General features: G+C 67.7%; 56 protein-coding genes (1 of these 56 running past the window's edge). 31 read left to right on the forward strand and 25 right to left on the reverse strand.

Going from position 1 to position 55,976, the window contains the following annotated elements:
• The first annotated feature begins 2 nt into the window (after positions 1-2).
• From EV646_RS31320 to EV646_RS31330, 3 genes are read left to right on the forward strand one after another with little or no spacing between them, the layout of a single operon-like run.
• On the forward strand, positions 3-932 hold the full coding sequence (locus EV646_RS31320) for a carbohydrate ABC transporter permease (RefSeq protein ID WP_132155018.1): 930 nt from the start codon (positions 3-5) through the stop codon (positions 930-932).
• Positions 929-1,819 (forward strand): carbohydrate ABC transporter permease, encoded by an 891-nt coding sequence (locus tag EV646_RS31325; RefSeq protein ID WP_132155020.1) that lies wholly within the window; start codon positions 929-931, stop codon positions 1,817-1,819. The genes EV646_RS31320 and EV646_RS31325 overlap by 4 nt, the downstream gene beginning before the upstream one ends.
• A complete protein-coding gene (locus EV646_RS31330) occupies positions 1,816-2,931 on the forward strand; it encodes a dienelactone hydrolase family protein (protein ID WP_132155022.1) in 1,116 nt (371 codons plus the stop codon). Before EV646_RS31325 ends, EV646_RS31330 begins: the two co-directional genes overlap by 4 nt.
• A gap of 84 nt (positions 2,932-3,015) precedes the next feature.
• On the opposite strand, the gene EV646_RS31335 is transcribed toward EV646_RS31330, so the two are convergent.
• Both EV646_RS31335 and EV646_RS31340 read right to left on the reverse strand, forming a co-directional pair.
• A complete protein-coding gene (locus tag EV646_RS31335) occupies positions 3,016-4,266 on the reverse strand; it encodes a sensor histidine kinase (protein ID WP_132155024.1) in 1,251 nt (416 codons plus the stop codon).
• A gap of 43 nt (positions 4,267-4,309) precedes the next feature.
• Complete coding sequence (locus tag EV646_RS31340; protein WP_132155026.1) at positions 4,310-4,969, reverse strand: response regulator transcription factor; 660 nt, start codon at positions 4,967-4,969, stop codon at positions 4,310-4,312.
• A 91-nt stretch (positions 4,970-5,060) separates the two neighbouring features.
• On the opposite strand from EV646_RS31340, the gene EV646_RS31345 reads away from it, so the two are divergent.
• The 4 genes from EV646_RS31345 to EV646_RS31360 are packed head-to-tail and all read left to right on the forward strand — an operon-like array spanning position 5,061 to position 7,384.
• Entirely contained in the window at positions 5,061-5,780 is a 720-nt protein-coding gene (locus EV646_RS31345) for an ABC transporter ATP-binding protein (RefSeq protein ID WP_132155028.1), read from the forward strand.
• Positions 5,773-6,534, forward strand: coding sequence for an ABC transporter permease (locus EV646_RS31350; RefSeq protein ID WP_241996443.1), 762 nt, complete (start codon positions 5,773-5,775; stop codon positions 6,532-6,534). The genes EV646_RS31345 and EV646_RS31350 overlap by 8 nt, the downstream gene beginning before the upstream one ends.
• Positions 6,531-6,992, forward strand: coding sequence for a hypothetical protein (locus EV646_RS31355; RefSeq protein WP_132155032.1), 462 nt, complete (start codon positions 6,531-6,533; stop codon positions 6,990-6,992). Before EV646_RS31350 ends, EV646_RS31355 begins: the two co-directional genes overlap by 4 nt.
• A complete protein-coding gene (locus EV646_RS31360; RefSeq protein ID WP_132155034.1) occupies positions 6,989-7,384 on the forward strand; it encodes a RidA family protein in 396 nt (131 codons plus the stop codon). The genes EV646_RS31355 and EV646_RS31360 overlap by 4 nt, the downstream gene beginning before the upstream one ends.
• A gap of 58 nt (positions 7,385-7,442) precedes the next feature.
• Here EV646_RS31360 and EV646_RS31365 read toward each other — a convergent pair whose 3' ends face one another.
• A complete protein-coding gene (locus EV646_RS31365; protein ID WP_132155036.1) occupies positions 7,443-8,315 on the reverse strand; it encodes a serine hydrolase in 873 nt (290 codons plus the stop codon).
• Positions 8,312-9,193, reverse strand: a complete 882-nt coding sequence (locus tag EV646_RS31370) for a LysR family transcriptional regulator (protein ID WP_132155038.1) — start codon at positions 9,191-9,193, stop codon at positions 8,312-8,314. The genes EV646_RS31365 and EV646_RS31370 overlap by 4 nt, the downstream gene beginning before the upstream one ends.
• A 115-nt stretch (positions 9,194-9,308) precedes the next feature.
• Between EV646_RS31370 and EV646_RS31375 the strand changes: the two genes are divergently transcribed.
• Positions 9,309-10,262, forward strand: a complete 954-nt coding sequence (locus tag EV646_RS31375) for an MBL fold metallo-hydrolase (protein WP_241996444.1) — start codon at positions 9,309-9,311, stop codon at positions 10,260-10,262.
• On the opposite strand, the gene EV646_RS31380 is transcribed toward EV646_RS31375, so the two are convergent.
• The gene (locus EV646_RS31380) at positions 10,252-10,977 is read right to left on the reverse strand and encodes a GNAT family N-acetyltransferase (RefSeq protein WP_132155040.1); all 726 of its coding nucleotides are present in this window, start codon (positions 10,975-10,977) and stop codon (positions 10,252-10,254) included. The genes EV646_RS31375 and EV646_RS31380 overlap by 11 nt on opposite strands.
• A gap of 70 nt (positions 10,978-11,047) precedes the next feature.
• The gene (pdxR, locus tag EV646_RS31385) at positions 11,048-12,457 is read right to left on the reverse strand and encodes a MocR-like pyridoxine biosynthesis transcription factor PdxR (RefSeq protein WP_132155042.1); all 1,410 of its coding nucleotides are present in this window, start codon (positions 12,455-12,457) and stop codon (positions 11,048-11,050) included.
• 74 nt (positions 12,458-12,531) lie between these two features.
• Between pdxR and EV646_RS31390 the strand changes: the two genes are divergently transcribed.
• The 3 genes from EV646_RS31390 (at position 12,532) to EV646_RS31400 (ending at position 14,994) form a co-directional block, all read left to right on the forward strand.
• Entirely contained in the window at positions 12,532-13,818 is a 1,287-nt protein-coding gene (locus EV646_RS31390) for an FAD-binding oxidoreductase (protein ID WP_132155044.1), read from the forward strand.
• 7 nt (positions 13,819-13,825) lie between these two features.
• Positions 13,826-14,326, forward strand: a complete 501-nt coding sequence (locus tag EV646_RS31395) for a tetratricopeptide repeat protein (protein WP_241996445.1) — start codon at positions 13,826-13,828, stop codon at positions 14,324-14,326.
• Positions 14,327-14,574: 248 nt separating this feature from the next.
• Positions 14,575-14,994, forward strand: coding sequence for a CBS domain-containing protein (locus EV646_RS31400; RefSeq protein ID WP_132155048.1), 420 nt, complete (start codon positions 14,575-14,577; stop codon positions 14,992-14,994).
• Between the two features lie 7 nt (positions 14,995-15,001).
• Here the strand turns inward: EV646_RS31400 and EV646_RS31405 are convergent, their stop codons facing one another.
• The 3 genes from EV646_RS31405 to nhaA all read right to left on the reverse strand — a co-directional run bounded on the left by EV646_RS31405 (position 15,002) and on the right by nhaA (position 18,410).
• Positions 15,002-15,844: an SAM-dependent methyltransferase gene (locus EV646_RS31405; protein ID WP_132155050.1), complete on the reverse strand. Its 843-nt coding sequence runs from the start codon at positions 15,842-15,844 to the stop codon at positions 15,002-15,004.
• Between the two features lie 112 nt (positions 15,845-15,956).
• Positions 15,957-16,436: a rhodanese-like domain-containing protein gene (locus EV646_RS31410; RefSeq protein WP_132155052.1), complete on the reverse strand. Its 480-nt coding sequence runs from the start codon at positions 16,434-16,436 to the stop codon at positions 15,957-15,959.
• Positions 16,437-16,526: 90 nt separating this feature from the next.
• On the reverse strand, positions 16,527-18,410 hold the full coding sequence (gene nhaA, locus EV646_RS31415) for a Na+/H+ antiporter NhaA (RefSeq protein ID WP_132155054.1): 1,884 nt from the start codon (positions 18,408-18,410) through the stop codon (positions 16,527-16,529).
• Between the two features lie 159 nt (positions 18,411-18,569).
• On the opposite strand from nhaA, the gene EV646_RS31420 reads away from it, so the two are divergent.
• The 5 genes from EV646_RS31420 to EV646_RS31440 all read left to right on the forward strand — a co-directional run bounded on the left by EV646_RS31420 (position 18,570) and on the right by EV646_RS31440 (position 22,616).
• Positions 18,570-19,265: a GAF and ANTAR domain-containing protein gene (locus EV646_RS31420; RefSeq protein ID WP_132155056.1), complete on the forward strand. Its 696-nt coding sequence runs from the start codon at positions 18,570-18,572 to the stop codon at positions 19,263-19,265.
• A gap of 39 nt (positions 19,266-19,304) precedes the next feature.
• Positions 19,305-19,739: a YybH family protein gene (locus tag EV646_RS31425; protein WP_132155058.1), complete on the forward strand. Its 435-nt coding sequence runs from the start codon at positions 19,305-19,307 to the stop codon at positions 19,737-19,739.
• Between the two features lie 142 nt (positions 19,740-19,881).
• On the forward strand, positions 19,882-20,505 hold the full coding sequence (locus EV646_RS31430) for an FAD-dependent monooxygenase (protein WP_241996446.1): 624 nt from the start codon (positions 19,882-19,884) through the stop codon (positions 20,503-20,505).
• A 246-nt stretch (positions 20,506-20,751) separates the two neighbouring features.
• Positions 20,752-21,882, forward strand: a complete 1,131-nt coding sequence (locus tag EV646_RS31435) for an ROK family transcriptional regulator (RefSeq protein WP_132155060.1) — start codon at positions 20,752-20,754, stop codon at positions 21,880-21,882.
• Between the two features lie 62 nt (positions 21,883-21,944).
• Complete coding sequence (locus EV646_RS31440) at positions 21,945-22,616, forward strand: GNAT family N-acetyltransferase (RefSeq protein WP_132155062.1); 672 nt, start codon at positions 21,945-21,947, stop codon at positions 22,614-22,616.
• Here EV646_RS31440 and EV646_RS31445 read toward each other — a convergent pair.
• Complete coding sequence (locus tag EV646_RS31445; RefSeq protein ID WP_158291060.1) at positions 22,560-23,096, reverse strand: CGNR zinc finger domain-containing protein; 537 nt, start codon at positions 23,094-23,096, stop codon at positions 22,560-22,562. The two genes, EV646_RS31440 and EV646_RS31445, sit on opposite strands and share 57 nt — an antisense overlap.
• A 210-nt stretch (positions 23,097-23,306) precedes the next feature.
• Here EV646_RS31445 and EV646_RS31450 point away from each other — a divergent pair, with 210 nt between their 5' ends.
• Both EV646_RS31450 and EV646_RS31455 read left to right on the forward strand, forming a co-directional pair.
• On the forward strand, positions 23,307-23,699 hold the full coding sequence (locus tag EV646_RS31450; protein ID WP_241996447.1) for an alanine racemase: 393 nt from the start codon (positions 23,307-23,309) through the stop codon (positions 23,697-23,699).
• Positions 23,696-24,655, forward strand: coding sequence for a D-alanine--D-alanine ligase family protein (locus tag EV646_RS31455; protein ID WP_132155068.1), 960 nt, complete (start codon positions 23,696-23,698; stop codon positions 24,653-24,655). The genes EV646_RS31450 and EV646_RS31455 overlap by 4 nt, the downstream gene beginning before the upstream one ends.
• Before the next feature lie 58 nt (positions 24,656-24,713).
• Here EV646_RS31455 and fdhD read toward each other — a convergent pair whose 3' ends face one another.
• From fdhD to EV646_RS31495, 8 genes are all read right to left on the reverse strand, one after another.
• Positions 24,714-25,535, reverse strand: a complete 822-nt coding sequence (gene fdhD, locus EV646_RS31460) for a formate dehydrogenase accessory sulfurtransferase FdhD (protein WP_132155069.1) — start codon at positions 25,533-25,535, stop codon at positions 24,714-24,716.
• Entirely contained in the window at positions 25,523-26,725 is a 1,203-nt protein-coding gene (locus tag EV646_RS31465) for a molybdopterin molybdotransferase MoeA (protein WP_338419300.1), read from the reverse strand. The genes fdhD and EV646_RS31465 overlap by 13 nt, the downstream gene beginning before the upstream one ends.
• Positions 26,722-26,928, reverse strand: coding sequence for a formate dehydrogenase subunit delta (locus EV646_RS31470; RefSeq protein WP_132155073.1), 207 nt, complete (start codon positions 26,926-26,928; stop codon positions 26,722-26,724). Before EV646_RS31470 ends, EV646_RS31465 begins: the two co-directional genes overlap by 4 nt.
• Positions 26,925-29,747, reverse strand: a complete 2,823-nt coding sequence (gene fdhF, locus EV646_RS31475) for a formate dehydrogenase subunit alpha (RefSeq protein ID WP_132155075.1) — start codon at positions 29,745-29,747, stop codon at positions 26,925-26,927. The genes EV646_RS31470 and fdhF overlap by 4 nt, the downstream gene beginning before the upstream one ends.
• A complete protein-coding gene (locus EV646_RS31480) occupies positions 29,744-31,267 on the reverse strand; it encodes a formate dehydrogenase beta subunit (RefSeq protein WP_132155077.1) in 1,524 nt (507 codons plus the stop codon). The genes fdhF and EV646_RS31480 overlap by 4 nt, the downstream gene beginning before the upstream one ends.
• Positions 31,264-31,758, reverse strand: a complete 495-nt coding sequence (locus EV646_RS31485; protein ID WP_241996448.1) for an NAD(P)H-dependent oxidoreductase subunit E — start codon at positions 31,756-31,758, stop codon at positions 31,264-31,266. The genes EV646_RS31480 and EV646_RS31485 overlap by 4 nt, the downstream gene beginning before the upstream one ends.
• Before the next feature lie 82 nt (positions 31,759-31,840).
• Positions 31,841-32,272 (reverse strand): MerR family transcriptional regulator, encoded by a 432-nt coding sequence (locus EV646_RS31490; RefSeq protein ID WP_132155079.1) that lies wholly within the window; start codon positions 32,270-32,272, stop codon positions 31,841-31,843.
• Positions 32,273-32,336: 64 nt separating this feature from the next.
• Complete coding sequence (locus EV646_RS31495; protein WP_199237293.1) at positions 32,337-33,371, reverse strand: aminotransferase class V-fold PLP-dependent enzyme; 1,035 nt, start codon at positions 33,369-33,371, stop codon at positions 32,337-32,339.
• Between the two features lie 153 nt (positions 33,372-33,524).
• On the opposite strand from EV646_RS31495, the gene EV646_RS31500 reads away from it, so the two are divergent.
• On the forward strand, positions 33,525-34,565 hold the full coding sequence (locus tag EV646_RS31500; protein WP_132155083.1) for an aldo/keto reductase: 1,041 nt from the start codon (positions 33,525-33,527) through the stop codon (positions 34,563-34,565).
• Positions 34,566-34,588: 23 nt separating this feature from the next.
• On the opposite strand, the gene EV646_RS31505 is transcribed toward EV646_RS31500, so the two are convergent.
• Positions 34,589-35,020: a MarR family winged helix-turn-helix transcriptional regulator gene (locus tag EV646_RS31505; protein ID WP_132155085.1), complete on the reverse strand. Its 432-nt coding sequence runs from the start codon at positions 35,018-35,020 to the stop codon at positions 34,589-34,591.
• 59 nt (positions 35,021-35,079) lie between these two features.
• Here EV646_RS31505 and EV646_RS31510 point away from each other — a divergent pair, with 59 nt between their 5' ends.
• A complete protein-coding gene (locus EV646_RS31510; RefSeq protein ID WP_132155087.1) occupies positions 35,080-35,484 on the forward strand; it encodes a VOC family protein in 405 nt (134 codons plus the stop codon).
• Between the two features lie 57 nt (positions 35,485-35,541).
• Complete coding sequence (locus EV646_RS31515) at positions 35,542-35,745, forward strand: hypothetical protein (RefSeq protein ID WP_132155089.1); 204 nt, start codon at positions 35,542-35,544, stop codon at positions 35,743-35,745.
• On the opposite strand, the gene EV646_RS31520 is transcribed toward EV646_RS31515, so the two are convergent.
• The gene (locus tag EV646_RS31520) at positions 35,742-36,884 is read right to left on the reverse strand and encodes an MFS transporter (RefSeq protein ID WP_132155091.1); all 1,143 of its coding nucleotides are present in this window, start codon (positions 36,882-36,884) and stop codon (positions 35,742-35,744) included. The two genes, EV646_RS31515 and EV646_RS31520, sit on opposite strands and share 4 nt — an antisense overlap.
• The gene (locus EV646_RS31525; protein WP_132155093.1) at positions 36,881-37,387 is read right to left on the reverse strand and encodes a MarR family winged helix-turn-helix transcriptional regulator; all 507 of its coding nucleotides are present in this window, start codon (positions 37,385-37,387) and stop codon (positions 36,881-36,883) included. Before EV646_RS31525 ends, EV646_RS31520 begins: the two co-directional genes overlap by 4 nt.
• 102 nt (positions 37,388-37,489) lie before the next feature.
• Here EV646_RS31525 and EV646_RS31530 point away from each other — a divergent pair, with 102 nt between their 5' ends.
• The 8 genes from EV646_RS31530 to EV646_RS31565 all read left to right on the forward strand — a co-directional run bounded on the left by EV646_RS31530 (position 37,490) and on the right by EV646_RS31565 (position 45,382).
• A complete protein-coding gene (locus EV646_RS31530) occupies positions 37,490-37,792 on the forward strand; it encodes a hypothetical protein (RefSeq protein ID WP_132155095.1) in 303 nt (100 codons plus the stop codon).
• Between the two features lie 139 nt (positions 37,793-37,931).
• On the forward strand, positions 37,932-38,936 hold the full coding sequence (locus EV646_RS31535; protein ID WP_241996449.1) for a LacI family DNA-binding transcriptional regulator: 1,005 nt from the start codon (positions 37,932-37,934) through the stop codon (positions 38,934-38,936).
• Positions 38,937-39,127: 191 nt separating this feature from the next.
• Positions 39,128-40,435, forward strand: coding sequence for an extracellular solute-binding protein (locus EV646_RS31540; protein ID WP_132155097.1), 1,308 nt, complete (start codon positions 39,128-39,130; stop codon positions 40,433-40,435).
• A gap of 15 nt (positions 40,436-40,450) precedes the next feature.
• Positions 40,451-41,395, forward strand: coding sequence for a carbohydrate ABC transporter permease (locus EV646_RS31545; protein WP_132155099.1), 945 nt, complete (start codon positions 40,451-40,453; stop codon positions 41,393-41,395).
• The gene (locus tag EV646_RS31550) at positions 41,392-42,219 is read left to right on the forward strand and encodes a carbohydrate ABC transporter permease (protein ID WP_132155101.1); all 828 of its coding nucleotides are present in this window, start codon (positions 41,392-41,394) and stop codon (positions 42,217-42,219) included. The genes EV646_RS31545 and EV646_RS31550 overlap by 4 nt, the downstream gene beginning before the upstream one ends.
• On the forward strand, positions 42,216-43,193 hold the full coding sequence (locus tag EV646_RS31555) for an arabinan endo-1,5-alpha-L-arabinosidase (protein WP_132155103.1): 978 nt from the start codon (positions 42,216-42,218) through the stop codon (positions 43,191-43,193). The genes EV646_RS31550 and EV646_RS31555 overlap by 4 nt, the downstream gene beginning before the upstream one ends.
• A 46-nt stretch (positions 43,194-43,239) precedes the next feature.
• Positions 43,240-44,739, forward strand: coding sequence for an arabinosylfuranosidase ArfA (gene arfA, locus EV646_RS31560; RefSeq protein ID WP_132155105.1), 1,500 nt, complete (start codon positions 43,240-43,242; stop codon positions 44,737-44,739).
• 25 nt (positions 44,740-44,764) lie between these two features.
• Positions 44,765-45,382, forward strand: coding sequence for a TMEM175 family protein (locus tag EV646_RS31565; protein WP_158291061.1), 618 nt, complete (start codon positions 44,765-44,767; stop codon positions 45,380-45,382).
• Here EV646_RS31565 and EV646_RS31570 read toward each other — a convergent pair.
• Complete coding sequence (locus EV646_RS31570; protein ID WP_241996450.1) at positions 45,366-45,986, reverse strand: GNAT family N-acetyltransferase; 621 nt, start codon at positions 45,984-45,986, stop codon at positions 45,366-45,368. The genes EV646_RS31565 and EV646_RS31570 overlap by 17 nt on opposite strands.
• 91 nt (positions 45,987-46,077) lie before the next feature.
• Here EV646_RS31570 and EV646_RS31585 point away from each other — a divergent pair, with 91 nt between their 5' ends.
• Entirely contained in the window at positions 46,078-48,648 is a 2,571-nt protein-coding gene (locus EV646_RS31585; RefSeq protein WP_132155109.1) for a GNAT family N-acetyltransferase, read from the forward strand.
• Here EV646_RS31585 and EV646_RS31590 read toward each other — a convergent pair.
• From EV646_RS31590 to EV646_RS31600, 3 genes are read right to left on the reverse strand one after another with little or no spacing between them, the layout of a single operon-like run.
• Positions 48,623-54,448 (reverse strand): WXG100-like domain-containing protein, encoded by a 5,826-nt coding sequence (locus EV646_RS31590; RefSeq protein ID WP_132155111.1) that lies wholly within the window; start codon positions 54,446-54,448, stop codon positions 48,623-48,625. The genes EV646_RS31585 and EV646_RS31590 overlap by 26 nt on opposite strands.
• Positions 54,449-54,469: 21 nt before the next feature.
• A complete protein-coding gene (locus EV646_RS31595; RefSeq protein ID WP_132155113.1) occupies positions 54,470-54,811 on the reverse strand; it encodes a hypothetical protein in 342 nt (113 codons plus the stop codon).
• The gene (locus EV646_RS31600) at positions 54,808-55,203 is read right to left on the reverse strand and encodes a YbaB/EbfC family nucleoid-associated protein (RefSeq protein WP_158291062.1); all 396 of its coding nucleotides are present in this window, start codon (positions 55,201-55,203) and stop codon (positions 54,808-54,810) included. The genes EV646_RS31595 and EV646_RS31600 overlap by 4 nt, the downstream gene beginning before the upstream one ends.
• Before the next feature lie 121 nt (positions 55,204-55,324).
• On the opposite strand from EV646_RS31600, the gene mycP reads away from it, so the two are divergent.
• A protein-coding gene (gene mycP, locus EV646_RS31605) for a type VII secretion-associated serine protease mycosin (protein ID WP_241996451.1) crosses the window boundary here: on the forward strand, positions 55,325-55,976 show its 5' end (the start). The gene runs 656 nt beyond the window's last position; only the first 652 of its 1,308 coding nucleotides appear in the window; its start codon is at positions 55,325-55,327; its stop codon lies off the right edge, out of view.

A 55,976-nucleotide genomic window follows, 5' to 3' on the forward strand; every position in this document is an offset into this window, starting at 1 on the left:
CGATGGCAGTTCTGCAGGCTGATCCCGCGCCGCCGGTCGAGGCGGTCCGCCGGCGACCGCGGGAGCGGTGGACGCCGTACGCGCTGCTGGCGCCGACGCTGGTGCTCGTCGCCGTCTTCCTGCTGTATCCCATCGGCAGTGTCGTGTACTACTCGCTGTTCAAGTACAACGTCACCAAGCCGCGCAGCAACGGCTTCATCGGCCTCGAGAACTACCAGAACATGCTGAGCGACCAGCTGTTCTGGGACTCGCTGCGCTTCACCACCCAATGGGTCGTCGTCGAGGTGGGGCTCCAGCTGGTGCTGGGGCTCGGCCTGGCCCTCGTCATCAACGAGACGTTCGTGGGCCGGAGTCTTGCCAGGTCGCTGGTGTTCTCGCCGTGGGCCGTCGCGGGTGTGCTCACGACGACGATCTGGTTGCTCATCTACAGCCCGACGACCGGATTCTCCCGCTATCTGGCCGACATCGGCATCGGCAGCTACGGCGAGAGTCCCTTGATCGACAGCACTTCTGCCTTCTGGGCCGCCGTACTGGCAGAGCTGTGGCGTGGGGTGCCGTTCTTCGCGATTCTCCTGCTCGCTGATCTGCAGACGATCTCGCAGGATCTCTACGAGGCCGCGGAAGTGGATGGTGCGGGCCGGATGCAACGGTTCTGGTCCGTGACGCTGCCGCACCTGCGCAACGCGATCGTCCTGTCGACGCTGCTCCGGGCGGTGTGGGAGTTCAACAACGTGGATCTGCTCTACACGCTGACCGGCGGCGGTCCGGGCAACTCGACGATGACGTTGCCGTTGTACGTCGCCCGGATGGCGGTCGACGCGAAGGAGTTCGGCTACGGTTCCGCCCTGACCGTATCCGCGTTCCTGATCCTGGCGATCTTCTCGATCGCCTACCTCAAACTCTCCCGCGTCGGCCGAGAGGGACAATCATGACGACTCTCGTTGAAGCTCCGGCGGCCTCCGAGCGTACGACGGTCAATCGTCCACCAAGCCGCCGTACCGATCCGAACCACCGGCGGGCGCCGCGGTGGATGATCTACACCCCGCTCGCGCTCTACCTGCTCTTCACCCTGGTCCCCTTCTACTGGATCCTGCTCTTCAGCCTCCGCCCAGCCGGGTCGACCTCGGTGATCCCGTGGCCGATCACCTTCGAGCACTACAAGACGGTCTGGGACGGCGCCGGCTTCGCGGTCTTCTTCAAGAACTCGGTCGTCATCGCCCTGTTCACCCTCTTCGGTACGACGATTCTGTCGCTGCTCGGCGGTTATGCGCTGGCCCGGTTCCGGTTCCGCGGCCGGGGTGCGTTCATGGTGATGACGTTGTGCACGCAGTTCATTCCGGGCGCGATGATGCTGATCCCGCTGTTCGACATCTTCCGGACGATCGGGCTGATCAACACACCGTGGAGCATCGTCGTCGCGGACACCGTGTTCGGGCTGCCGCTCTCGCTGATCATGATGGCCGGGTTCATCCGGAACATCCCGATCGAACTGGAGGAAGCGTCCTGGGTGGACGGTTGCGGCCGGCTGCGCGGGTTCCTCACCGTCGTGCTGCCGTTGCTGCGGCCCGGCATGGTCGCGATCAGCTCGTTCGCGTTCATCGGGTCGTGGAACAACTTCCTCTTCGCGCTGATGTTCCTCAACGACCAGGACCAGTTCACCATTCCGGTCGGGCTCAGCTACATGCTCGGCGAGTACAGCGTCGACTTCGGCGCGCTGGCGGCGGGTGGCGTCGTGGCCGTCGTACCGGTCGTGCTTGTCTTTGCCTATGTGCAGAAGTTCCTGGTCCAGGGTCTGTCGGCGGGAGCGGTGAAGGGGTGAGACCGACGGCGTTGGGCGGGTACGACGACTGGCCGGACTTCGTCCGCGATGCGTCGCCGCTGACCGGGGACGAACTCACCACGAGAGTCGCCGAGCTTCTCGGCGTACCCGAGCCGCCGTCGGCTCCGGCCGTGCGGATTGTCGACGATTGGCAATCCGACGATGTCCACGGGAGCTTGCTCGAGTGGAACACGCCGTTCGGACCGCCGACCCGTGCGTGGCTGCTGCGGCCCCGGGAGGGATCGGGTGCCGCGTTGCTCGGGCTGCATTGCCATGCGGGGGTGAAGTCGATCGGTGCTGAGCGGCTGGTCGAGACCCCTGAGCCGACTGCGGGTGCGGTCAGGCTGCGAAGTAGCTTTTACCAGGACCGTGCCGTGGCGAACGCGTTGGCGCGCGCGGGATTCGTCGTACTGTGTCATGACACGTTCGCGTGGGGTTCGCGCCGGTTCGGGTTCGACCCATTGCCGTGGCGGTTGCGGGACGTGATGGCGACGTACGAGGCCGCGTGGCTGGCGGCGGACCACTCCCCGGCCGATGACGAGTGGTACGACGTCGCGGCCGGCCATCACGAGAACACGATCGCGAAGGCAGCCGGCCTGCTCGGTACGTCGTTCGCCGGGATGGTCGCGTACGACGACCTGGTGGCGCTGAGCGTGCTGCGCGGGCTCGACGGGGTGGGTCCGGATCGGATAGGTGTCTTCGGCTTCTCCGGCGGCGGTGCCCGGTCGGCGACTCTGACCGCGCTCGATCCGGGCATCAAAGCGTCGGCGATCGTCTGCATGATGACCACGTTCGACGCACTCCTTCCGGCATACTTCGATGCCCACACCTGGATGTTCACGAGCCCCGGCCTGGCCCGTCACCTCGACTTCCCGTCCCTCACCGCCGGCCGCGCCCGCCATCACCAACTGGTCCTCTACGCCGAAGACGACGAACTCTTCCCACCCCAAGGCATGCTCACCGCCGACCGCGAACTCACCGAACACTTCCATTACGGCCCCGGCACCTACCAGAGCATCTTCCTCCCGGGCCCCCACCGCTTCGACACCGAAATGCAGGACTTGGTGAAGACCTTCTTCGAATCCAGTCTGATGGGGTCCGTGCGTACCTAAGGACGGGTAGTAGTCGATCGCCGGGAGGGGCTGCCCTCGTGGAACCGCTGGGCGCATCGCCTGTCCGTCCAGTACTACCCGTTCTTAGGTACGGCCATTGGGCAGGTGGGCTTCGAACGTGGCGCCGCCTGTGGGGGAGGTGTGGATTTGGATGGTGCCGTGGTGGTGGGTGATGACTTCGGCGACTATGGCCAGGCCTAGGCCGGTGCCGCCGGTGGGGCGGGAGCGGTCGGGGGTCAGGCGGACGAAGCGGTCGAAGACGTGGGCTCGGTCGGCGACGGGGATGCCCGGGCCGTCGTCGGAGATGGTGAGTACGACGGTGTCGTCCGACTCCGACAGGCTGAAGTCGATCTGAGTGCGGGCATGCCTGGCCGCATTCTCGGTGAGGTTGTGGATCATTCGGGCCAAGGCGGTTTCGTCACCGAGGATCTGGCCGGCGGAAACGGCCGAGGTGTCGACGACCAGTTTTGTTGCCTCACGCAACCGTCGCGCCTCGGCGAAGAGCAGGTCGTCCAGGTCGACCGGCGTACGTGATGGTTCGGGGCCTGCTTCGTCGGAGCGGGCCAACAGCAAGAGATCGTCGACGAGTTGTTGCATGCGCAGGTCTTCGGCCAGGACGGTCGACGCCAACTCGTCGACGGTGGTGCGGTCGGGGTGAGCCTGCGCGACTTCGGCATGCTGGCGGATCGCCGCGATCGGTGAACGCAGCTCATGCGACGCATCGGACACGAAGTGCTGCTGACTTTCCCGGGAACGCTGCAGCCGGTCGAGCATGCGATTCATGGTCCGCGCCAGCCGCCCGATCTCATCCTTGCGTGCGGCGGGAACGCGCCGATGCAATTCGGAAGCAGTGATCCCGTCGACTTCGCGGCGGATCGCGGTCACCGGCGCGAGCACCCGCCCGGTCACAACCCACGTCACCCCGCCGACGATCAGCATCATCAGCGGCACCCCGACCACGAGCACCCGTCGTACGAACCGGGTTGAATCCAGGACGTCGACCAGCGGCCGCCCGACGATCACCTCGGCATCAGCCCTCACCGGAGCAGCGGCGAAGACGAAATCCTCTGTGTAGCCAGGAGGTTCGACCGAGACACACCCGGTGCCGGGCGAGGCGAGCCTGGCTTCATCTCCTGCATGAACCAGTTGCACCAACTCTCTCGCGGTCGACTGGTCCGCAACACCCGAAGCCGCCACCTGAGACGCCCGCTCCCGCGCGTCCGCGCACACCTGATCCGTCAGCACAGCGCCCAGCAGCGCGACGAGCACCAAGGCGCCCGCCACCAACGCGAGGCCAACGACCAGCACCGCCGCAAGCGTCACCCGCACACGCATCGCCAGACCTCCCTTCACTCCGCCAGAAGGCGCACTCGCATCGTCAGACCTCCGAGAAGCGGTAGCCCGAGCCGCGGACGGTGGTGATGGAGTTGGTGCCGAGCTTCACGCGAAGGCGCCGGATGTAGACCTCGACGATGTTCGGGTCGCCGTCGAAGTCGTCGTCCCAGACGTGCTCGAGGATCGTCCGCTTCGACACGACCTCACCGCGTCGACGGATCAAGAACTCCAGCAGCGACAGCTCCCGCGCCGTCAGCACCAGCTCCTGCCCACCCAACCAAGCCCGCCGAGCCGCAGGATCGAGCCGCAGCTCCCCGGCCTCCAGCACCGCCGGTCGCTCCGCCGCACCCCGCCGTACCAGAGCTCGCAGCCGGGCGATCAGAACGGCGTACGAGAATGGCTTGGTCAGATAGTCATCGGCTCCGAGGTCGAGCGCGCGGACCTGATCGGTGTCGGCATCCCTTGCCGTGAGCATCAGAATCGGCGTCCACACCCGCTCGGCCCGCAGCGCCGCGCAGATCTCGAACCCGTCGATCTCCGGCAGCATCAGATCCAGCAGTACGACGTCGTACCCGTGCTCGCGGGCGAACCACAGCCCGTCGGACCCGGTCAGCGCGACGTCGACGGCGTACCCCTCGGCTTCCAGGCCGCTCCGCAGCCCCGTGGCGAGCCGCGGCTCGTCCTCCACCACCAACGCCCGCATCATCCACACCTCCAGGCGATCCTCTTACATAGTGGCTGAACCCCGGCTGAATTCAGCAAGGGTTCAGCACCACCGACCTACCGTCGGCCTCATGGCGAGCATTGAGGCGAGAGGCCTCAGCAAGCGGTACGGCGCGCGCAACGCCCTCGACGGACTCACCTTCGCCACCGACCCCGGCGAGGTGGTCGGCCTGCTGGGGCCCAATGGCGCCGGCAAGACCACCACGATCCGGCTGCTCACCACGATCCTCGAACCGACCGCCGGAACCTTCACCGTGGCAGGCATTCCGGGCGATCGACCGACTGAGATCAGGCGCCGGATCGGCGTACTCCCGGAGAGCGCCGGCTATCCGCCACGGCAGACCGGCGCTGAGTACCTCCGGTACGCCGCGAGGCTCTATAGCCGACGTGATGCACGCGATGTGGCCGACCGGTTGCTCACCGACGTCGGGCTGGGTGATCGCGCGGGTTCCCGGATCTCGTCGTACAGCCGGGGCATGAAGCAACGACTCGGGATCGCCCGCGCATTGATCAACGATCCAGCGGTGGTCTTCCTCGACGAGCCGACGCTCGGGCTGGACCCGGCCGGCCAGCGGGAGATTCTCGCCACGATCGGGGAGATCGCCGTACGGCGGAATGCGACGGTCGTGCTGTCGACGCACACGCTGACCGAGGTCGAGCAGGTCTGCGGCAGCGTACTCATCCTCGACCACGGCAAGCTGCGCACGGCCGGTCCGATCGGTGAGGTCGTCGGTGCGGGGAGTCTGAGCGACGCGTTCCTGAGGCTCACGGAGGAGGCGGATCATGACTAGGGTGATCGCCGGGCAGGAGTGCCGAGACCTGTGGATCGGCGGCCGCGGGCCCGTGCTGGTGTTCGGGTTCAGCGTGCTGCTCAGCGCGATGACGTACCTGGCCGCGACGAACCGGGCGATGAACTTCCTCGAACAGCGCGAGGCGGTCAACCTCACCGTCCAGGTCGCGCTGGCGGTGGGTGTACTGCTGACGGTCGTGGTCAGCGCGGACGCGATCAGTGGCGAACGCGAGCGCGGGACCTTCGAGGCTCTGCTCCTCACACCGGTCCCACGCCGCGCGATCATCGTCGGAAAGTTGATCGCCGCGACCACGATGTGGCTGGCCTGCGTCGTCGTGACGATCCCGTATCTGTGGGTTCTCGGCCGGGGTGTCGCCGGCGTCGGTCCGGCGGTGCTGCTCGCGCTGACCGTCGGGACGCTGGTCGCGACCGGGCTCGGCGGGATCGGCTTGCTGTTCAGCGCGGGCGCGAACTCCAACAAGACCAGCCTGGCAGGCGGGTTGCTGCTGCTTCTCGTGCTGTTCGCGCCGACCCAGCTCCCGGCACTTCCGAAGACCGGAGTCGGCGAGGTGATCACCCGAATCAACCCGATCGGGTCGGCGCTGCACTACGTCTCCCAGATCCTCGTGAGCCAACGCAACTGGACCCACGACCTCAGCTACCTGGCCTCTCCGGTCCTGATCGCTCTGCTCGTCACGGGAGTCGTCATCGTCGCCGGACCACGACTCGTCCGACTGACCGCGGGGTTGAAATGAACCCGCTCTATGCCCTGCTCCTGCTGTCCGATCCCACGATCACGACGAGCCCTGACGACCTCACCGCCGTCGTCGGACAGACCCTCACGGTGGAATCAGTCGTCAGCTCGGACCGGCCCGGCATCGCACACCTCAACGTCGCCAGCCTCGACGGCGTGTACGTCGATTTGGAGGACTGGTCGCAAGAGGTCACCAAAGCAGTTCCCGCTCATGAGACCCAGCTGGAGTGGGAGTTCCAGGCCGTCAATCCCGGACGTTTCGTGGTGTACGTCGTACTGATCCCGGAGCACGGCTCCCTCGTCGCCGGCCCGCCCGTCCACGTCACCGTTGCGCGCCGCGAGACCCTCGACACCGGCAGCGCAGTACCGGTAGCGATCGCAGTACCGGCACTACTCGGTGCTCTGACTGTCATCGGCCGGGTAAGAATGGGGCGACGAGACTCTGGGAGGAACTCTTGAGCAAGCTTTCTCACCCGCAGCCGGAGGGTGTTGCTCCGGGCAACGGATACAGCCACGTGGCGACCGGTCCCGGCCGCTGGGTCGCGATCGCCGGCCAGGTCGCACTCGATGCCGACGGCAACTTCGTCGGCTTCGGCGATCCGGCGGCTCAGGCCCGGCAGGTGTTCGCCAACCTGGACGCCTGCCTCAAAGCAGCCGGCGCCACCTTTGCCGACGTGGTCAAACTGAACCTCTACGTCACCGACATCGGCTACCTCCCCGCCATCCGCACCGTCCGCGACGAGTACGTCGACACCACCAACCCACCCGCCAGCACCGCCGTCCAGGTAGTCGCCCTCTTCAGCCCCAACGCCCTCCTCGAAGTCGAGGCCTACGCGATCGTCGACGCCTAGCCCTCGCCCACTCCAGCCACTTGATGGGTTAACCCCTTGAGCTGGGGGGCCGGCGGGTTTAGCGGAGGAGGTCTACGGCCAGGCGGGCGGCTTCGCCGATGGCGGCGTCTACTCGGGGTTGGCGGAAGTCGCCGCGGGCGGCCTGGGTGAAGATGGCGAGCGCGAAAGCAGCACCGCCTGGCAGGGTGACTACGCCGACCTCGTGCCGCAAGGCACCGAAGGTCCCGGTCTTCCCGGCGACGCGTACGCCGTCGTGCGGGAAGCCTGAGGCGATCCGGTGCTGGAACACCTGCCGATGCATCGTCGCCTGCACAAACGACGTCTGCTCGGCCGACAACAGTTCCCCCGCCCAGAGGAGCCGCAACAGCAACGTCATGTCCCGCGGACTGCTCGCCGATGCGTTCGCCGCTTCGTACACCCCGTCCGGATCCGTCTGATCGTTGTCAGCCAGTACGGCGAGCGCCGCATCCGGATCGTCCAACCCGGTACGACGCTGCAGATCACGCAGGTGCCCGGCAGTCCCCCGCCGTACCCACGTACGCCGTAGGCCGAAAGACTCCAGCATTGACGCCAGCCGCCGCAGCCCGACCAGGTCGAGCAGTGCATCCGCGGCGGCGTTGTCCGACACCGTCATCATCGACACCGCCAGATCCCGCAGCGACATCGTCACCGGATCCGCCAGCGCCGACAGCCCGGTCGGACCGGCCGTCCGCGCCGACGGATCCAGCGTCAGCTGCTCAGTGGGATCCACCTCGCCCAGATCCACCAGCCGGCAGAACCCAGCGAGCAGCGGGAGCTTGTAGACAGACGCCATCGGTACGATGTCATCCGCATCGACCTCGACAGTCGCCGAAGGCTCATCCAGGGCGACCGCATGCAGCCACCCACGCACTCCGGCGTCTTCGAAGACCGCGCGAACCCTGGCGTTCACGACGACACCAGGGCGTTCGTGAGCTGCGCCATCACGTCCGCCGGCCGGAGGAACGGCGTACGCGTCCTGGACCACACCAATCGGAGCCGGACCGGCAGCGGATCGTCCACCAAGCTGTGCCGACCCACGCCGGGTGCGGTCAACGACGGATCGGCCGTCACCACGATCGCCTGACCCGCCGCCGCCATCGCCAGCCCAGATCGCTCATCGGTGACGACCACTGTCCCGCCTTCCGGCCGATGCAACGCGAGCGTGTCCAGGAAGAGATCGCGTGCCGCCGGCGCCTCAGCCCGCGGCCGTACGGCGATCGGCAACCCCTTCAACCGCCGCAGCGTCACCTCTGAACCGTCGTCATCCAGGAACGACGCCGGCACCAGCGCCCACGTCGGCAACAACGTGACCGCCCCCGCCTCGAGCCCATCCAGTACGGCGGGATGCAGTACGGCGGCCAACGTCAACCGCCCGGCCGAGACCTGACCGACGAGCGAGCTGGTCGGCGCCGACACCACGGTCACTCGGCTGCCCGGGATCGCCGCCGCACACGCAGCCGCCACCGCTGCACCCGCCGACGGCGGCACCTCCGGCGCCAACCCGAGCCGGATCTCCGGCCCCTCCGGATCCCGCGCGATCGCCGCCTGATGTAACTCCTCGATCGAGGTCAACGCCCGACGCGCGTACGGCAGCAATGCAGCACCGGCCGGCGTCAGCTCGACCCGCCCCTGACCGCGTTCGAACAGCTTCGCGCCGACGAGCGCCTCCAGCCGCCGTAGCCCCTGGGACAGCGGCGGCTGGGTGATGCCGACGACCCGGGCCGCGTCGCCGAAGTGCTGCTCCTCGGCCAGCGCGATAAAGATCTGCAGATGCCTTTCAGTCAGCATGACCCAGCTGACCTGCGCTGATATCTCCAGCCAATCGCTGCATGCGCAAGATCCTATTCGACATGCCTCGGCGCCGTCGCCTTCACTGATCGCCCGCAGACGAACAGGAGACAGCGTGAAGTTGAGTCGTAGAGGCATGCTCACCGGAGCCGCCGCGGTCGGGGCCACCGGCGTGATCGGCCTGGCCACCCGCGGCGAGGCGGCAACAACCCAGGCAACAACTCAGGCGACGACCCCGGCGACGACCGAGGTGACCAGGGAGCCCGTGGAGCTCACCTGGTTCGGGACTCATGCGTGGCAAATCCGCTCCGGCGAGCACATCGTCCTGACCGACCCATGGCTGACCCGATTCAAGACCGGCACCTTCACCCCGGAGGGCGCGAACCCCAGGACCCAACTGGTGATCAATCGTGCCGTGATCGACCGCTACCTCACCACGGCCGACGCAATCCTGGTCCACCACGGCCATTACGACCACATGACCGACGTCCCGTACGTCGCTCGCAAAACCCAAGCCACCGTCCTCGGCACCCAATCCCACGTCAACATGCTCCGCGCGCTCCAAGCACCAAAGGACCTCCTGTCACCTGTGCGCGGCGGCGAATACCTGCCCTTCGAAGGCTTCACCGTCGAGGTCTTCCCATCCCTCCACTCCTGCGGCGGGAAGCGCCACACCTACGCCTACCCCGGCTACCGGCTGGACCGCGTCCCACCCCGCCCACGCGTGATCGAGGACCTCGTCGAGGGCGGCACGCTCGCCTACGTCATCTCGATCGGTGGGCTGCGCATCCTCAGCCTGAGTACGGCGAACTTCGACCCGAACGCTCTGAAAGACCTGCGGGTGGACGTCGTCCTGGCCGCACCCGGCGGCGAGCCGGGCATCACCGACCGGCTGCTCACGACGATCAAGCCGGTGCAGAAAGTCATCGCCACGCACTGGGACGACTTCGACCAGCCGCTGGACGAGCCAGCCGTCCCCTGGACCGACCTGACGAAGCTCCGCACCTCGGTCGAGACCGCCGGCGCGGAGTTCGTCGTACTGGATCACCTGGAGAAGGTCAGCCTTTGACCCGGTAGTGGTACTGCGAGACTGTGCGGAAGCCGAGGCGGTCGTAGAGGGCCTTGGCGGGTTCGTTGGCGGCGACGACCTGGAGCCAGGCCCAGTGGATCCCCAAGGTTGTTGCCTCCTGCAACAGAGCACGAATGACGGCGAGGGCGAGGCCCTGCCGGCGGAAGCGCTCGTCGACGGCGAGGCAGTACAACCCGGCCGAGTCGTCCACGAGCGCGAGCCGCCCAATCGCCTTGACCGGTCCGGTCGACGGCATCACGGCGTACAGCGCACGGCTGCGATTGAGGATCTGCCGCGCGACACTCTTCTGGTCCGGGCCGCCTTTGCCGTCGACCCGCCACCAGAAGTCCATCCAGTCATCGTCGGGCGCCGAGGATATATTCACCTCGACCGTCTCGGCGGGAAGCTTCGCGAGTACGTCGGAGATCTCGGCGCACTGCACCAGCGTCGGGTTCACCACTTGATACCCGCGCGCTTCGAGCTGGTCGTCCAGATCGGTCGGCTGCGCGGCTGGCGAGACCTGAAACGACGGCCGGATGCCATGCGCGTCGTACAGATTTTCCGCGTAATCCAAGGCGCGCCCGAGGTCGAACGGGGCGCTCGTGGGCAGCACCGAGTTCGCCCGCAGGGTCACGCCGCGGTTGCGTCGGAGCAGCCAGCCATCGAGTTCGGTCTTGGCCTCCGCGGGCCACCCCTGGTTCATCAGGCTGTCCATGCGCGCTGCTGTTATCACTCGCCCAAGCGTAGAATCAAGCGAATCAATTTGCAATCGATTGGATGATTATTCATCCACGCTGAATAGCCGCGACCGCGTCCGCGAGCAGGTCGATGCCCTCGGCAACCGCCTTGGGCGTCAGGCCGCCGTACCCGAAGACCAGCCCGGCCGGCCCGGGCGGGGACATCCAGTACGACGCGAGTCCGTAGACGCCGAGCCCACGTTCCAAGGCCGCCTGCGTCACCGCGGCCTCGGACAGACCCACGGGCAACCACGTCAGCACGTGCAGGCCGGCCGAAACACCGACGGGCACCAGTTCCGGTACGCGCGCCGCCAGCCGATCGACCAGCATATCCCGCAACTCCCGATACCGCGGCCGCATCCGGCGCAGGTGACGGTCGAACTCGCCGCGCGCCACGAAATCCGCGAACGCCAACTGATCCAGCACCGGCGACCCGCGGTCGTCCATCACCTTCGCCGCCGACATCGCGTCGACCAGCCGACCCGGCATGATGAGCCAGCCCAACCGGAGCCCCGGCGCCAGCGTCTTGCTCGCGGTCCCGGCGTACACGACGCGATCCGGCGCCAGCCCCTGCATCGCACCGATCGGTTCCCGGTCGTACCGGTACTCGGCGTCGTAGTCGTCCTCGACGATCAACCCGTCCCGCCGAGCCGCCCACGCAACCAGCGCCGCCCGGGTCTCCGCCGACGCCACCGCCCCGGTCGGGAACTGATGTGCCGCAGTCACCAGTACGATGTCCGCCCCGGACTGCTCGAGCCCGTCGACATCGATCCCGCTCTCCAGGACTGGTACGCCGACCACGTCCAGCCCGGCGGCAGCCGCGACCTCACGCAGTTCGTTGTCCGATGGATCCTCGACCGCGAGTCGTCGATAGCCCTGCTTGGCCAGGACCTGAAGCAAGAGGCGCGACCCCTGCGCGAAGCCGTTGCAGATCAGCATGTTCTCGGGCCTGGCCGCCGTACCGCGCACCCGATTCAGGTAGTCGGCCAGCGCCTGCCGCAACTCCAAGGCGCCGCGACCGTCCAGATAGGCAAAGCTCATGTGCGGCGTCTCGTTCAGGACCTTCCGGATCGACCGCAACCAGGCGGCGCGCGGGAACTGGGACACGTCCGGCCGGCTGTACTTGAAGTCGATCCTCGGCGGACCACCCTTGGCCTGCTGAGCCTGACCTGGTTCGACCAGTGCGACGTCCGCGACTTGGGTGTAGCCGCCGCCCCGGCTGACCAGATACCCCTCGGCCACCAGCTGCTGGTAGGCCTCGACTACGACACCTCGGGACAGCCCGAGGTCCTCCGCGAGCGCCCGGGTCGACGGCATCACCGTCTCGGCTCGCAGCAGCCCCTGCCGGATCCGCTCCCGGATCCCGCCCTCCAGCTGCTGATGCAGCGGTACGCCGGCATCCCGGCGGAGCTCGACGAGGAGCTCACCGGCGCCGAAACTGGTCCTGGTTCGGCTCACGAAACTGGACCTTATCGGAGTACCGCTTCGCTGTCAGGGTGGTGGACAGAACCCACTGACCAAGGAGCGTAAGAATGACCACGATCTTGCGGGCCGGCGACCCCGGCTACGACGAAGCCCGGACCGTCTGGAACGCGATGATCGACCGTCGCCCGGTCGCGATCGCCCGCTGCCACACCACCGAGGACGTCGTCGAGGCAGTCCGGTTCGCCCGGACCTCCGGCCTCGAGATCGGCGTCCGCTGCGGCGGCCACAACATCGCCGGCCTCGCCGTACCGGACGGCGGCCTGATGATCGACCTCACCCCGATGAACGCGGTCCACGTCGACCCTGATCGGAAGCTGGCCTCGGTTCAGGGCGGCGCGCTGCTCGGCGAGCTCGACCGAGCCGCGCAGAAATACGGTCTGGCGACCACCGCCGGCAACGTCTCGCACACCGGCGTCGGCGGTCTCACGCTCGGCGGCGGCATGGGCTGGCTCGCCCGGCAATTCGGGCTCGCCTGCGACAACGTGGCGTCGTACGAGCTGGTGACGGCGGACGGCGAGGTCGTGCGCGCGAGCGCCACCGAGAACCCTGAGCTGTTCTGGGGTCTGCGCGGTGGTGGCGGCAACTTCGGGATCGTCACGTCGTTCGAGTTCCGGTTGCACGAGGTCGGAACTCGGGCGTTGGTTGCCGAGTTCACCTATCCGCTGCGGGCCGGGTTCGCCGTACTGCGGGGATGGCGCGAGCTGAACGAGTCGGCGCCGCGGCAGGCGACGTTCACCGCGAGCATCACCGCGGACTCCGTCACGGTCGGATATGTGTGGGTCGGTGAGGGCGGCTACAAGCTGCTGCCTGCCTTCCGCGCGCTCGGGCCGGTCCTGTGCGAGCAGGTCGAGGAGACGCCGTACCTGACGCTGCAGAGCCGCGACGACAACGTGCAGGGTCACCGCTACCGCCGCTACTGGAAGGGCCACTACTTCAAGGCGCTGACCGACGACGCGATCCGCGCGCTGCTCCAGAACCCGGGAGTCTCCGCGAGCCTGCAGGCGTACGGCGGTGCGATCGCCGACGTACCGGATGACGACGCGGCCTTCAGCCATCGGGACACGCTGTTCGAGTTCGTCACCGCGACCCGCTGGGAGGACCCGGCCGAGGACGAGGCCCGCATCTCCACGCTCCGCGAGTACGCCGCGGCCCTGACGCCGTACGCCGATGGGGCTTACGTCAACACGCTCAACGGCGACCCGATCAACCGCGCCTTCCCGCCGGCGAAACTCGCCCGGCTGGTCGCGCTCAAGACGGCGTACGACCCGGAGAATGTCTTCCACCTCAACCAGAACATCCGCCCCAGCGAGGCGGCCACCTGCGTCGCGGCATGATGGAGGTGTGACGACTGAACTGACGCCGGAGCTGGCCAGCACGATCGAGGAGGCATTCGCTCGGCGGGACCGGTCGAACATGCAGCCGACGATCGACTTCTTCGAGAACCTGCTCGCCGAACATCCCGGCAATCCTTATGTGCTCTACGAAGTGGGCGGCTCGTACGACACCGACGGCCAGGAGGAGAAGGCGGTCGGGTACTACGAGCAGGCGCTGCCCGGACTGACCGGGGAGACGCGGCGGAAGTGCCTGCTGCAATACGGCAGCACCTTGCGCAACCTGGACCGATTCGACGAGTCGCTGGATGTTTTCAAGACGGCGTGCGCGGAGTTCCCAGAGTCGGACTCGCTGCGGGTGTTCAAGTCGCTGACGCTGCACGCGGCGGGGCACAAGGACAAGGCGCTGGCGACGCTGCTGCTGGTGATCGCCGACCGCCTGGAGACGCCGGAGATCAAGCGCTACGAAGCAGCGATCCGCGGCAACGCTGACTACCTCGCCAACCTCTGAGCCCCACCCCCACCCCTCAGCCGCCCCTCGACCCACGCCATTTGATGGGTTCACCCATCAAATGGCGGGTTCGCCCCCGGTATACGGGCGGGGAACCCGCCATTTGGCTGGCGGACCCACCAAACGCGGATCGACCGGCGGCGGCTCGGCGGGCGGCTCGGCGGGCGGCTCGGCGGGCGGCGGGGGTGGGTGGTTTGGGCGGGGGTGCGGGGGTACCGGGCGGGCGAAGCGAGCGAGAGGGGTGAGTCATGAAGAAGGCACGGGATCTGATGACAGCCGGTGCCACCTGCGTGAACGAGAACGAGACGCTGGTCGATGCCGCCCGCAAGATGCGCGATCTCGACGTCGGTGCGCTGCCGATCTGCGGCGAGGACAACCGGCTGCACGGGATGCTCACCGACCGCGACATCGTGATCCGCTGCATCGCCGAAGGTGGCGACCCGGCGACGGCGACGGCGCGTCAGTTCGAGCAGGGCAAGCCGGTGACCATCGGCGCTGACGACAGCGTCGACGAGGCGCTCAAGATGATGACCGAGCACCAGATCCGGCGGCTGCCGGTGATCGACGGTCACCAGCTCGTCGGCATGCTGTCGCAGGCCGACGTCGCGCGGGAGATGTCAGGCAAGAAGACGGGCGAGACCGTCTCGAAGATCTCTCAACCGGCCTGAGTCGGAATCAGGGCTTGCGGGCCACGCCGCCGTACAGGACTCGGCGGGCGTCGGCCTGCAAGTCGTCGTCAGGGGCCTCGCCACCAGGCGGGGCCCACTCGAACAGCCGGACCACCCCGGGCTCCAGCAGCTCCAGATCGCCGAAGAACGACCCGATCTCCGCCGGCGTCCGGAACCTCAGGTTCGGGAACGACGACTTGACCTTGTCCTCGATGACCGTCGCCAGCTCGGCGGCGGGACTGCCGTCGCGCGGGTTGCCCGCGTGGCTGATGGCCAGATACGACCCGGGCGGCAGGACTTCCAGGTACTTCTGCATGATCTCGCGCGTCTGGTTGGTGTCCGGTATGTGATGAAGCATCAGCGCCATCACCAGTGCGACCGGCTCACCGGCCTCCAGTAGCCGCGCCACCGGCGGGTCTCCGAGTACGTCGTCCGGCCGGGTCAGATCGGCGGCGGTGAAGTAGGTCTGGGCGTTGTCCAGGAGTAGCGCCCGGCCGTGTGCGATCACCGCCGGGTCGTTGTCGACGTACACGACCTCCGCGGCCGGGTTGAAGCCCTGAGCGATCTGGTGTGTGTTCTGCGCGGTCGGCAGGCCGGAGCCGGCGTCGATGAACCGGCTGACACCGGCGTCCCGGGCCAGCCACGTGATCACCCGGCCGAGCCAGCGCCGGTTCTCCCGGGCCCACTCCGGCGTCTCCGGCGCGATCTCCAGGATCTGCCGGTACAGCGCCCGGTCGACCTCGTAGTTGTCCTTGCCGCCGAGGGCGTAGTCGTACACCCGGGCAACGCTCGGCCGGGTCGTGTCGATCCCAGGCGCGACCACGCCGTCGCCCTTGGGATGGTCCGCCACGCTCTCTCCTCGCCGTCGGCCGGCTCGACTTACGGCGAGAGTACCCCACGGGTTGTCACCTCTTCACCACGAAGAGTTCAAAGTGTGTAAAACCTCAACCCACAAGGCGATCTCAGCAGGCGCAGGCGATCCCGCGTGGAGCCGTGAGCGGATCGGCCGGCCGCCGTTCGATGCCGTCGGCGGTCTCCACCGGCAGCCCCTCCCGCGCCCAGTACTCGAATCCGCCGATCATCTCCTTCACCGGATACCCGAGCTTGGCGAACTCCAGCGCCGCCTTCGTCGCCCCGTTGCAGCCGGGCCCCCAGCAGTACGTCACCACAGTGACACCCGCCGGTACGACGGAAGCCGCGCGTACGGCGATCTCCCGGGTCGGCAGGTGGATCGCGCCCGGCACGTGGCCCTGGTCCCAGCTCTCCTGGCTCCGGCTGTCGATCAGCACCCAGCCCTCAACGCCCGCGCCGATGTCCGCGGCCACGTCCGACACGTCCGCCTCGAACGACAACCGCCCGGCGAAGTGCGCGACGGCCGCGGCGGAGTCGGCAGCGGGCGTCTGCAGCACGGCCGAGGTGCTTGTGTGCAGGTCAGCGGTCATTCGGCAGCTCCTTCATCGATCGGGGAGCCACCAGCTTCTGCTATCCGCCGCCGGTGTGAAAGTGGCAGAAATGCCCTAGTGCAACAAGATTCAGCCACGCTCGCTGATCCGGGCCCGTGCCCGGGCGACCTTGATCGCCGCCTTCAGCGTCTCGACGTCGTACGCACCATAGTGTCGCTGGCCGTTGACGAAGAACGTCGGCGTACCGGACACGCCGCTCAGGTCCGCTGACTCCACATCCTGAGCCACCCGCGCCGCCGCGACATGCCGCTTCACGTCGTCGTGCAGCTTGTCGTGGTCCAGCCCGAGCTCCTCGGCGTACCGGAGCAGGTCCTTCGGCTGCAGGTTCTCCTGGTTGGCCAGCAGTATGTCGTGCATCTCCCAGAACGCGCCCTGCGCAGCCGCCGCCTCGGCCACCTCCGCCGCGATCTGCGCCCGCGGATGCACATCCGACAGCGGCAGGTGCCGCCATACGTACCGCAGGTCGTCGTCCTGCAGCAGATCCCGTACGACGGGCTCGGCCATCCCGCAGTACGGGCACTCGAAATCGCCGTACTCGACCAGGGTCACCGACGCCGACTCCGGACCGCGGATGTGGTCCCGCTCGGGATCCACCGGCTCGGCCAGGTCGACCAACTGCTCCGCATCACCGAGCAGAGCCAGCGCCTTCTTCGGCGGGCTCAGGAGCTTCGCGGCCCGGAACACGAGCCAGGTGAGCACCGAAGCGACCACCACCGCCGACAGCAGCCCGAGCTTCGCCTCGGCCAGCGCCGGTCCCTCGAACGCGATCGTTGCGATGAGCAAGGAAACGGTGAACCCCATGCCGGCGATCGTGCCGCTGCCGATCACCGCCGCCCAGCCGACCAGCGGTCGGTAGCGCCCACCGCTGAGCCGGGCCAGCAGCCAGGACGCGACCGTCACCGCGACGGGCTTCCCGACCACGAACCCGATCAGGATGCCAAGGGTGATCGGCGAGGTGTACGCCTGGCCGAGGAAGTCCAGGTCGACCTTGATGCCCGCGTTGGCCAGTCCGAACAGCGGCACGATCAGGTAGCTGACCCACGGGTGGTAGAGGTACTGCAGCCGCTCGTTCGGCGAGATCGTCGCAGTCAGCCCGACGGTCGCGGACCGGGCCAGCTCCGGCGTCGGCTGCTCGCGAAACAGCCGGAACTGACCGGTCGCCTGCTCGAGTTCCTCACGTCCTGGCGTGTACGCCGGAGCCGTCAGACCAATCGCGAGTCCGGCCACCACGGCGTCGACGCCACTGTCGAGCAAGGCAGCCCAGGTGACGACGCCAAGTACGACGTACGCCCACGCCTTGCGAATCCGCAGTACGGCGAGAACCAGGACCGCGGCGAAGGCGACGATCGCGACCGCGAGTGGCTTCAAGGCGATGTCTTCGCTGTAGACGACGGCGATGACAAGGAGCGCGAGCAGGTCGTCGACCACGAACACGGTCAGTAGGAAGACCCTGACGCGATCCGGTAGGCCGCGACCGACCAGCGCGAGCAGGCCGAGCGCGAGCGCGGTGTCGGTCGACATCGCGACACCCCAGCCGTGCGCACCCTCACCGCCGGCGTTGAAGGCGAGGTAGATGAGCACCGGCACGACCATCCCGGCGACACCGGCCAGCAGCGGCAGCACGAACCGGCTGCGCTCCCGCAGATCGCCGAGGTCGAACTCGCGCCGCGCCTCCAGTCCGACCACCAGGAAGAACAGCGTCATCAGGCCGCTGTTGATCCACTCCCGCAGACCCATGCCCAGCACGTCGTGGCCGAGCTCGATCGACAGCTCGGTCCGCCAGAATTCGTCGTACGAACCGGGTGCGAGATTGGCCCAGAGCAGGGCGAGCACGATGGCTGCGGCGAGCACGCCGGAGCTGCCCGCTTCGGTCCGCAGGAAGGCACGCAACGGTGCCGCGAACTCCCGCCGCCAGTTGGTCCGTCCGCTGAGCAGCGCCGGGAAGTCCGTCATGGGCTCCACTGTATAGTTCTGGGTTGAGGCTCCCAGAACTATTGGGGTGGGCAGTCCGCTAACGGTTCGGGGCTCCGGACCTGCATGATGTGTGCCTGAGGATCACTCCAGCCACGGGGTGCGCCCGGCATCAGTTTGCGCCTGACTGGAGTCCCTTGCATGACCGATCCTGACGTGGTGACGACGTCGGCGGACGCTTTTGCCCGCCTGGCCGTCGAACTACATGACGCGCCGGGGGTGGAGGAGACGATCGACGCCGTCGTGCAATTCGCCCTCCAGGCGCTGAAGTGCAGCTACGCCGGCGTGGCTCTGTACACCCGTAACTCCCGTCCCGAGATCGCCGCGGTCACCGACCCGGTCGTCGCCGATGTCTACAACCTGCAGATCAACACCCAGAGTGGCCCACTCGTCACCGCACTACGCGACCGTACGACGATCCTGATCCGCGACACCACCGCCGACCCCCGTTGGCCCGAGTGGGCCGCGACCGTCGCCGCCCTCGGTGTCCGCAGCGTCCTCGACGTACCGCTGGCCACCGGCAGCCGCTCGACCGTCGGCGTACTCGGCCTCTACAGCCCGGCCGCCGACGCCTTCAGCGAAGACGACGAAGCCATCGCCCACATCCTGGCCCGGCACGCCTCGGTCGCGGTCGCCTCCGCCCGCCACGAAGAAACCATGGCCCAAGCCGTCGACGCCCGAAAACTCGTCGGCCAAGCGATGGGCATCCTGATGGAACGCTTCGACATCGACGGCGACCAAGCCTTCGCCGTCCTCAAGCGCTACTCCCAAGACACCAACACCAAACTCCGAGACGTAGCCCAACAACTCATAGACACCCGCCGCCTCCCCCACTGACAACCTCACACTTTGGTGGGGTGTCTCGTCGTAGCTGGTATGAGCACACGACAAGACGAAGCTGATATCAGAGGGCGGATCGAGACGTTGCTGGCGGCTGTTCGGGGTGGGGATTTGGAGGGGTTGAAGCCTCTCTTTGCTCCGGAGCTTGTGTCGTTCGACATTGTGCCGCCGTTGCAGCATCTGGGGGCCGAGGCGAAGTGGAAGAACTGGGCGGATGTGTTCACGTTCTACCAGCCGCCACTTGGGTATGAGGTGCGGGAGCTGACGGTCACCGTGGGTGGGGATGTGGCGTTCGCACACAGTCTCAATCACGTCAGCGGGACGTTGCCGGATGGCGGCAAGAGCGACTACTGGCTTCGGTGGACGTCGGGGTGGCGGAAGATCGACGGCGAATGGTTCATCGTGCACGACCAGGTGTCGGTGCCGACGGACTTCATCACCGGCCGCTCGGTGCTGGATCTGCAGCCGTGATGGAGTCAGTCAACGCAAATCTGCGACCGGGCACCGCGCGGCGTCGTACATGCGCGTTGGCGCCACTCGCAATCGGTGAGAATTCCAGCTGAGCCCGGGCGAGACCGTTGATGATTTCCGCACGGCTGACAACGAAAGCCTTTTGCCGACCGCTCGGTTAAACGCTTTTCTCGCGCCCTGGACCACGGGAGTTCCGGCCGAGCAGCTGCGGATTGTCCGCGTCGCCGACTACAAGTTTCATGCTCAATTAGCTGACCGGTGGCGAGACCGCCGGGTGTTCCTGCTCGGCGACGCCGCCCACCTGACGCCGCCGTTCATCGGGCAGGGCATGGGCGCCGGTCTCCGCGACGCGGCGAACCTCGCCTGGAAGCTCGCCGCCGTCCTGGCCGGCGATCTGCCTGAGAGCGTGCTCACCAGCTATGAGACCGAGCGGCGGCCGCATGCTCGAGCGCTGAGCTGCTCCGAACTGGTCGACCGGAAGGCATTCCGCCATGGACTCGCCGGACGCCTGTGCCCGAACGCACTCCTCGGTGACGGCCGGCGTCTGGACCACGTCGCCGCGGGTCGTTTCGCCTTCGTCACCAGGCGTTCACCGTCCGACAAAGTTCGTGCCACGCTCAACGATCGGGACGTCGTACTGATCGTGGCGCGGCCGGGGGACGAACTGCACCGTTGGCTGCGGCGTTGGCGCGCGTACGGTGCCCTGGTCCGGCCGGACGGGACTGTCCAGCGGGCGGGACGACGCGTCATTGAATCGATCAATTGACCTTTTCGATCGATCAATTGAGCGCCTGCGGGAAATATCCGGAAACAGCCGGAGCTTTCCGGCCCGATCCGGGGCATACTGCGAAATGAATTGGGTACTGCGCCTGCTAGTGGTTCGCATCTCCTTCATCTGTTGAACATTTGCGAACTGTGGGGTTGAACTTGACGCCGGGGCTTGTGCGGCCAGAACCGCGGACCGGGTCACGTCCCGGCGTCTCAACCCGCTAGCCACCGCTACCCTTGGCGGATGGGTGAATGGCGCCCGCTGACCGGGCCTTCTCGGCAGGTCGCGCTGGAGATCCTGCTGGACGGTCCACTGTCGCGCGCCGAACTGTCGCGCCGAGTGGGGTTGTCGCCGGGCAGCCTGACCCGGTTGTCCAAGCCGATGGTCGAGTCCGGCCTGCTCGTCGAGGTGTCGGCCGGGCCTACTGACGCGCGGGTCGGGCGGCCGTCGCAGCCCCTCGACCTCGATCCCGCTTCACACCACTTCGTCGGCGTGAAGGTCACTGGGGATGCGGCGGTCGGCGTACTGACGACCCTGCGCGCCGAGGTGATCGCGACCGCGGAGCGTCCGCTGATCGATCAAGCACCGACGACGGTCGCCTCGATCGTCACCGAACTGGCCGACGATCTCGCCTCGGACCTGCACCTCACCGGGCTCGGCGTGAGCCTGGGCGGACGCGTCGCGAACAACTCCGAGGTCCGCTGGGCTCCATTCCTCGACTGGGTCGACGTGAACTTCGGCGAGCTGCTCACCGCACACACCGATGTACCGGTGGTGGTTGCCAACGATGTCACCGCGCTGACCGAATCCACGCACTGGTTCGGCGCGGGCCGCGGCGCCGACCGGTTCGTGCTGATCACCATCGGCGCCGGCATCGGCTATGGGCTGGTCATCCACGATCGAACCGTCGACAGCCCCGACGTGAGCCTCGGGTTGATCGGCCATCACCCACTGCTACCCGACGGCCCACGCTGCGATCGCGGCCACCACGGCTGCGCGGCCGGCCTGCTCCAGGTCGACTCCATCATCGAGCAAGTCGGTAGTGCGCTCGGCCGTCCGGTCGAGTACGACGAAGCCCTCGACCTCGCGGCGAAAGGCGAACCGGCCGCGCAACGGGTGATCAGCACCGCCGGACGCGCCCTGGGCAAACTGATCGCCGTCGCCGCCAACTTCACCATGCCCCAGCGGGTCGTCCTCGGCGGCGAGGGCATCCGCCTCGCGGAGGTCGCCCACGACGAGCTCGTCGCCGGCCTGCACGCCAACCGCCACCCCTCCGCCACCGACCTCCCCCTCGTCCTCCAACCCCCCGACTTCACCGAATGGGCCCGCGGCGCCGCCGTCGTAGCCATCCAAACCTTCGTCCTCGGCGCCTGACCCCAGACCAAGGCTCAGATGTAGTAACTGACTAAATTGGCTTAGTCGGTTACACTCGCCCAATGTTGAGGCGATGGGTTGAGGGCTGGCGGTTGTGCCGGGGGCTGGAGCCGGCGATCGAGCACGACGGGGCGTTGGACGTCGTACTGCGATTGCCGGGCAGGGAGCGCGAGTTGTTCGCGCTGACGGACGACCCGTTGATGGTCGACAAGCTGGCGACGCGTACGGCCGGTGATGCCTGGCTGACTGTGACCACGCAGGACGGCAACGGCGTGGCGCGGCGACTCAAGCAGGCTGGGCTGCAGCCGTTCGAGGAGCAGAAGGTGTTGATGTCGATCGAGCTGGCGAACCACCCGCAGCCGGTGGCACCGGCGTCGTACAAGGTGGAGGTCGAGACGCGCGGACCGCTGGAATACGTGCGGATCAAGGCTGCGGATGGAGAGGTCGCGGCGCGCGGAATGGCGGCGATCGTCGGGCGGGACGCGGTGATGCACGACATCCAGACCGATCGGGCCCATCGGCGTCGTGGCCTCGGCAGTGTGGTGATGGGCGCCTTGAGCCGGCGTGCGATCGAGCGCGGGGCCGTCACCGGGTTGCTGATGGCTACGACCGAAGGCGAATTCCTCTATCGCAAGCTGGGCTGGACGTCCGAGGCGACCATGGTGACCGCGGTCGGATCAGGCAGTGCGGGCGCGGTGAGCGGCGACCTTGGTGCGGTTCTGGCAGGCCGTTGAGCAGAAGCGCTGCGTACGGCTCCGCGTCGTATCCAGGAACAGGTCGTCGCAGCGGGTCGCCTCACAGCGGCGGAGACGCTCCAGATCGTCGCTGCCCAGGAGCATCGCTACCGCGGTGGCGAACTCGGCCAGCCACCCGGTCGCCTCGTCGGTGCTGCCGAAGTGTAGGTGCCACGGCGCATCCTCCTTTTGACGGAGGAGTTGCGGGGCGGCCTTGGTGGCCTTGAGCAACTCGTTGACGATCTGAACCGCCTTGTCCACTTGACCTTCCGGCAGACAGCTCAGCGCGTCGTACAGCTTCTTGCCGCCGGCGGCGAAATCCGACCGGTCCGCCGCGACGAGCCGGTTGGTGGTCAGCCTCAGTACGGCGGCCACGTCGGGCGCGGCGGCGGGACGGCCCTGCCGCCACTCGGATCCGAAGGTGTTCGCCAACGCGACCGCCGCCCCGAGCGACGCCTTCAGATGATCCGTGGCTTCCACCCGCCCAGTATCCCTGATCTCACCGGCAGTAGCTGAGACGCCGGTGAGACGTCGGTGCAACGGATCGGCCTGACCGTGGTCATCCATGTGGAGGAGGCGGGTCAGACCGGGGGACGCCGGGATGTGCTACCAGGGTCGTACGTCCTGGCGGGTCAACATCCGCCCGCGAACCGATGAAGTTGTTCGTTGCCGGAAACAACAATGACCGACATGCATCTGGTCCAGAGCCCGCCCCGTCAACGCTCGGCCACTGTCGGACTCACCGAGGCCGTGATCGACCTCTCCGCCGAACGCGACACGACTGTTGCCCTGGTCCCCCTCGGCTATGCGGACGGGATCCCCCGCGTAGCGGTACGGCGGGCGAGCGTGCTCTGCCGAGGCGTCCGGATGCCCGTGATCGGGCGGATCGCGATGGACCAGTTCGTCGTCGACGCCGGCGACGTACCGGTGGAGCCCGGTGAGCCGGTCACGATCTTCGGCGACGGCACCAACGGTGAACCAACGGCCGAGGACTGGGCCGACTGGGCCGGCACCATCCCGCACGAGATCTACTGCGGAATCGGCCCCCGAGTGCAACGCCGCTTCGAGGAGGCAGGCCGATGAAGGTCGCGATCGTGATGGGCGGCGCCAGCCCCGAACACAAAGTCTCCCTGGCCAGCGGCCGGGGCATCGCCAAGGCGATCAGCCTCCTCGGCCACACCGCGATCCCGTTGGTGATCGATGCCGACGGCAACTGGATCGACGGCCAGCACGAGGCGATCGAGATCCTTCAGGCCTGTGACGTCACCATCCCGGCCATGCATGGTGAAGGCGGCGAGGACGGCACGATCCAGGGGTTCCTCGACCAGCTGAAGATTCCGTACGTCGGCAGTGGCGTCGCGGCCAGCGCGGTCGGGCTCGACAAGCACCTCACCAAGGCGATCCTGCGAGCCCACGGCATCGCCGTCACACCCGGCATCAGGCTCACAGGATCGGACCTGGCCGAAACCGAGTCGGCGATCCAGAAGCTGAAGGCGGCCGGTCTGGAGTTCCCGGTCTTCGTCAAGCCGGGCAACGGTGGTTCCAGCTTCGGCGTCGCCCGCGCGACAGACCTCGCGACGCTGTCCCACGCGATCGCGGATGCCGCCGTACTGGCGCCACAAGTCCTGGTGGAGCAGGAGATGCTCGGCCGGGAGATCGACCTGGCCGTGCTGCAGTTTCCGGACGGGCGGGTCGACACCGCTCCGGCGCTGGAGATCCACCCTGATCCAGAGCAGCCGTTCTTCAACGCTACGGCGAAATACGACAGCAGTGCGACGCGGTTCGTCGTACCGGCGCCGCTCGAACCAGCCCTGGCCGGCCGACTTCGCCGTACGGCGATCGAGGTCTTCGAGGTGCTCGGGTGTGCCGGACTGGCCCGGGTCGACTTCTTCGTGCCGGCGGACGGCGAGCCAGTGGTCAACGAGATCAACACGTTCCCGGGCTTCACTCCGGCGTCGCAGTTCCCGCGGATGTGGGCGGCGGCCGGGATGAGCTACACCGATGTGGTCGACACCCTCATCAGGACGGCGGCCAAATGACCGGTCCTTCGGCGACCGCTACTGGGCCTACGTCGAGGATCGGCCGCACGCTCTGTACTCATTTGATGCGGTCGGGGTTGGTGTAGACGTTCAGCGAGCCGTTGCGGATGAAGCCGGCCAAGGTCAGACCGGACTCGGCGGCCAGGTCCACGGCCAGCGACGAGGGAGCTGAGACAGCACCCAGGACCGGGATCCCTGCCATCACCGTCTTCTGCGCCAGCTCGAACGACGTACGGCCGGAGACGATCAAGACATGACCACGCGCTGGGATCCGGCCGCCGAGGAGAGCCCAGCCAATGACCTTGTCGACGGCGTTGTGCCGGCCGACGTCCTCGCGTACGACGAGCAGTTCACCGGCCGAGGTGAACAGACCCGCGGCATGCAGCCCGCCGGTCCGGTCGAAGACCTGCTGCCTCGAACGCAGTACGTCGGGAAGCCCGGCCAGCACCTCGAAGGGAACCCGCACGTCGTCCTCGGCCGGTGAGTAGCGAGTCTTCAGCCGTACGGCGTCCAGCGACGCCTTCCCGCAGACACCGCACGAGGACGTGGTGTAGAAGTTGCGCTCGACACCGGTCACCGGCGGCGGAACGCCGGGAGCAAGGCCCACATCGAGGACGTTGTAGGTGTTGCGGCCTTCGTCGTCGCGTGAGCCGCAGTACCGGGCATCGCGGATGTCGTCGAGGCTGGCGATGACGCCTTCGGTGTGGAGGAATCCGTGCGCGAGTTCGACGTCGTGGCCCGGCGTCCGCATGGTGATCGCGAGCGGCTTGCCGTCGACGCGGAGTTCGAGCGGTTCCTCGACCGCGATGGAGTCCGGCCGGCTCCGGTCGCCCTCCGGTCCAAGACGCAGTACTGGACGACGCGCGATCAGACGGCCCATGGCTGCGCTCCGGGGTCGAGTGGAAGCAGGCGGGCGGCGATCGCGGAGGCCGGCCCAGGGTCGATGACGGCCAGTGCGTCAGCCGCGGCAGCGCCACGCAACATCGCCGAACCGCCATGTCCCAGCGGTACGGCGCCTTGCGCGGTGACGCGGACGGGGACCAGTCGAGTACTGCGAGGGTGGCACGGCACGCCTCCTGGAAGAGGCGCAAACGTCAACGCAGGAAGGGAAAGACCGCGCATCCGCCGGATCGCCGCGACACCCAACGTGAGGAAGGCGGTCAGTGCGGCGAGCGGGTTGCCAGGGAGGCCGAGGACCAGCCGCCCGTCGTCGAAGCGCGCGAGAGCCTGCGGGTGCCCGGGACGGCAGGCGACGCCGTCGACGATCAGCTCCGCACCAAGCGCCGCCAACGCGGGCCGCAAGTGATCCGCCGGACCGGACGCCGACGAGCCGGACACCAGGATCAGTTCCGCGTCGGTGGACCTAAGCGCCTCAATCAACGCTTGTCGTGAGTCCGGAAGATGCTGCACCGGACCAGCCTGAGCACCTGCCCGCGTGATGAGACCCGGCAGCATCGGGCCAATCGCGTCACGCACTCGTCCCGGTCCTGACGCGCCTCGATGTACCAACTCGTCGCCCGTGACGAAAGCGGCGACCCGCGGCTGCGGGATCACTGTCAGCCGATTCAACCCAACGGATGCGGCGAGCCCGAGCACAGCCGGATCAACCACCACCCCGGCCGGCAGCAGCAGCTCGTCAGCCTGACACTCCTCACCAGCACGCCTGATGTGCCGCCCAGGCTCAGCCGGCCCTTGTAGCAATTCCCCAACCAGTACGGCGTCCTCGTCCCGCACCACGGAAGTCGCGCCCGACGGTACGGCGGCGCCGGTCGCAATGCTGCATGCTTCACCGACCGTCAACACCACGGGCGCCGAGCACCCCGCTCCCACATGCTGCACGACCCGCCACGGCCCACCGCCACACACGGCGTACCCATCCATCGCCGCCCGATCCACGGGAGGCACAGCCATCGGCGAAACCAGCGGACTCGCGAGCACCAGCCCACCGGCGTCACTCAACGGTTTGGACACTGCCTTCAGCGGTGTCCCCGTCGCATGCGCAAGCTCACGAGCGACATCCCAAGGCAGCACAGGACCAGCATGCCTTGCGACGTCTATCGATTGGCTCACAGTTGCTGCGCCGCCAGGGCGGCTACCGGGTCGAGGTCTTCCGCACCGGCCTCCACATGCGCGATGAGGGCCTTCTTCATGCGGGGATCCCAGGCGATCTTCATGTGGTTGGCGACTGCGGTCGCGGCCTCCGCCGGGGCGCGGTGAGCGAACTGGGCCGCGATGTCGTTCGCCAACCGGACGTACGACGGCAGAGTGCTCACAGCCCACCACCAGCGACAACGGGCTCGCGTTCGGACTCAACCGCTACCGGTGACGTCAGCAGATCGACCTGTACCGCGGTGACCTTGTACTCCGGGCAGTTCGTCGCCCAGTCCGAGTTGTCCGTGGTGATCACGTTCGCCCCGGTCACAGGGTGATGGAACGTCGTGTAGCAGACCCCTACCGGCATCCGATCGGACAGCTTGGCCCGCAAGTTCGTGCGGCCGACCCGGCTCGAGAGCGCCACCATGTCGCCGTCCGAGATGCCCCGGACCTCGGCGTCGTGCGGATGGAGCTCCAGCACATCCTCCGGATGCCAGGCGACATTCGCCGTACGACGAGTCTGGGCGCCGACGTTGTACTGCGACAGGATGCGCCCAGTTGTCAGGATCAACGGGAACCGCCGGGTCGACCGCTCACTGGTCGGCACGTACACGGTCTCCATGAACCTGCCCTTGCCCCGGGTGAACTCGTCCTCGTGCATGATCGGCGTCCCGTCCGGGTGCTCGAGGTTGCACGGCCACTGGATCGAGCCGGCCTCGTCCAGTTTGCGGAACGAGACCCCCATGAACGTGGGGGTGGTGAGCGCTATCTCATCCATGATCTGGGCGGCCGAGTCGTAGTGCATCGGGTATCCCATCGCCTGCGCGATCTCGCAGATGATCTGCCACTCCTGCTTGCCGGTCTTCGGCGCCATGATCGGCCGGACCCGGTTGATCCGCCGCTCGGCGTTCGTGAACGTGCCGTCCTTCTCCAGGAACGACGTACCTGGCAGCAGCACGTGCGCGAACTTCGCGGTCTCGTTGACGAACAGATCCTGTACGACGAGCAGCTCCAGCGAGCTGAGCGCGGCGAACACGTGCTGGGTGTTCGGGTCGGACTGCGCGATGTCCTCACCCTGCACGAACAATGCGCGGAAGGAGCCGTCGATCGCCGCGTCGAACATGTTCGGGATTCGCAGACCGGGCTCGTTCAGCAGCGGCGTACCCCAGAGCTGCTCGTAGACGTCTCGGACGCCGTCGTCCGAGACGTGCCGATAGCCCGGCAGCTCGTGCGGGAACGAGCCCATGTCGCAGGAGCCCTGGACGTTGTTCTGGCCGCGCAGCGGGTTTACACCGACGCCTCGCCGGCCGATGTTGCCGGTCGCCATCGCGAGGTTCGCCATGCCCATCACCATGGTCGAGCCCTGGCTATGCTCGGTAACGCCGAGACCGTAGTAGATGGCGGCGTTGCCACCGGTCGCGTAGAGCCGTGCCGCGGCCCGCAGCTCCTCCGCCGGTACGCCGGTGATCTCGGCCGCTGCCTCCGGGCTGTGCTCCGGCCGGGAGATGAACTCCTCCCACTGCTCGAAGCCCTCGCACCGATCGGCGACAAATGAACGATCCACCAGGCCTTCGGTCACCACAACGTGAGCGAAAGCGTTGATCACGGCAACGTTCGTACCGGGCGCGAGCTGCAGGTGATGCGCCGCCTCGATGTGCGGCGAGCGGACCAGGTCGATCCGGCGCGGGTCGGCGACGATCAGCTTGGCGCCCTGGCGGAGCCGCTTCTTCATCCGGGACGCGAACACCGGGTGCCCGTCGGTCGGGTTGGCGCCGATCACCAGGATCACGTCGGCCTCCTCGACCGACCTGAAGTCCTGGGTCCCGGCCGACTCGCCGAAGGTCTGCTTCAACCCGTAGCCGGTCGGCGAGTGGCAAACCCGCGCGCAGGTGTCGACGTTGTTGTTCCCGAACACCGCACGGACCATCTTCTGGACGGCGTACACCTCTTCGTTCGTGGTCCGCGACGACGTGATTGCGCCGATGGATCCCTGGCCGTGCTCGGCCTGGATCTCACGCAGCCGGCGGGCGGTGAAGCTGATCGCCTCGTCCCAGGAGACCTTCCGCCACTCGTCGGCGATCGTGTCCCGCATCATCGGCTCGAGTACCCGATCCGGGTGGCTCGAGTACCCGAACGCGAACCGGCCCTTCACACACGAGTGCCCCTCGTTCGCGCCACCGTTCTTGTACGGAACCATCCGCACCAGCTCGTCACCACGCAGCTCGGCCTTGAACGAGCAGCCGACCCCGCAGTACGCACAGGTCGTAACGACCGACCGCGTCGGCATCCCGAGCTCGATCACCGACTTCTCCTGCAACGTCGCCGTCGGACACGCCTGTACGCACGCCCCACACGAAACACAGTCGGAGTCGAAGAACGAAGCCCCAGCACCGGCGGCGACCTTCGAGTCGAATCCACGTCCTTCGATCGTCAGCGCAAGAGTTCCTTGTACTTCGTCACACGCCCGAACGCACCGCGAGCACGCGATGCACTTGGACGCTTCGAAGTCGAAGTACGGGTTGGAACTGTCAGTCGGAAGGTCCAGATGGTTTGCACCGGCCTCGACGCCGGAGCCGTAGCGGACCTCGCGAAGACCGGTGACGCCCGCCATGTCCTGGAGCTCGCAGTCGCCGTTGGCCGAGCAGGTGAGGCAGTCGAGCGGGTGGTCGGAGATGTAGAGCTCCATCACGCCGCGCCGCAGCTTGCCCAGCCGTTCGTTCTGCGTGCGGACCACCATGCCGTCGGCAACAGGCGTCGTACAGGAGGCAGGTGTGCCACGCACGCCGTCGATCTCGACCACGCAGAGACGGCAGGAGCCGAACGCTTCCAGGTTGTCGGTCGCGCACAGCTTCGGTACGTCGACCCCGGCATGCTTGGCGGCGCGCATCACCGACGTACCAGGCGGGACCGAGACCTTCACACCGTCGACCGTCAGATCGATGGTGGCTTCACCGGGGCGGGCGGGGGTGCCGAAGTCGGGTTCCTTTAGCAGGGTCATGCGTGGAAGTCCTTTCCGAAGTGGCGGACTGCACTGCGTACCGGCATCGGGGTGAGGCCGCCCATCGCGCACAGGGAGCCGTCGGTCATCAGGTCGCACAGGTCGTCGAGCAGGACGAGGTTCTTGTCGCGGTCGACACCGGACGTGATCCGGTCGATCGTCTCGACGCCGCGGACTGCGCCGACCCGGCAGGGCGTGCATTTGCCGCACGATTCGGCCGCGCAGAACTCGAAGGCGAACCGGGCCATCGCGGCCATGTCCACGGTCTCGTCGAACACCACGATCCCGCCGTGCCCGACCATCGCACCGGCCGCCGCGAACGCCTCGTAGTCCATCGGCAGTTCGAACTGCTCGACCGGCAGATACGCCCCGAGCGGTCCACCCACCTGTACGGCGCGCACCGGGCGACCGGACGACGTACCACCGCCGAAGTCGTTCACGAGCTCGCCGAGGGTGATCCCGAACGCGGTCTCCACAATCCCGCCGCGAGCGACGTTGCCGCCGAGCTGGAACACACTCGTCCCGAGCGACCGGCCGGTCCCGTACGACGCGTAGGCCGCAGCACCTTGCGCCAGGATCGTCGGGACCGTTGCCAACGACAACACATTGTTGACCACGGTCGGCCGGCCGAAAAGCCCTTCCAGCGCAGGGATCGGCGGCTTCGCGCGGACCATTCCGCGCTTTCCTTCGAGGCTCTCCAGCATCGAGGTCTCTTCGCCGCAGATGTACGCGCCGGCGCCGACTCGCACGTGAAGATCGAAGCTCAGCCCAGATCCGAGGATGTCCTCGCCGAGCCATCCTTCTGAGCGCGCGATCTCGATCGCCGCCCTCAGCATCGCCACCGCGTCCGGGTACTCGGACCGCAGATAGACATAGCCTTCCGAAGCCCCGACGGCGTACGCCGCGATCGTCATCCCCTCGATCAGCGTGAACGGATCGCCCTCGATCAGCATCCGGTCCGCGAAGGTTCCCGAGTCGCCCTCGTCCGCATTGCAGCAGACGAACTTCAGCTCGCTCGGCGCGCCGAGCACCGTCCGCCACTTGATCCCGGTCGGGAACCCAGCACCGCCCCGACCTCGCAGCCCGGAGTCGACTACGGCCTCGACCACCTCGGCCGGCGTGATCGAAAGTGCTTGCCTCAGGCCCTCATTTCCGCCGTACGACGTATGGTCGGTGGCGGAGAGCGGGTCGATCACCCCGACTCGGGCGAAGGTGAGGCGCTGCTGCCGTTTCATCCAGGGCAGTTCCTCGACCAGGCCGAGATACGCGCCGATGTCGCGCACCGCGCCGTCGAGCAGGCCGGCCGCGACCAGTCCGTCGACGTCCTCGGGCGCGACCGGTCCGTAGCCGACACGACCTTCCGGAGTCTCGACCTCGACGAGCGGCTCCAGCCAGAGCATGCCGCGCGATCCGTTGCGGACGATCTCGACATCAGCGCCGACCGCAGCAATCCGTTCGGCGACCTCATCGGCTCCAACCGAACGTGCGGCGGCATCCCTCGGAACGTAGACCTTGGTCATCGTGGCTCCCCGAGGATCGCGTCCAGCCGGGCCGGGGTGACCCGTCCGTGCAGCTTGCCGCTCACCTGCACGGCAGGACCGAGCGCGCAGTTGCCGAAGCAGAACACCTCGTCGAGCGTCAGCCGGCCGTCGTACGTCGTCTCGCCGAGCCCGCAACCTGTCGTCCGCTTCGCGTGCTCGGCGAGTTCCACCGCACCGACCGAGCGGCACGCCTCGGCCTGGCAGATCGCGACCGTGGTCCGGCCGGCCGGCGTACGACGGAAGTCCTTGTAGAACGTGACGACGCCGTGGACTTCGGCCACGGCGAGGTTCAGTACGTCGGCGACGACCGGGATGTCCCCCTGGTCGACGTACTCCAGTTCCTCCTGGATCGCATGCAGGATCGGGATCAGCGCACCGCGGAGCCCACGTAAATCGGTGGCTATCTCGCGCACTCGTTGGGCACGCCCGGGGACCGGGACGGAGGCAGCGGCCACGACCTCACTCGTCATGTATACAACATTCCGTCGTCATCACCGCACGGTCAAAGCAAACCTGCCTATGACGTGATAGCCACCGTCTATCAAAGTGGGTTCAGGAGGCGGCGCTTGCGTCCGCTGTGGTTGAGGGAGCTACCCAGAGACAGTCGGCGGTGCCGTCGTCGAGGTGTTGCTGGTAGATGGTGACCTTGTGGGTGATCACCCGCATGCACTCGTTGAGTTCCTCGATCTGGGCGGCAACGTGCTCCTGATGACTGCGCAGCAGCGCGAGGCGTTCCCGCTCGTTGCCGCGGCCCTGGCGGACGAGGTCGGTGTACTTGCGGATGGTGTCCAGCGGCATGCCCGACGAGCGGAACTTGATGCACATGTTGAGCCACTCGACGTCGTCTTCGGTGTAGACCCGGCGCCCGTTCGACTCTCGCCGTACCGGATCCGCCAGCAGTCCCTCGCGCTCGTAGAACCGCAGCGCGTGCACGCTCAGCCCAGTCCGCTCCGCCACCTGTCCAATGCTCAGTCCGACACTCATAGACCCCACTCTAGGTCGTGTCTGGTGATCCAGCGCCTACTGCGCGGCACTCGGCAGACACGGCCTAAGTCAGTGGCTTGAGCGCGGTCAGGGCCTCATGTACGTCGGCGAGGGTCGTGTAGATGTGGAAGGACGCGCGCAGCTTGCCGTCGCGTACGGCGGCCCGGATGCCGGCTGCCTCGAATGCTTCCTGCGCGCCGGGCAGCGACGTACTGACGATGGCTGAGTTCGACGGCGGCAGGTTGAGACCGGCGCGGAACTCGTTGGCGAGCTCGAGATTGTGCCGATGGATCGTTTCGACGCCGATCTGCTCGATCAGCTCGAGCGCCGGCGCGGCGCCGACGAAGCTGAACCACGCCGGCGACTGGTCGAACTTCCGCGCGCCCGGAGCGAGCTCCATGCGCGTCCCGTAGTACGAGCCGTGAACGTCCGCACCGGCGTACCACCCGGCGGCGGACGGCCGGCACCGCTCCTGCAGCCGCGGCGACAGATACCCGAGCGTCGCGCCGCGTGGCGACATCATCCACTTGTAGGTGTGCGCGACGAGCGCATCGATCCCGTCCACGGTGAGCGGCAGCCAGCCGAGCGCCTGGCTCGCGTCGATCACCACCAGAGCGCCGATCTTCTTGCTGGCAGCAATAACCGCGGACAGATCCAGTACGACGCCGGTCGACGACTGCACGGCACTGACGGCGACCAGGTCGATCCCAGGCTGAATCGCGGCCACCAGCTCACTCCCCGGTACGGCGACGACCTCGACGCCGCGGTCCTCGTGCACCTTCCACGGGAACACGTTCGAGGTGAACTCGACGTCGTCGGTCAGCACCTTCGAACCGTCCGCCAGCGCGGTCGCGATCGGCGCAAGGGCGGCGGAGACGGTGCTGCCGACGAACACATCACCCGCATCGGCGCCGACCAACCGGGCGAACGCCTCGCGGGCGCGGATGGTCGACTCGTCCCACGGCTCCCAGCTCGTCGCGCCGACCCGCCAGTCCGACAGCGCAGCTTGCAGCGCCTCCCAGGCCGGCCGCGGCGGCAGCCCGTACGACGCAGTGTTCAACCAGCCCGGCTCCGGATCCCACAAGCCCTCGAACTCCACACTCCCCACCCTACGCAGCCTCCACCTTGAGAACCCACCAACCACAATTTGGTCCGCAGGATGGTCGGTGGGTTCTCAAGGTCGGCTTGACCTAGACAGCGCTCTAGCTTCTAGCGTTCGGGCATCACGACCCGAACGCTAGGGAGCTTGTTCATGCGCTATCGCACGTTGGGTGGGACCGGGATCGAGGTCAGTGTGCACTGCCTCGGGACGATGATGTTCGGTGCCGTCGGCAACCCCGACCACGAGGACTGTGTCCGGATCATCCACACCGCCCTCGACCAGGGCATCAACTTCGTCGACACCGCGGACATGTACTCCCGCGGGGAGTCCGAGGAGATCGTCGGAAAGGCGCTGAAGGGCCGCCGGGACGACGTCGTGCTGGCGACGAAGGTGCACTTCCCGCTCGAGGACGGGACGCGCAACCGGAGCGGGAACTCGCGCCGGTGGATCGTCCAGGAGGTGGAGAACAGCCTGCGCCGGCTGAACACCGATTGGATCGATCTGTACCAGGTGCACCGGCCGGACTACAGCACCGACATCGAGGAAACCCTGTGGGTGCTGACGGATCTGGTCAGTCAGGGGAAGATCCGTGCGTTCGGGTGCTCGACGTTCCCGGCCGAGGACATCGTGCAGGCGTACCACGTGTCCGAGTGGCGCGGATACGGGAAGTTCCGGACCGAGCAACCGCCGTACTCGCTGATCGCGCGCGGGATCGAGCGGTCGTTGCTGCCGACCTGTCAGCGGCTCGGGATGGGCGTACTGACGTGGAGTCCGCTGGCGTCCGGGTTCCTGTCCGGCAAGGTGCGTCGCGGCGAGGTCGACCTGACGAAGGGCCGGGCCGCGCTCACGCCGTTCCGGTTCGATCCGTCGCTCCCTTCGAACGCGGCGAAGTTCGACGCGCTCGAGCAACTGATCGAGGTTGCCGAGGGCATCGGTTGCACGCTGCCCGAGCTGGCGCTGGCGTTCGTCACCACCCACCCGGCGGTGACGTCGGTCATCAGCGGCCCACGCACGATGGAGCACCTGGACGGCCTCCTGAAGGGCGCCGACCTCACCCTCGACGACGCCACCCTCGACCGCATCGACGAGATCGTCCCGCCCGGCACCGACCTCTACCCGCCGGACGGCGCCTGGAAGTCCCCCTTCCTCACCAACCCTGCCCTGCGCCGACGGCTGCCAGCAGACCGGTAGAACTTGCCGATGCAGAAGGGTGGTCAGCTGTTGACAGAGCGTGCGTGGATCTTTGTCACCAGCGCGTGCAGGGTGGCGCGTTCGGCCGCGGTCAGTGGCTGCAGCGTCGTTCGCTCGACCTCGCGGACCACCTTCTGCGCGGTCGTCATCGCGTTCCGGCCCTTCATGGTCAGTGAGATGCGGTAGCGGCGCCGATCCGCCGGGTCCCGCTCCCGGGTCACCAGCCGCTTGGCGATCAGCTCGTCCATCAAGCGGACCATGTCGCTGGCGTCGATCCCGAGGCCGGCCGCGAGCGCGTGCTGCGCCGATGGGCCGACGTCGGTCAGCTCGGCGAGCGCGGCGTACTGCCACAACGTCAGGCCCGGGCGCTCGGCCAGCCGGTCGGCGATCGCGCGCCGGCTCGCCACTCCCACCCGGTGCAGCACGAAGGTGGTGATCCCCGCGAGAGTTTCCATCGACCTATTGTAGGTTGGAACCAATCGTTGGATCTTACCAACTAATCGAGGTGATCAGGATGGATGCGCTCTACCCACGGCTGCTGGTCCGCGATTTCCCTGCAGCCGTTGACTTCTACCGCGGTCTGCTGAAGGAGCTGTACGACGTTCAGCCGGTGAAGGTGATCCCGGAAGCGCAGTACGCGAACTGGGATCTGGAGGGGCAGACCGGTCTCGTGCTGTTCGGCCGTTCGATGATCGCGGCGACGATCGGGACCGATGCACTGCCGGCGGAGACGACTGCGCAGGACGCGTCGATGCTCGTCCTGAAGGTGGACTCGGTCGATGCGGCGGTGGAGGTTGCCGAGAAGTTCGGTGCGACCGTACTGGCGCCCGCCCAGGACCGCCCGCAGTGGGGTCCCAGCCTGCGGACCGCCCACCTCCGCGCCCCCGACGGCACCTTGCTGGAGTTGCAGTCGTACTAAATCGAGAGAAATGGGGCACAGGGGGCCGGACAACACCTAAGAAGAGAAGTGAGGACGATGGGAATCGCGCAGTCCATCCGCAACGCGGCGGAACCCTGGACAGCGAAGGACGTCAGCAAACTGAAAGAACTCGCCGCGCAGAACCTGCCGATGTCGGTGATCAGTCTCCGGCTCGGCCGCCCCGAGCCGGCAATCCTGAGCAAGGCGATGCAATCCGGCATCAAGCTCATGCCCCTCAACCGCCCACCGTACGGCGGCTAGGCCCGCCGCAACGGCACCAAAGCCACCGCACCAGCGACAGTGCACGCCAGCGCGGACACAGCAAGAACGGTCGCCGGTGTCGTGTGATCGACAGCAAGTGCACCCACTGCGGCGCCAAGCGGTGAAGCGATCGCCAGTAAGGCGCGCTGTTTACCGAACATCGTGCCGTGACTGGCTGGATCGACCCATCGCTGCAGAGCCGTCGTCTCGATCGCGGAGTACGGCCCCCACACCGCACCAGACACGAGGAAGATCACCGCCGCAGCCGGCAGGCTGTGCGTCGCAACGATCGGCAGAGTGACCAGTCCCCAGACGATCGCCCCGATCGCGTTGACCAGCCCCGGGCGTCGCGCCGACAGCCAAGGCGCCAGCGACAAGGTCGCCAGCGCAGCCGCGCCAAACACGACCCAGAGCAACGAATACCCACCAACGCCACTGTCCAACTGGTCCCGGGTGAAGTGCGGCATCACGGTCTCGTACGGCCCATACGTGAAGTGATACGCGACCGACAGCCCGATCAATCCGACCACCGGAGCCGACACCCAAGACCTTCCAACCTCAGGCCGGCGAGTAACGCCAGTACGACGAGGCAGGCGTACGGCGAGCGCGGCGACGCCCAGCAGCATCACCAACGGCACCAAGAACGCCCGCCCTGGCCCGAGCAGGCCGAGCGCCGGACCGGCCAACGCCGCACCCAGCAGCATCGGCAGCTGATCACCCAAGCCCAGCAAGGCGTTCGCCCGCGGCAGCAGGTCGTCATCCACGAGCCGCGGCACCAGCGTCCGGCAAGCCGCGTAGCTGAGCGGCGTCGTCACCCCGGCAACGGCGCCGACGACAAGCACGATCCACACCGAGAAGTGCTGCTGCCACCCCACAACTACGAGCGTCGCCATGAGTACGGCCCGAACGCCGCCGTCGAGCATGAGCATCCACACCGGACCGAGCCGGTCCACCGCGCGACCGCCCACCATCCCGCCGATCAGCGTCGGCAGGCGAATGGCAACGACGAGTACCGCCGTCTGAGCCCCTGACCAGCCTTGCGGCTCGGCGATCCAAAGCAGGACGAACAGCAGGAAGTTGTCCGCCGTCGAGGCGAGCGTCCAGGCCGTCGCCAGGCTGATGAGCGGACGCCTGGTCATGGCGACTCACCCACCGATTCGTCCACTGATTCGTCTACTGGGCACTCGGCGCAGACGGGCCAGTTGCAGAGCCGGCAGGTCGTGTCTGCCGCGGCCCGAGCACGCGCGGTTCGCCGGAGCGCGGTCGCGAGCAACTCGTTCAGCCGGCGCTGCTCGGCCGCGGTCAACCCGTCGAGGACGTCACGGTTCGCCTGATCACGTGCGGTGTTCCAGGTCGCGAGCAGTTCCTGTCCAGCCGCCGTCAGCCCGAGTTCGAGGACCCGCCCCCGGCGCGCACGTACGACGTACCCGAGTCTCTCCAGGCGGTCGATCAGACGGACTGTGCCGGACTGCGTGAGGTCGATCCGGCTGAACAACCAGTCAGCCGAGCAACCGTCGTGGCTCGCGATCAGGGTCAGCGCGGCCAGGTCGCGCAGGCCGAGGCCTGGCGGCACCACCTCGGCGATCGCGGCGGTCAACGCGTCGTGACTGCGCAGGGTCCAGGCGGCCCAGATGTTAGACATGACTCATTCATATGACTCACTCATATTTCGGTCCAGCCCGAGCGTGTCGCGGGTTTCCGGGGTTCGGCCGCGGGCAACTGGCAGAGTGACAGGAGGTTCACCATGAGCTTCGACCCACCCGGCATGCCGCGCCCCGGCCGCAACATCCGCGGCGAGACCGAGGAGACCTTGACCGAGGAAGGCGTCGAGGTCACCGATCACTCCGTCACACCCCCGGACCACCCCGGCGCCCCTTCCCCGGGCCCTCAGCCGTACACACCCCGCCGGCCCGCCGCGACCGCACCCGAGCCCGAGCAAGCGGCGGAGGCAGAGGCAGAGCAAGGGTCGGAGCCGGACGCGCAGCCCCGCCACCGCCGCGACGTTCCCCCGGACGCCGAGCCGCCCCAAACAGCCGCCAACGACTGAGCTGCCCATTTTGTGCACCAGGTCCGCGTGCCGCGGGCGCCGGCGTACGGAACTGATGCACAAAGTGAGCAGAGACTGCGGCCATCCAGGCGGGTGCATTACCGTGTGGGGACTATGACTGGTGGCCGGGGGTGATGCCGTGGCGGTGACGATGCGCGATGTGGCGCGCCACGCCGGGGTGTCGCCGAAGACGGTGTCGAACGTGATGAACGGCTACCCGTACATCCGCGAAGCGACCCGGACCAAGGTGCTCGCCTCGATCGATGCCCTCGGCTACCAGATGAACATCTCGGCCCGGAACCTCAAGTCCGGCCGGACCGGCATCATCGGCCTCGCGATCCCGGAGCTCAGCCTGCCGTACTTCGGCGAGCTCGCCGACGCCGTCATCGAGGCGGCCGACGAGCACGGCCTCACCGTGATGATCGAGCAGACCGGCGCGGACCGCGACCGCGAGCTGACCGTGCTCAACCGGCCCCGAGGCCACCTGGTCGACGGCCTGCTCTACAGCCCGCTCGGCCTCGGCCAGGACGACATCGGCCAGCTGAACACCAACACCCCGATGGTCCTGCTCGGCGAGCGCATCTTCCACAGCCCGGTCGACCACGTGATGATCGACAACGTTGGCGGTACCAAGGCCGCCGTCGAGCACCTGCTTCAGCTCGGCCGCCGCCGGATCGCCGTACTCGGCGTGCATCCCGGCGAGAAGGTCGGTACGGCGTCCATCCGGTACGGCGCCTATGCCTCGGCTCTGACCGATCACGGCGTACGGGTGCCGGAAGAGCTGGCCTTTCCGGCCGGGCGGTGGCATCGGTCGACCGGGGCGGAGGCGACGGAGCGGCTGATCGCAACCGGGGAGAAGTTCGACGCGATCCTGGGGCTGAACGACACGCTTGCGCTCGGTGCGGTGCGGGTGCTCACCCGGCACGGCTACCGGATTCCGGACGACGTCGCAGTGGTGGGCTTCGACAACATCGACGAGACGTTGTACAGCACGCCGACACTGACGACGGTCGATCCGGGCCGCACCCAGATCGCCCGGAACGCGGTCGAACTGCTGGTCAAGCGGATGGCCGGCGACGACTCCGAGCACGAGGAGATCGTCGCGCCGTACCAGCTGCACATCCGCGAGTCGACCGCCGGCTAGCGGCTCCAAGGGCCCGGTCACGCAAAGCCACCAGCCGTGAAGGGTTGACGCTCCCAGAACGTCCGGGCATCATCTCTACACCGATGTAGTACACCGATGTAAAGCATGCCCCGATCGCCTGACCCCGGCGTCGGCGCGGCGGTCTCGCACGCCCGAAACCGTGCTCCACCCCCCGCCTGGAGGACACGTAGATGCTGGAAGATTCCCCACCACCCCCGCCCTATCGCCCCAACCGTCGAGCAGTACTTGGTGGACTGCTCGGCGCGGCCGGCGCCCTCGCTCTCTCCGGTTGCGGCAGCCTGGGCGGCAAGCCCAGGGTCCGCGAGTGGAACCTGTTCGGCGGCGGCGACGGCGCCCGCTTGCTGGAGATCCACAAGCAGTACGTCGCCGAGCACCCGAACGTCCAGTTCGAGGCGCACACGCTCGCCTGGGGCCCGCCGTTCTACACCAAGCTCGCGATGTCCGCGGCCGGTGGCCGGGCGCCCGAGGTTGCGACCCTTCACTTGTCCCGGCTGAAGGGTTTCAGCCCGACCACCTTGCTCGATCCGATCCCGGTCGACCTGCTGAACGAGGCCGGGATCAACGAGTCCGACTTCCTGCCGGCGTCCTGGAACCGCGCGATGGTCGACGGGAAGCTGTACGCCGTACCGCTCGACACGCACCCGTTCGTCCTCTACTACAACACCGACATCTGCAAGAAGGCCGGCCTGCTCGGACCGGACGGCAAGATCAAGCCGGTCAAGGGTGTGGACGCGTTCGTCGACATGCTCAAGGCGGCCAAGGACGTCACCGGCAAGTACGGCGCCTCGATCGAGACGACCAACCCGTGGCGGATGTGGTGGACGCTCTACGGCCAACTCGAGGGCAAATTCTTCAACGAGGACGGCACGCAGCTGATCCTCGATGACGCGAAGGCGCTGGAAGCCCTGGATCTGATGGCGAAACTCGCCGCCGACGGGCTGGTGCCACGGTCGGCCAACTACCCGGCCCTGGTCGCCCAGTTCAGCAGCGGTGACGTGGGCCTGAGCTTCAACGGGGAATGGGAGGTGACGACGTACCAGACCGCGAAGATGCCGTTCAGCATGGCGCCGTTCCCGGTCGTGTACGACGTACCGAAGTACGCGGGTGACGCACATACGTTCGTACTCCCGCACCAGGCGAACCGGAGCAAGGACGACACCAAGGCGACGATCGAGTACATCGCCTGGATGCTGAAGCACAGCGCGGAATGGGCCGCTGGTGGGCACATTCCGGCGTACCAGCCGGTGGTGACGAGCCAGGAGTATCTGGACCTCAAACCGCAGGCGGAGTACCGCAGTGTGGCGCCGGACGTGTTCTTCGACCCGGACGCATGGTTCAGCGGCTCGGGCGCGCAGCTGCAGAACGAGGCAGGCGCGGCGTTCAGCGGCGTCTTCTCCGGGCAGTCGACCCCGAAGGCTGCGCTCGCGCAGTTCAAGGCCGCCACCCAGACGCTCCTCGACACCCCGTCCCCGGTCTGACAGGAGATCTGACTCATGACTGTGCAGACACCACCTCGAGTTACACCTGGTACGCCGGCCACAGCGGCGAAGCCCGAGACCGGGAAGCCCTGGAAGGAACGCTGGGCGGGACTGTTCTTCGTCGCGCCGTTCCTCCTGCTCTTCGCCGTCTTCCTGGCCTGGCCGACCGTCTACGGTCTGTGGAACAGCTTCTTCAACACCAGCCTGGCCGGTGTGAAGCAGGAGTTCCTCGGCCTGCAGAACTGGCGCGAGATGTTCAACGATCCGGCCGTCTGGTCCTCGCTGAAGAACACTCTCGTCTTCACCGCGATGAGTACGCCGCCGCTGGTGATCATCGCCCTCGTGATGGCTCTGCTGGCCAACCGCAGGGGCGTGCTCGGCTGGCTGCTGCGGTTCTCGTACTTCGCTCCGTTCGTCCTCCCCGCGACCGTCGTGACCCTGATCTGGGTCTGGATCTACCAGCCCGGGTTCGGCCTGGTGAACGGTCTGCTGACGGCCGGCGGCTTCGCCGAGATCGACTGGCTGAACACCGACAACCGGGCCATGCTGGCCGTGGTGATCACGACCGTCTGGTGGACGGTCGGGTTCAACTTCCTGCTCTATCTTGCCGCCCTGCAAGGGATTCCGGCGCAGGTCTACGAGGCGGCCGATATCGACGGTGCGAACGGCCGGCAGAAGCTGTTCCGGATCACGCTGCCGTTGCTGAGCCGCACCACCGGGCTGATCGTCGTACTGCAACTGGTGGCGTCGCTGAAGATCTTCGACCAGATCTACCTGATGACCAACGGCGGGCCGAACTACGCGACCCGGCCGATCATCCAGTACATCTACCAGAACGGCTTCACCAACTACCGGATCGGCTACGCGTCGGCGATCTCGTACATGTTCTTCGCGATTATCGTGATCGTCGCGGTGCTGCAGTTCAAGCTGTTCGCGGGCCGGAAGGAGGCCGACGCATGAGGACGACCTGGACCTTTCCGAAGGTGGCGAGCATCGTCGGTGCGGTGATCCTGGCGGTGATCTGGCTGGTCCCGTTGCTCTGGGCACTGGACACGTCGCTCAAGCCGGAGCCCGAGACCACTCTGTCGCCGATCACGTGGTTGCCGCAGGCACCGACCACGGAGGCCTACCGGAGCGTCGTCGAGCAAGGCGATCTGATCCGCTGGTTCATGAACAGCAGCGTGGTGTCGATCCTGGTGACAGCACTGACTCTGGTCGTCTCGGTATTGGCGGCGTACGGATTCTCGCGGACCAGCTTTCCCGGTCGGCGGGTGCTGTTCGGCCTGATCATCGCCGGCATCCTGGTGCCGCCGCAGGTGCTGATCGTGCCGCTGTTCCAGGAGATGACCGGCCTCGGCCTGGTCGACACCTACTGGGGCATCGTGCTGCCGCAGGTGGTCGCGCCGGTGATGGTGTTCGTGCTGAAGAAGTTCTTCGACGGCATCTCCCGCGACTACGAGGACGCCGCCCGGGTGGACGGCGCGACTCGCTGGCGGATCGTCTGGAGTGTCATGGTGCCGATGTCGCGGCCGATCCTCGTTGCCGTCGGCATCTTCACCTTCATCGGGGCCTGGAACAACTTCCTCTGGCCCTTCATCGTGACCACCGACCCGTCGATGATGACGATCCCGGTCGGACTCGCCAACGTGCAGGGCTCGTACGGCCTGCGCTACGCCCAGATCATGGCCTCGGCTGTCCTGGGCGGTCTGCCGCTACTGATCGTGTACGCGCTGTTCCAGCGGCACGTGGTCCGCGGTGTCGGCGACGCGGGGATCAAGGGATGAGGCGGTTCGCCGCGCTGGCTGCGGCCGCGCTGTTGGTGCTCAGCACCACCGCAGCGGCCGCAGCTCCCGGCGTACCCGAACTCTCCGGCGACCTGCGCACGCACGACCCGGCGCTGATCAAGGACGGCAAGGACTGGTACGTCTTCTCGACCGGCGACCCAGCCGTTGCCGACGGCACCGTTCAGGTACGGCGATCGCCGGACGGCCGGCAGTGGACAACAGCCGGCACCGTCTTCGACACGATCCCGGCCTGGCTGCGCACGGAAGTCCCCGGGGTGTCGAACCTCTGGGCTCCCGAGGTGATCAAGCACGGCAGCACCTACTACCTCTACTACTCCGCCTCCACCTTCGGCTCCAACCGCTCGGTGATCGCGCTGGCGACCAACACGACGCTGAACCCCGACGATCCGTCCTACCGCTGGGTCGATCGAGGCCTGGTGCACCGCTCGGTGCCGACCGACGACTACAACGCGATCGACCCCGGTGTCGTCGTCGACGCCGCGGGCACGCCGTGGATGGCGTTCGGCTCGTTCTGGAGCGGCATCCGGATGATCAAGCTGCAGTGGCCGTCCGGTCTCGCCGTACCGGGGCAGGGCGAACCACTGCGGCTGGCCGATCGACGTGTTCCGCCGAACGCGATCGAGGCGCCGTACGTCGTCCGCCGTGGCGACTGGTACTACCTGTTCGTCTCGTTCGACTTCTGCTGCCGCGGGTCGGACAGCACGTACAAGATCGCGGTCGGCCGCTCGCGAGCCGTCACCGGTCCGTACGTCGACAAGCTCGGGACACCGCTGCTGCAAGGAGGCGGCACGGTGATCCTGTCCGGCTCCGGCTCGATGGCCGGACCCGGTGGCCAGTCCGTGTACGACGGCTGGCTCGCGCACCACTACTACGACGTCCAGGCGAACGGGGACTTCCGGCTCGGTCTGCGGCGGATCCACTGGGGCCAGGACGGCTGGCCCCGGGTCACCTGACCCACCCCTCTCCACAGCACCTCATCACCACGACAGGAGCCACCCCGTGACTTCAGCCAAACTCGTCCTCGATCCCGCGTTCACCGTGGCGCCGGTCAATCGCCGGACGTTCGGTACGTTCGTCGAGCACATGGGCCGCTGTGTCTACACCGGCATCTACGAGCCGGGCCACGCGACCGCCGACGAGGACGGCTTCCGCAAGGACGTTCTCGAGCTGACCCAGGAGCTCGGCGTCTCCCTGGTCCGCTACCCCGGCGGCAACTTCGTCTCCGGCTACCGCTGGGAGGACGGCGTCGGTCCGCGCGAGGGCCGCCCGCGCCGGCTCGACCTGGCCTGGCACAGCATCGAAACCAACGAGTTCGGTCTGGACGAGTTCATCCGCTGGTGCGCCAAGGCCGGGGTCGAGCCGATGATGGCGATCAACCTCGGCACCCGCGGTGTGCAGGAGGCGCTCGACCTGCAGGAGTACACGAACCACCCGGGCGGCACCGCGCTGTCCGACTTGCGCGAGCAGCACGGCGCCTCGCCGTACGGTGTCAAACTGTGGTGCCTGGGCAACGAGATGGACGGGCCTTGGCAGATCGGGCACAAGACGGCGGCCGAGTACGGACGGCTGGCGGCCGAGACCGCGCGGGCGATGCGGATGATCGAGCCTGATCTGGAGCTGGTCGCGTGCGGCTCGTCCTCGTCGTCGATGCCGACCTTCGGCACCTGGGAACAGGAAGTGCTGCGGGAGTCGTTCGACTTCGTCGACTACATCTCCTGCCACGCGTACTACGGCAACGACGACGGCGACACCGAGTCGTTCCTGGGCTCGGCCGTGAACATGGACCGCTTCATCGACGCGGTCACCGCGACCGCGGACGCCGTCGCCGCCGAGCGGAAGAGCAGCAAGCGGATCGACATCTCCTTCGACGAGTGGAACGTCTGGTACGGCGACCGGTCGCGGCGGACCGACGGACCGGGCGACCAGTGGGAGGTTGCGCCGAGACGGATCGAGGACGAGTACAACGTCACCGATGCCGTTGTGGTCGGCAACCTGTTGATCTCGTTGCTGCGGCACAGTGACCGGGTCGGCGTCGCTTGCCTCGCGCAACTGGCGAACGTGATCGCGCCGATCATGACCGAGCCGGGCGGACCGGCCTGGAAGCAGCCCACCTTCCACCCGTTCGCGATCACCTCCCGGCTCGCGGCCGGTCAGGTACTGCGGGTGGAGACCGACTCGCCGACCGTCAGCACCGCCAAGTACGGCGACATCGCGGCGGTCGACGCCGTGGCGACGTACGACGAGGGCAAGCTGGCCGTGTTCCTGGTCAACCGGTCGACCGAGGGCCCGATCGAGATCACCGTCGACGTCAGCCGGATCGGAGTGACCACGGTCGCGGAGGCTGTCATCGTCCACGACGAGGACCGGCTGGCGACGAACTCCGCCGACCAGCCCGACCGCGTCACCCCGCAGCCGGTCGAAGCCCAGCTGCAGGACGGCAAGCTGACCGTCACCCTCCCGGCGGTCAGCTGGTCCGCTCTTAACCTGTCGACCGACTGAGAATGCGCTGTCAGACTGGGTGGTTGTGGCCACCCAGTCTGACCTCGCCGAGACCTCGCGTATCGAGGCCTTCAGCGACGGCGTCTTCGCGATCGCGATCACCCTGCTCGTCCTCGAGCTGCACATTCCGGAACTCGAGGAAGGCGAGCGGCTCTGGCCGGCGCTGGTGCGGGAGTGGCCGCAGTTCGGCGCGTACCTGACCAGCTTCGCGATCCTCGGCATCATGTGGATCAACCACCACTCGATGTTCCGCCAGATCCAGCGGGCGGACCGCGGGCTGATGTTCCTCAATCTGCTGTTGCTGCTGTGGACCGCGCTACTGCCGTTCCCCACGAACCTGTTCGCCGAGTATCTGCGCGACGACACGATCAACGCTCACGTCGCCGCCGCGGTCTACAGCACCAACCTCACCCTCGCCGCGATCGCATTCAGCCTGATCTGGTGGCACGTGCTCCGGCGCCATCTGGTCGACCACGACCTGACGCCGTCCCAGCAGCGCTCCTCGATCCTGCGCTACTCAGTCGGTACGGCGTTCTACGCCGCCTGCATCGGCCTGTCCTTCATCTCCGCGCCGGTCACCCTGCTGGTCCAGTTCCTGCTGGCCCTGTACTACGGCTTCGAACAGCTCAGGACTCGCGCTTGAAGTGCGTGACCGTCACGCCCGGGGCGATCTCGGTTCGACCTGTTTCGCGGTAGCCGCGGGACTTGTAGAGGTTGGCGGCCGGGGTGTTCGCCGTACCGGTGGAGACGACGCTGGTACGGCGCGGTTCCAGCTCGTCGAGGTGGTCGAGAAGAGCTCGGCCGTGGCCGCGGCGGGCGTGGGCTGGGTCGACGATCAGCCGGGTGATGTCGACCAGATCGTCCTCGAGTTCATAGGCAACCGCGCCGACCAGGACGTCGCCGTCGTACCGGCCGAGCCAGTGTTCGGTGGACGACATCAAACCGTCGAGGTCTTCCTGCAGCGGCGGGATGCCGTCGAAGCCGATCAGCTCGGCCTCGACGGCGTACGCGCGGTGCTGGATGGTCAGAAGTCGCTCCGCGAGCGTTCGATCGGCGAGGTCGAGGGGTTTGATCACGCGCGCCAGTATCCCAGGGCTTTGACCCGGCCCCGGGGTACGGCGAGCTCCTTGACGACGTACGACGAAAGAGTGCGGGTGGTCAGTGACCTGTTCGGCACCCGTCACACTGAAGGTGAAGTCCTTCCCACGGAACAGCTTGAGTACGACGCCTTCCCAGCCATGCCTCACGACGTCCTCCACCGGAGAGAATGGCCGTTGCGGCCAAAAGTTGCTGCCCTATAAGTTAGCCCAGCCTAACCTAACTGAAACGAGGACTGCAGTGAATGCTCGGGTCTTCCGCGACGCGTACGGCGTACCGCAGCTGCAAGCGGGAGACCCGTTGGCGCTCGTGTACCTGCAGGGCCTCAACGCGGCCCAGGACCGCGCCTGGCAACTGGAGCTCGAGCGCCGCCGCTTCCTCGGGACGAGCGCGGCCTTCCTCGGCGCGGAGGCTGCGCCGTGGGACATCTTCGCTCGGCAGGCCCGGCTCGCCGACACCGCGCAACGCTGCTTCGAAGCACTCGACGACGAGACGCGCGAGTGGATCACGGCGTACGTCGAAGGCGTCAACCACGGCCTCCCGGGCGGCTCCCAGCGCGCACCGGAGTTCGCCGAGACCGGCCTGACCCTGCAGAAGTGGGAACCGTGGGCCCCACTCGGGATCTGGCTCGCGATACACGTCTTGTTTGCCGGGTTCCCGACGAAGCTGTGGCGGACACATGTCGCGCGGCACCTTGGTGACGATGCTCTCGAGCTGTTCAGTTCGGAGGGTCCGCACACGGCGGGGAGCAACGGGTGGCTGATCCCTGGTTCGATGACGGCGTCGGGACAGGCGATCGTCGCGGGCGATCCGCATCGGTACATCGAGAGCCCGGGCGTCTACCAGCAGGTCCGGCTCACCTGCCCCGAGTACGACGTCCTCGGCCTGGCCGTCCCCGGCATCCCCGGCCTCGCCCATTTCGGCCACACCGGTTCGGTCGCCTGGGCCATCACCAACGCCATGGCCGACTACCAGGACCTGTTTTCTGAACAGCTACGGCGCACTTCGTCCGGTGTGGAGGCCCTCGGCCCGGATGGCTGGAAGCCGGCTGACGTCCACACCGAGGTCGTCGAGGTCGCGGGCTACGACGCGGTGGAGATCGAGCTGGTCGAGACCGAACGTGGTCCGGTGATCATGGATGGAATCAGTCTGAGGTATCCGCCTCGAGTGACCAGCCGGCTAGGGTTCGAAGTGCTTCCTAAGTTGCTTCGGGCAACGACTGTCGCCGATGTGGATGCTGCGCTCGACGGGTGGGTGGAGCCGGTCAACGTGGTGCTGGCGGCGGATACGGCCGGCGGGTTGCTGCATCGGACGGCCGGGTTGGTTCCGCGGCGTCACGCCGCCAACAAACTACGCGTCGTACCGGCCTGGGAAGCCGGCCACCAGTGGGACGGCTGGCACGATCCGATGCCGCGGGCAACCGTCGACGGCCCGGCCGTGATGGCCAACGCCCGCGAGCTCGCGGCGCCGCTCGGCGTCGAGTTCGCCGCCCCACACCGATCCCGGCGGATCCGCGAGCTCGTCACCGAGCGCTCGGACTGGTCGGTCGACGAGATGCCGCACATCCACACCGACACCTTCCTCGGCTCCGCCACCTCCATCCTGGACCTCCTGGCGGACCTGGACGATCTCTCCCCGGAAGCCGTTGCCCTGCGCACCGAGCTGCTGGGCTGGGACCGCCGGATGGACGCCGCGAGTACGACGGCCTCGTCGTACGCCGCACTCCGCAAGGCCCTCACCACCCGGCTGGCCGATCACTTCGCGATCCTCGAGAACGCCGAGTGCCCCGAAATTTTCGTACCCTGGATGGACCCACTCACCCACGTCTCCTACGCGCTCGAGAATCTCCTGAGCGCCGACCTCCCGGACATCAACGTGAGCTGGCTCGCCCGTGAGGCGCTCGAGGAGGTCGCCGTCCGCAAACCCCGTCCGCCGTGGGGCGAGACGCACCAGCTGTCACCACTGCACGCGTTGCGTGGCCCGGTGTTCGCACCTGACGAGGAGCCGTTCGACCTCGGCCTGTCCGGCGACCACCACTGCGTGATGTCCACATCGAGCCTCCCCGGCCTCACCGACGTCTGCATCCGCGCCTCTGCGGCCCGCTATGCCTGGGATCTCGCGGATCGTTCGGCCAGCGGCTGGGTAGTACCGCTCGGCGCATCCGGCGTACTCGGCGATCCGCACCACCACGACCAACTTCCTTTGTGGTTGCGCGGCGAACTGGCGCCAGTACTCGGTGACCTCGTCCGTGAGGATCGGACGTACACGCAATCCGTCGAAGGCTTCGGCGCCGTCCGGATCGTCGAGGCGGATCCCGATCGCGACCTCGACCTGATCCACGAGTGGGTGACGGCGGACCGGGCGAGCTTCTGGGGCATGGGTGAACTCTCCCGGGCGGAGATCGCGGCGACCTATGAGTTCTTGGACTCAGTCCCGACCCACCACGTCTACCTCGTGCACGTGGATGACGTCCCGGCCGCTTTGCTGCAGACCTACGATCCGCAGGCCGACCCGGTCGGAGCGTCGTACGAGATCCAGGCGGGTGATATCGGCCTGCACCTGCTGATTGCCCCCGGCACCCCGCGCCCCGGCTTCACCGGCACTCTCCTGAAGGTCCTCGCCGAATTCGTCTTCCTCCACCTCGGCCACCCGCGCGTGGTCGTCGACCCGGACATCCGCAACACCCGAGCCATCGACCGCTTCCACCGCACCGGCTTCACCCTCGGTCCCGAAGTCAAGATCACCCAACCCGACGGCACAACAAAGACCGCCCAACTAGCCTTCCTCACCCGGGAGCAGTTCCTGAGCTGACATCGGGCGGCGTGGCCGGGCTGATTGCGGGGCGAGGGAACCCGCCCAATATGTTTGCCTTGATCAACAGCTTCTCGTAGTCGGCGATCAGCTCGTCCAGCTTGGCTCGCAGGTCGGCCAGGCTTGCCTCGGTCCCAGCCCCCATCAGCGCATGGTCCGCATGCGCGTCGACGGCGTACGCGGCCCGGACGATCGACTCGAGCAGTTCGAGTCGATCGGCCAGTGACCGTTTGCCGGCCGGCTCGCCGAGCATTCGTCCGAGCGCCTTGGCGGCCCCGGCCCGGACCTGATCCGTGGGCCCGCCGGTCACCCGTTGACCGCGGGCCGGCGACACCCGGCCGAGATCGGGGAACGACCGTGGCGCACCATCGCCGTCGATCGCTTCGTACAGGTTGATCGCGTGCGCGAGCCGCGCCCGTGCCGCGGCCGCGTCCGCACTGCCGGGAGCAGTCGCGTCAGCCCAGTCGACCGCCGCGGCGAGCCGGTCGATCCGCTGCAGCGCATCGATCCGATCCTGTCGTACGTCGCGATCCCAGGACCGCTCATCGGCCGGAGCGGTCTGGTTGTGGACGAACGCGCGCTCGACTGCGGCCCGGACACGGTCGGTGTAATCGGCGTCGGCCGGCGACACCGCGACCGGCGACCGGCCGGCCTGCGTCAGCAAGTCGGTCAGCTGGTCGATCTGATCCATCAGTTGGGCGATCAAATACCTGCCCGTACCCGACTGCCGCGCGAGCTGGGCCGGATCCACGCCCTGTTTGTTCAGCGCCGCCGCGTTGGCATCCTTCCGCGCGAATTGGGCGCGCTGGAACAGCATCTTGGCGATCGGTGTGCCGGTGAACCCACCCAGGGCGGCCGCGACGGTCGTGAACACCGTCACGTCGAGCACGTCGAAGACCCCGTCGAAGCCGAACACGGTGGTCGCGCCCAGCGCCCCGAGGAAGGCCGTGGCGGCGTAGACGCGGTACTTCAGGTCGCGCTTCGGCCGTGGACCATCCGGATGCTTCGGCGGTGCCGGCACCACGCTGCGGTCCGCCGTACGGTCGGTCAGGTCCGGCGCCGACCGCCCGGCTCCGGCCAGTTGGGCGAGCTCGTGCAGCGCGTGGTTCAGCCGGTGCAACGGCTCGGCCAAGGTGTCGATCAGCGCCTGCCCACGGACTGCCTCCCGCTGCGCGTAGTCCCAGCTCTTCTGCGCGTAGGTGGCTGCTTCTTCCATGTCCGCGAAGATCTTGTCACCGACCGCGCCGAGCAGTCCGGTCGCCATTGCCGTACCGATCGCGGTGATGAGCACCTCCAGCGCCGCGTCGAAGCGCCGGGCCAGATCGGTCGGGTCGAGGTCCGGAGATGGCCGCTTCGCTACGGCCCCGCGGGCGGTGCCGGCGACGGCGCCGTCGATGCTCTGGGTGCCGGCGTACGATCCCAGCGACGGCGGATCCGGGGTGGTGATCTCGCCTTCCGGCACCGTCGGCTCAGTCCAGTTGAGATCATGCCCGGACAGGTCGGCGCCGTTCAGCCGATGATCCTCCAGGTACGCGCGCAAAGCTCGCAGCCGCTCGGCCTGCTCCTGCAAGACCCTGATCAGCTGGTTCTGCGCCGAGTCCGGATTCGCGAGCTGCCGCGCGACGTTGGCGGCTACCCTGGCCCGGCGGGCGTCGCGCTTGCTGACATCGTTCATCCGTTCGGTGTAGGACTTCACCAGCGCGATCACGGGCCCTGCGAGCGCGGACGGCAACGCCGGGAACCCGCCCAACCAGAGCAGTACCGCAGCGCCGAGCCCGGCGGACGCGGGGACCAGATGGCGGACCTTGTAGTGCTTCGGATCTGCTCCCCGCGACCCGTTGTCGATCGGCTCAGCGGGCTGCTCGCCGTCGAGCATTCCGTCCAGCCCTCGATGCTGGTGCTCCAGCTTCTTCCGATCGGCGTCGTACGCCGGCCTCTTGGGGTCCGACTTGTGCTTGTCCAGCCGGTGTTCGGAGAACGCGCCGACGAATCCAGCGACGACGGACGGGGCGGCGGTGGCGACAGCGGTGGCCCAGCTGTCGGTCGCGGCGTACGCTGCCGCACCGACCAGTAACGCCGTCCAGATCGACGATCCCGCCGCCTTGGCGAGGTACTTCGGCGTCCGCAGCCGATTGTCCTTCGGGGACTGGCGATCCCGGAACCGCTCGACCAGGCCGGCGTCGAGCAGGCCGGGGAGCAGCTTGCGGAGCAGGTCGGCGTTCGGCTGGTCCTTGCCCAGGCTCATCGACTCGATCAGGAGCGCGAGCTGACCGGCGATGGCGGCCCGCCGGAATGGTGAACTCGCCTGCTCGTACAGGAACGCGAGCAAACGCGCCTCGGCGAGATCGCCGCGATCCTTCGGCGACAGCCGTGGGTGCAGATCCGGCTCGCCGGCCGGGGTCAGCGTGTCGCGATCATCGTTCCCGTTCAGCTGGTCGGTGGACGGATCGAGCGTCGCGGCCGCGGTCTCGGCGAGGATACGGGCCACAACCATCGGCACGGCGTCCGGGGTGAGCAGGTCGGACAGCGTGACCTCGGCGATCGGATCCGTCCCGGGTTCGGCGTAGTAGTCGGCGACCACACCCTCCTCGAGCGGCCCGACTGCCAGGTCCAGGTGGTACGCCTCATTGCCGGCGGTCTCGACCCTGTACCGTCCGTTGCCCATGTCAACAACTTCGAGAACGCCGGCCGCGGCCAGCACCTCTCGCCGCCCCAGCGCCTCCGTCACCGCATCGGTCACCGGGCCGGTGGGACGGTCCGCGGCGACCGTCCTCTCGTCGTCCGGCTCGAAGACAGGATCGTTGTCTGGGGCAAATGCACGGATGCGCGGGGTCGGGAACCGTTTGATCCCCTTCAGCCGCTGGTTCTCGAAGCTGCGCCCGCCGGTGTAGATGGTCTGGCCGCCGGCGTCGGTCACCTGGTACACGAAGGTGACCGAGTCCGGCCGGCCCTGGTTCGGGGTCAGGTAGACCGTCAGTTCGACATCTTTCCCGGCCTCGATCCAGGCCGCGATCTCGTTCTCGAAGGCCTCGAACGCACCGTGGTTGAGGGTGCCGTTCTGCGGGAAGTAGTTGGGCGGAAACACCAGCGGGAAGAAGCGCCAGCCGATGGCGTGGCCACCCTGATCGCCCTTGACACCGCGAGCTCTGGCGTTGCCTCGCTCCACGTCGTCTGCGTGCGAACGCTTTACCCGGTAGGTCTCCCGCAGCCTCGCCTGGGCGACCCTGCCGCGTCCGGACGGCTCCTCCAGCCACCGTGCCTCGTTCTGCCCGTACCTGTGCCACTCGGACCACTGCGGCCCCGGCTGACCGTCCCAGTCGGCCACCGGCGAAGCGGGGTCGAACCATCCGAACTCCCCGTCCGGTACGGCGTCCCGCGCGGCCTCGGGGCTGGTCAGGCCGGGCTGGACAGTACCGTCCCGGGACTGATCGCCGTCGCGTCCGCCCGATCGATCACCAGGGTCAGTCCGTCCGTTCTCGCCGTCGGCTTGACGGAACAGAGGAACTCCACTGCCCGCACGCGGACGGGCTGATCCGTGTCCTCCGTGTGGAGCGTCATACCGCTCCGGATCGCTCCGGTCAGCAGTTCGCCCGGCACCAGGATCTCGTTGTTGTTCTCCTCGACGTCGAACGTCGTCTCGACCACGAACCTCACCGTTGTCATGGGCTCTCAACCTCTCCAGCGCAGGAGCCTCGCTCGCGTACGCCTCGCTCTCGAGTTCATTGACGGACGCCACACCGACCCGCTCCGCGCGGTACTGCTCGACGTGGGTCTGCTCATGCGCCAGCGTCGCCGCCAACGTTGCCCGGTCGACGAAACTCGCCGGTCCGAGCCGGATCTGATACCCGCCCTCGGTCACCCGTACGCGGGCGTACGCATTGTGCTGGTCCAGATATCGAATCTCCGCGGCCCCCTCCACGATGACGACCTCGGCACCGTTGAGCTCGACCCCAGCGGCCGCCGCAACCTCGGCCACCGTCTCCTGCGTACGAGGCAGCCCGTCACCGCGATCGACAACGTGCTGATTGCTGCGCCAGCCTGCATCACCCGGGTGATGGTGCTCATGACCCACCGCCCCACCCGCCGACGCGGCAACCGGACCCCCGGCGTTCGGCCCAATCAAGTCACCGGCGTGCGGCCCGACCGAATCACCGGCGCTCGACCCGACAGCGCCTCCGGCCTCCAGCCGGACCGAATCACCGGTCTGCGGCTCGGCCAGGGCCATCCGGTGCTCGGCCAGTGCCGCCCCCTCATCCTCCTGCTGGTCAGAGGACGGGTTGTCCTCCTGCCTGCTGGACGCTTCAGCGGGGCCACGCTTGCTCGATGGCGATGGATCGTGCGATCCCTTCGATCCGGTCTTCGCGTCCGGCGCCTGGTTATGGCCGGATTGGTTCTGCCCGGACTGATTCTGCCCGGACTGATTCTGAGGTGTGGTCCCTTGGTTCTGCTGGGTGGCCTGCGGTTGCTGCGCTGGTGCGCCTCCGGTCTGCGTGGCAGTTGGTGCCACAGCTGCGTTCGGGGCCTGCAGGTTCGAGGGCGGTGCTTGCGCGGCGGTGGCCGCTGCGACCCCGGGTACGGCGGTACCGGCGAGCGGAGCGGGCGCCTCGGCCTGGCCGCCGTCCGACGCATCGCCAAGCTGGTGTCCAGCGGCCAAGCGATCCCCGGCGTTCGCAGTACCTGACGAGTTGGCCTCACCCGTCTGCTGCTGATATCCGTCCGCATTCGGCTTGGCGAGCTCGCCCGACGGCGGCGGCCCGGGTGGATCGGTGTCAGTACGCACGTCACCCGCATCCTGCGAGGAGGAAGCAGACCCGCCACTACTACCGTCATGCGCATCGCCCCACGGGCTCAGCGCGTGTCCAGCCTCGTGCGACCCGACCCGCATACTCGCCAGCGCGCCCGCACCGATGCCCTGCTCCACGATCGCCTTTTGGTACTGCTGCCACTCCCACGGATTCTTGCCGTCGGCAACCGCCTGGACGAAGGTGCCGGACACTGGTGACGAGATCCCGTTCACGGCGAACGCCGCCGATCCGTTCACCACCGTGTCCCGGAGCCGCCCGGGCGACCGGAAAATCGCCCGGGCCGGCAGCGAAGCCACCAGCCCGATCGGCGCGAGCGGGCGGGCGATCAGCGTGCCGACCGCGGCGGCCTGAGCCGCGGTCACCGCATCCCGCCAGTTGATCCCCTCGCGCTGCCCCCGCCACTGGTCGATCATCTGACCGCCGACGGTGATCAGCGGCTCCTCGGCCACTTCGATGGCCAGCTCTTTGGCGAGGGCGGGAGTCAGCCGCCGGATCCCGGCCGCGACTTCCGCGATCTTTCCGGCGGCGGTCGCGATCCACCCGGCGATCCGGGTCGCCATCCCGCTCACGATGCGGCCGCGAACGAAGTCGCCGAGACCGGGCGGCAGTCCGAAGCTCAGCGCGAAGGCGACGCCGTTGGCGGCCAGCTCGGCATAGATCTGGTCCTTGACCCAGACGATGTTCTTGCCGTACTCACCCGACATCGCGGACAGATCGCGCATCGACTGGATCAGGTCGGCGGTCCCGGTCGACGGCGAGTTGAGCATCAGGTCGATGTTCTGGTGGTATCCGATGCCCTGCGGATCGCGCCAGGCGGCCGGCAGTTGGTTGTTGCCGGCGGTTGCGTCACCGACGGTCTGCTGGAGGTCGTTCGCGGTGGCGTTCCACAGGTCCCGCATGACGAATGCCACATCCTCGTCGACCCAGAAGGGGAAGATCGTGTCGATCGCCTTCCGCAACCAGGTCCACAGAATGGTCGTCGGTTCGGGAATCATGGGCGGCGTCCGTGGCCGGTGTCAGCGTGGGCCGAGCAGGTCGGAGACCTGCTGCAGCGTCGCGTTGTGCTGGGCAACGATCGACCGGCCGGTACCGACGGCACGGAGGATCCGGGGCGCGAACGCGCTCACCTGCGCGATGAGCTCCGGCGCGATCTGGTTATAGGCGTTCCGGAACTGGACGCTGAGGTCGTCGAAGCCGGTCTCGACGGTCATCTCCGCGGTGTGGATCTCGGTGATCCGGGCCGGCCAGGCCGCCGCCCAGGCGTCGATGGGTGCCTGGATCCCGGCCAGCGCCCGCGAGGCCGCCGCGGGGTCCATGTTGAGGTTGCCGACGGGGCCCGGCACTCCACCACTGCTCATCGCCGCTGCCCAGCATCGCCAGCCGCACGCATTCGCCGCATCTCGGCGAGCAGCGGACCGAACTCGGGATCGTTGCCATCGGGCACTGGTGCGGTGGGCAGCGCTGCCGCCCAGGTGTCGAGCGCGCTCTGCTCGGCCCGCTCCCGCGCCGCGTCGACGGCCCGGACGATCTCCTCGGCCAGCGCTTCCGGCGCGAGTTCGTCGTACACCCGCTCGTCGAGGACCAGCTTGGTCAGCCGGCCGCGGCCGGTCACCGTCGCCTGGATCAGGTTGGCGGCGGACTCGGCGGTTCCGGTGGTCTCGTCGATCGCCTGCTGGGCTTGCCGAATCTCCCGTTCGAGCTTCTCGATGTCGGCCAGACGGCCGGTTCCTGCTGTGCCGGGATTCCGCATCACACGCCTCCGGTGGTAGCTACCTGCCCAAGCCTGAGCCGTGATCGCGGGTGCCCGCCGGTGATGTCCGCTTCCGGCCAGGCGGCCGGGCCACGACGCGGAGCCGGAAAGGATCGTGGGTGTGGATGGACGAGGTGGTACCCGCGGGCAGCTCAGGAACGCCGGTTTGGCCATAGTCGCGGCGGCGCTGATCGGCTGCTGTCTGCCGGCCGCACCTGCGGTCGCGACACCGCCGCGGGGTGCCTGCAGCAACCCGGAACCGGGCCGTTCGGTGGTCCGGCCGTTGCCCTGGGCCCAGGATCTGCTCGGCGCCGAACGGGCCTGGCCGCACAGCACCGGTGCCGGCGTCACCGTGGCGGTGGTCGACTCCGGCGTCGACGCCGACCATCCGCAGTTGCACCGGCCCGGCAAGGTGCTGCCCGGCCGCGACTTCTTCCTGGTCGGCAAACTCCCGGGCAACTACGACTGCATCTCCCACGGCACCGCGGTGGCGAGCATCATCGCCGCCGATCCGGCCGCCGGGATCGGCTTTCACGGGATCGCCCCGGGGGCCCGGATCCTGCCGGTCCGGGTGACCGACCGGGAGACCGGCGACTCGGGCCAAGGCCGGGTGATCGATCAGGCGATCCTTGCCCGCGGCATCATCTACGCGGTCGACCAGGGCGCCCGGGTGATCAACCTGTCGATGTCCGGTGGCGAGGACCAGAAGCAGGTTCGGCAGGCGATCGCCTACGCGGTCCGCAAGGACGTGGTGGTCGTCGCGGCGGCCGGTA

It is taken from the genome of Kribbella antiqua, assembly GCF_004345665.1.
GTDB classification, from domain to species: domain Bacteria; phylum Actinomycetota; class Actinomycetes; order Propionibacteriales; family Kribbellaceae; genus Kribbella; species Kribbella antiqua.

What these genes read in the sequence shown, in the direction of transcription:
- EV646_RS31320 (WP_132155018.1), top strand. Translation starts at nt 3, where the DNA reads ATGGCAGTTCTGCAGGCTGATCCCGCGCCGCCGGTCGAGGCGGTCCGC.
- EV646_RS31325 (WP_132155020.1), top strand. Translation starts at nt 929, where the DNA reads ATGACGACTCTCGTTGAAGCTCCGGCGGCCTCCGAGCGTACGACGGTC.
- EV646_RS31335 (WP_132155024.1), bottom strand. Translation starts at nt 4,266, where the DNA reads ATGCGTGTGCGGGTGACGCTTGCGGCGGTGCTGGTCGTTGGCCTCGCG.
- EV646_RS31340 (WP_132155026.1), bottom strand. Translation starts at nt 4,969, where the DNA reads ATGCGGGCGTTGGTGGTGGAGGACGAGCCGCGGCTCGCCACGGGGCTG.
- EV646_RS31345 (WP_132155028.1), top strand. Translation starts at nt 5,061, where the DNA reads ATGGCGAGCATTGAGGCGAGAGGCCTCAGCAAGCGGTACGGCGCGCGC.
- EV646_RS31350 (WP_241996443.1), top strand. Translation starts at nt 5,773, where the DNA reads ATGACTAGGGTGATCGCCGGGCAGGAGTGCCGAGACCTGTGGATCGGC.
- EV646_RS31355 (WP_132155032.1), top strand. Translation starts at nt 6,531, where the DNA reads ATGAACCCGCTCTATGCCCTGCTCCTGCTGTCCGATCCCACGATCACG.
- EV646_RS31370 (WP_132155038.1), bottom strand. Translation starts at nt 9,193, where the DNA reads ATGCTGACTGAAAGGCATCTGCAGATCTTTATCGCGCTGGCCGAGGAG.
- EV646_RS31380 (WP_132155040.1), bottom strand. Translation starts at nt 10,977, where the DNA reads ATGGACAGCCTGATGAACCAGGGGTGGCCCGCGGAGGCCAAGACCGAA.
- EV646_RS31390 (WP_132155044.1), top strand. Translation starts at nt 12,532, where the DNA reads ATGACCACGATCTTGCGGGCCGGCGACCCCGGCTACGACGAAGCCCGG.
- EV646_RS31400 (WP_132155048.1), top strand. Translation starts at nt 14,575, where the DNA reads ATGAAGAAGGCACGGGATCTGATGACAGCCGGTGCCACCTGCGTGAAC.
- EV646_RS31410 (WP_132155052.1), bottom strand. Translation starts at nt 16,436, where the DNA reads ATGACCGCTGACCTGCACACAAGCACCTCGGCCGTGCTGCAGACGCCC.
- nhaA (WP_132155054.1), bottom strand. Translation starts at nt 18,410, where the DNA reads ATGACGGACTTCCCGGCGCTGCTCAGCGGACGGACCAACTGGCGGCGG.
- EV646_RS31420 (WP_132155056.1), top strand. Translation starts at nt 18,570, where the DNA reads ATGACCGATCCTGACGTGGTGACGACGTCGGCGGACGCTTTTGCCCGC.
- EV646_RS31425 (WP_132155058.1), top strand. Translation starts at nt 19,305, where the DNA reads ATGAGCACACGACAAGACGAAGCTGATATCAGAGGGCGGATCGAGACG.
- EV646_RS31435 (WP_132155060.1), top strand. Translation starts at nt 20,752, where the DNA reads ATGGGTGAATGGCGCCCGCTGACCGGGCCTTCTCGGCAGGTCGCGCTG.
- EV646_RS31440 (WP_132155062.1), top strand. Translation starts at nt 21,945, where the DNA reads ATGTTGAGGCGATGGGTTGAGGGCTGGCGGTTGTGCCGGGGGCTGGAG.
- EV646_RS31450 (WP_241996447.1), top strand. Translation starts at nt 23,307, where the DNA reads ATGCATCTGGTCCAGAGCCCGCCCCGTCAACGCTCGGCCACTGTCGGA.
- EV646_RS31455 (WP_132155068.1), top strand. Translation starts at nt 23,696, where the DNA reads ATGAAGGTCGCGATCGTGATGGGCGGCGCCAGCCCCGAACACAAAGTC.
- fdhD (WP_132155069.1), bottom strand. Translation starts at nt 25,535, where the DNA reads ATGGGCCGTCTGATCGCGCGTCGTCCAGTACTGCGTCTTGGACCGGAG.
- fdhF (WP_132155075.1), bottom strand. Translation starts at nt 29,747, where the DNA reads ATGACCCTGCTAAAGGAACCCGACTTCGGCACCCCCGCCCGCCCCGGT.
- EV646_RS31480 (WP_132155077.1), bottom strand. Translation starts at nt 31,267, where the DNA reads ATGACCAAGGTCTACGTTCCGAGGGATGCCGCCGCACGTTCGGTTGGA.
- EV646_RS31485 (WP_241996448.1), bottom strand. Translation starts at nt 31,758, where the DNA reads ATGACGAGTGAGGTCGTGGCCGCTGCCTCCGTCCCGGTCCCCGGGCGT.
- EV646_RS31490 (WP_132155079.1), bottom strand. Translation starts at nt 32,272, where the DNA reads ATGAGTGTCGGACTGAGCATTGGACAGGTGGCGGAGCGGACTGGGCTG.
- EV646_RS31500 (WP_132155083.1), top strand. Translation starts at nt 33,525, where the DNA reads ATGCGCTATCGCACGTTGGGTGGGACCGGGATCGAGGTCAGTGTGCAC.
- EV646_RS31505 (WP_132155085.1), bottom strand. Translation starts at nt 35,020, where the DNA reads ATGGAAACTCTCGCGGGGATCACCACCTTCGTGCTGCACCGGGTGGGA.
- EV646_RS31510 (WP_132155087.1), top strand. Translation starts at nt 35,080, where the DNA reads ATGGATGCGCTCTACCCACGGCTGCTGGTCCGCGATTTCCCTGCAGCC.
- EV646_RS31515 (WP_132155089.1), top strand. Translation starts at nt 35,542, where the DNA reads ATGGGAATCGCGCAGTCCATCCGCAACGCGGCGGAACCCTGGACAGCG.
- EV646_RS31520 (WP_132155091.1), bottom strand. Translation starts at nt 36,884, where the DNA reads ATGACCAGGCGTCCGCTCATCAGCCTGGCGACGGCCTGGACGCTCGCC.
- EV646_RS31525 (WP_132155093.1), bottom strand. Translation starts at nt 37,387, where the DNA reads ATGTCTAACATCTGGGCCGCCTGGACCCTGCGCAGTCACGACGCGTTG.
- EV646_RS31530 (WP_132155095.1), top strand. Translation starts at nt 37,490, where the DNA reads ATGAGCTTCGACCCACCCGGCATGCCGCGCCCCGGCCGCAACATCCGC.
- EV646_RS31540 (WP_132155097.1), top strand. Translation starts at nt 39,128, where the DNA reads ATGCTGGAAGATTCCCCACCACCCCCGCCCTATCGCCCCAACCGTCGA.
- EV646_RS31545 (WP_132155099.1), top strand. Translation starts at nt 40,451, where the DNA reads ATGACTGTGCAGACACCACCTCGAGTTACACCTGGTACGCCGGCCACA.
- EV646_RS31550 (WP_132155101.1), top strand. Translation starts at nt 41,392, where the DNA reads ATGAGGACGACCTGGACCTTTCCGAAGGTGGCGAGCATCGTCGGTGCG.
- EV646_RS31555 (WP_132155103.1), top strand. Translation starts at nt 42,216, where the DNA reads ATGAGGCGGTTCGCCGCGCTGGCTGCGGCCGCGCTGTTGGTGCTCAGC.
- EV646_RS31590 (WP_132155111.1), bottom strand. Translation starts at nt 54,448, where the DNA reads ATGATTCCCGAACCGACGACCATTCTGTGGACCTGGTTGCGGAAGGCG.
- EV646_RS31595 (WP_132155113.1), bottom strand. Translation starts at nt 54,811, where the DNA reads ATGAGCAGTGGTGGAGTGCCGGGCCCCGTCGGCAACCTCAACATGGAC.
- EV646_RS31600 (WP_158291062.1), bottom strand. Translation starts at nt 55,203, where the DNA reads ATGCGGAATCCCGGCACAGCAGGAACCGGCCGTCTGGCCGACATCGAG.